Consider the following 57,671-nt stretch of genomic DNA (forward strand, 5'->3'; position numbering starts at 1 on the left):
TCGGTGTAGCGGGGCGCTCGCGGGGAATCTCATGGAATGTCTTGGGCATCGGGAGATCGTTGTGCAGAGAAAAAGAGGCGGCATTTTACCTGATCATTGCGAACACAAGGGGGGAGGGCGTGCTGGACGTTACAAGGATGGCTCTATTCCGCGCTGTGGGGTGTCGGCATGCGGGCCAGACCTGTTGAAGGCATAGTCCTTGGCCCGCTTAAGATCCGGTAGGTAGGCTTGTCGCGAGCGATGTCGGCGCCCCGGTGTTTGATGCCATATTGATACGCCCGGGCCGGCTCCTATCTCAGCTCGTCAGGGGCTGTAGACGCGCCCTTTCCAACGTGAACGCACGCCACGCCAATAGCGAATGGCCGAGCTCCATGTCATGCCAAGATAAAATGCTGCGCTGAGCGGTAGCAGCAGGGCCCAGAGCGGCGACATGTGGTAATAACGCAATATTGGTAGATAGCTCAGCGTCATGGCTGCCCAGGCAATCAGCGCCCACGGCCAGGCAAGCGGCAGGCTCAGCAAGGCGAATGGTCCGCCATAGGCGACGCCAAAAATCATCGTCACGGCCAATAGTAGCCAGGTGGAATAGCCGAGCTGAGTGAACGCCGAGCGTGCCACCATGTCGTGGATGGAAGCCAGGCTACCGTAAGGACGCAGGCTCACTACGCTACGGCTCAAGCCCAGCCAGGTGCGGTAGCCGGCATTTTTGACCTGTCGTGCCAGGGTGCAATCGTCGATCAAGGCGTCGCGCAGGCTGGCGAAGGCGCCGATGCGCTGCAGTACCTCGGTATCCACCAGCACACAGCCGCCTGCTGCCGCAGCAACATACCGATGGTGTGAGTTGGAGAGCGCGAACGGGTATAGCAATTTGAAGTAATAGACGAACGTGGGCAGCAGTAAGCGATCCCAAAAGCTGGTACGACGCAGGTCCGCCATCAGCGAGACAAAGTGTCGTTCTTCTCGGCGTTTGAATGCCAGCAATGCCGACAGCAGGCCAGGATGCAACTGGATGTCGGCATCGAGCAAAAGAATCATTGGCGTATCTACATGCGATTTTCCCTGTTCCAGCGCCCACAGCTTGCCAGCCCAGCCTTCCGGCAAGGGTTGGCCGCTTACGACACGGGTATTGGGATAAGCGGCAGCAATGCTCGCCGTGGCGTCGTTGGATTGATCGTCTACCACCACGACTTGTAATCCGTTTCCTTGCGTCTGTAGGGCCGCCAGGGTAGTGCCGATCGTCTCGGCTTCGTTACGTGCTGGAATCAGTACGGTGATTTCACTGAGATCAGTCGCCAGCGCGGCCTGCGGATCGGTCTCAAGCCGCTCGCGGGTACTCCATGGTCGCCATGGGAGCAGCAGCAGTCCTACCCAGATCACGGCTGGGAGAATGACGACTGCCCAGCCGTGTGCGAATGCAGCGGGCATTAGCGGCCAGCCTCCGCACTCGTATCCATACCAGGATGCTGAATGGTGCTGACCGGGATACGCACGGTGCTGGCATCGACATGGTCGCCGTACTGCACTGGCAGATCTGGCGCCATCGTGCCATCTGTGCGCGGTCCAAACATGGCCACACGCATGGCCTTTAATGGATTCGCAAAGGTGTCGTTGACGGCGCTGCCTTCGAAGCCGCAGTGGGCCATGCAGTTATCGCACTTGGGGTTGATGCCAACGCCATAGTTTTCCCATTGCGTCTCTTCCACCAACGCCTTGTAAGTTGGCGCGTAACCCTCGTCAACCAGCAGGTAGCAAGGTTTCTGCCAGCCAAAAATGCTATAGGTTGGGTTGGACCATGGTGTGCACTGGTAGCGCTGGTTGCCGGCGAGGAAGTCCAGGAACATTGACGACTGATTGAATACCCATTTGCTCTTGCGCTCCTTGCCACGCTTGAATATTTCGCGAAACAGTTCCTTGCTCTCTGTGCGACCGAGGAATACGTCCTGACGCGGAGCGTGCTGGTAGCTGTAGCCTGGGGAAACGGTGATGCCCTCGATGCCCAGGGACATGGCGTAATCAAAGAAGTCAGCGATTTCGTCTGGTGGCTCTTTGTTGAACAAGGTGCAGTTGATCGTCACTCGATAGCCGCGTGAAAGCGCCAGCTTGATCGCAGCGACGGCCTTGTCGAACACGCCCTCCATACATACCGATTCATCGTGACGCTTCTGCAGGCCATCCAGGTGGATCGACCAAGTGAAGTAAGGCGAGGGTGTGTATTCGTCAATATGTTTGGCCAGCAGAATGGCGTTGGTACATAGGTAGACGAATTTCTCGCGTGCGATGATGCCTTGCACGATCTGCGGCATGTCCTTGTGAATCAGCGGTTCGCCGCCAGGAATGGAGACTACTGGCGCGTCGCACTCGTCAACAGCACGCAAGGCGTCTTCGACACTCATGCGCTTTCGCAAGATGTCCTTGGGGTGGTCGATCTTGCCGCAGCCTACACAGGCCAAATTGCACTGGAACAGCGGTTCCAGCATCATCGCCAATGGATAGCGGTGATTGCCACTCAGTTTCTTGCCGAGGATATAGCGCGCAATTTTGGTTTGCTGAATAAGGGGAATACCCAATGGATTCTCCGTGATATCGGTCTGCCATGTACAAACGGGTACGCATGCGTACGGCCAAGCGACGTCAATCTGTCGCAAACGGTCGCTGGGCACCACGCACCTACTTCGGCTGGCAGTATAACCTATCCGTTCGGCTCTGGCCGTTGCTGCGCATGGGGTGTGCCGAGCAGGTCAGTGTTCTTCAGGAGCGCGGCGCGAACACCTCGGTATGCTCCCGGCGTAGGCGTTCCCATTCGATTTTGAACCAGGGTGTGAAGTTTTGCGGCTGTTCCGCCATTTCCGCATCCAGTGCTTGTGGAGAAATGTAGCGTAACGCCGAGACCTCATTGAGGTTGAGGGTAGGTTCCTCGGTACTGTGCCCGGCATAGACCCAGCACAGCTCGTGTTCGGCGCCTTCGCCATCGAATTGTGCCTGGTATTCAAACTTGAATAGGAATTGCAGAGCGCACTGCATGCCCAGTTCTTCACCGAGGCGTCGCTCGATGGCCTCATCCAGTTTCTCGCCACGGCGCGGGTGGCTGCAGCAGGTATTGGACCAGAAGCCCGGCCACAGGCGCTTGCCGGCCGCACGCTGTTGTAACAGCAGCTCACCCTGAGGGTTGAACACAAACAGCGAAAAGGCCCGGTGCAGCAAGCCCTGTCCCAGGTGCGCAGATGCCTTGTCAAGAAAGCCGATCTCCTGATCGTATTTATCGACTAGCACCAGCGGTTCGTCATTAAAGGAAACCACGTCCCTTGAGTGCCGCCATTGTTGGTGACGATACTCCAGTTCCTGATTAGCCAAGATCAACCTCCTCATCAGATCCACTTTCAGCATCATAGCGTAGAACTTTCATGGCGCAGAACTTCTGTGGCGTAGTGCTGTCTTACAAAGCTTTGTCGCGAAGATCGCAGCAAGATGGCGCTACCGGGCTTTTTTGAGAGGGGCCGGACTGCTACCATTAAACGATTGCTTTCATTCAAGCGCTCTCATGCCGACCCACTACTTCGTCAGCACCTTTGCATCCTGCTTGGGCACCGGACTGGTTGCCGTTGCCACTGGCTATGCCGTCGCCGCCTTGGGAGCCGTGCTCAAAAGTATCCACGGCCCGGCCCAGTTGCCTGGTGCCGGTGATCGGGTGCTGCCGCCAGTCAGTGTGCTCAAGCCCCTGCACGGTGCCGAACCACGGCTGTACGAGAACCTGCGCGGTTTCTGCCAGCAGGCCCACCCGAACTACCAATTGATATTCGGCGTGCGCGAACCGCAGGATCCCGCTATTGCTGTGGTGCACAGGCTGCGTGCGGAATTTCCGCAGTTGGCCATCGACCTGGTCGTCGATCCACACGTGCATGGTGCCAATCTGAAGGTCAGCAATCTGCTGAACATGCTGCCGTTGGCCCGCCACGACTGGCTGGTATTGGCCGACAGCGATATCAGCGTGCCGGCGGATTACCTGTCGCGAGTGACTGCACCATTGGCAGACCCTGGCGTGGGTATCGTCACCTGTCTTTATTATGGCGTGCCGCAGGCTGGATTCTGGTCGCGCCTGGGTTGCCTGTTCATCGACGACTGGTTCGCACCTTCGGTTCGTCTGTCGCATACTTTCGGTTCTACCCGCTTTGCTTTCGGTTCGACCATTACGCTGCGCCGCGAGACATTGCAGTCTATTGGCGGCTTCGAAATTCTGCGTGATACCCTGGCTGACGATTTCTGGCTGGGTGAATTGACCCGGCAGGCCGGGCTGCGCACGGTGTTGTCAGATCTGGTGGTTGGTACTGAAGTAAGCGAAACCCGCCTGACCGAATTATGGGCACATGAACTGCGCTGGTTACGTACGATCCGCGCGATTGCGCCAGGCGGTTTTGCGATGAGTTTCGTCTGTTTTACCTGGCCGGTGTCTTTATGTGGTCTGGCGCTGGCTCCTTCGATGCTGAATGTCTGGCTGGCCGTGGTGGCGGGCAGTGCACGCATTGCGCAGTTTTTTCTCAGTCGCGGTGCCAGGCGTCCGGCGATACCCTGGTATGAGGTCCTGCTGACCCCGTTTCGTGACCTGTTACTCGTGCTGGAATGGGCTGTAGCCCTGACCAGCTGGCGGGTGAAGTGGCGGGGTCAGGTTCTGCATGCGCGTAAAGACGGGCCGATACGTTATCCTTGACCGCCCGTTGCCGTAGTGTGTTGGCAGGTGGTTGGCAAATCTCGGCCTGGTGGCCGTTGGAGCTAGGAATTTCTATGAAGACGCTTTTTCTGCAGGCTCCGTCCTTCGACGGTTTCGACGGCGGTGCCGGTTCGCGTTACCAGGCCAAGCGCGAGATCAAAAGCTTCTGGTATCCGACCTGGCTGGCCCAGCCGGCTGCCTTGGTGCCCGATTCGCGTGTGCTGGATGCTCCGGTGGAAGAACTCTCCGTGGAGGAATCACTAAAGATCGCTGCCAGCTATGAGCTGGTAATCATCCATACCAGCACGCCTTCTTTCCCTACCGACGCCAAGTTTGCCGAACTGCTGAAGGAGCGCCGTCCCGATATCCTGATCGGTATGGTTGGGGCCAAAGTTGCGGTCGATCCAGCTGACTCGCTGACCGCCTCGAAGGCGATCGACTTTGTTGCACGTGAGGAATTCGACTACACCTGCAAGGAAGTCGCCGAGGGCCGCCCGCTCAAGGACGTCGCCGGCCTCAGCTACAAGCTCGCCGACGGTAGCGTGCAACACAACCCGCCGCGAGCGATGATTGAGAACATGGACGAGTTGCCCTTCGTGGCACCGGTCTACAAGCGCGATCTGAAGATCGACCGCTACTTCATCGGCTACCTCAAGCACCCTTATGTGTCCATCTACACCGGCCGCGGTTGCCGCTCCAAGTGTACCTTCTGTCTGTGGCCGCAGACCGTTGGCGGCCATAGCTACCGCGTGCGTTCGGCCGCGAACGTGATCGCCGAGGCGAAGTGGATCAAGGAGAACATGCCCGAGGTGAAGGAACTGATGTTCGACGACGACACCTTCACCGACAGCTCCAACCTGGAGCGTGTGCACGAGATCGCCCGTGGCCTGCACGCTCTGGGTTGGACCTGGAGTTGCAACGCCAAGGCCAACGTGCCCTACGAGTCGCTGAAGATCATGAAGGAAAATGGCCTGCGCCTGCTGTTGGTGGGCTACGAGTCCGGCGACGATCAGATCCTGCACAACATCAAGAAGGGCCTGCGTACCGATATCGCACGCAAGTTCACCGAGAACTGCCGCAAGCTGGGCATCCAGATACATGGCACCTTTATCCTCGGTCTACCGGGCGAGACCAAGGAAACCATCGCCAGGACCATCGAGTTCGCCAAGGAGATCAACCCGCACACCGTCCAGGTGTCGCTGGCCGCACCCTATCCTGGCACTCGGATGTACCAGCAGGCCGTGGATAATGGCTGGCTGGAGCCTAATCAAGAGATCAACCTGGTCAACGACAAAGGCGTGCAGCTGGCACTGATCAGCTACCCGCACTTGTCCAAGGAAGATATCTTCCATGGCATCGAGACCTTCTATCGAAGTTTCTACTTCCGCCCCTCGAAGATCTGGGAGATCGTCAAGGAAATGCTGGGAAGCTGGGAAATGATGAAGCGTCGCCTGCGTGAGGGCGTGGAGTTTTTCCGTTTCCTGCGCGCGCACGAGGCTTGAGCTCGGTGTTGGATGAACGCCTGTCGGCTGCATCGCGACCACGCCTGATCGTGACCGCAGACGACTATGGCCTGCACGAGGCCGTCAACGAGGCCGTCGAGCGTGGTTACCGCGAGGGCGTACTGCGAGCGGCCAGCCTGATGGTGGCGGCTCCCGCAGCCGCCGATGCCGTTACCCGCGCTCGGCGTCTGCCTGGGCTCGCTGTCGGCCTGCACTTGGTACTGGCCGATGGTAAAGCCATGCTGCCGCCTGCGCGCATCCCTGATCTAGTGAATGCTGAAGGTTGTTTCAACAACGCCATGGTGCGCAATGGCTTCCGTTTCTTTTTCCTGCCTCGTGTACGGCGCCAACTGGCGGCTGAGATTCGTGCCCAGTTCGAGGCTTTCGCTGCTACTGGCCTAGTGCTGGATCACGTCAATGCGCACAAGCACTTTCATCTGCACCCGACCATCTTGTCGCTGCTGCTCTCCATCGGCCGGGACTTTGGCCTGCGTGCGGTACGGCTGCCTGTTGAACCGGGTATGGGGCCGTGGCTGCGTCCCTGGCTGGCGCTGATGCGCCAGCGCCTGGAGCGGGCCGGGATTGCCTATAACGACCATGTCTTCGGTCTCCGGCATAGCGGCGGCATGAACGAGGGCGTGCTGCTGGAGATGCTGCAACGGTTGCCGGACGGCCTTTCGGAATTGTACCTGCACCCGGCCGTCTACGATGGGCTGACAGCGAGCATGACTGACTACCGCCATGCCGATGAACTGGCTGCCCTGCTGTCACCACGCGTGCGCACTGCCATTGCCGAGCGCTATCAGTTATGCCATGGCTTTTGTGACCCGATGGCCGCAGCCGTATGAAGTGGCTCACTTATATCGCCGGTCTGCTCGGGTTGGCCGCTGTCATTGCCATGGTAGTGCACCAGGATGGGGCTGCTATCGCCGGTGCCTTCAATCATGCTGGTTGGGCTCTGCTATGGTTATTGCCCTTCCATGTCTTGCCGTTGCTGCTGGATGTGGTGGGCTGGCGCATATTACTGGCACCGCGCGACCCGCAGCGGCGCGCAGGCCTGCTTGTTCTATTCTGGATTGCGGCCGTCCGTGAAGCCTGTAACCGATTGCTGCCGGTGGCTAACATTGGCGGTGAGATCGTCGGCATCCGAATGGCTAAATGGTATGGCATTGATGGTGCGGCAGTTACCGCCAGCATTGTCATCGAAGTTCTGCTGACCCTGATCAACCAGTATCTCTTCACTGCGCTGGGCATTGTGCTGCTGATCGCACTGACTCAGCAGATCGGTACTTTAGACTCGGTGTTGTGGGCGCTGGTCGCCAGTCTACCGTTACCGGTTGGTTTATTCATGCTGTTGCGCCATGGGCAGATGTTCTCACGCCTGGAAGCAGTAGCCGAGAAGCTCCTGGGAGGGCGTACGCGGCTGACTGAGCTGATCAATGGCAAGAATCTGGATCAGGATATCCGCACGCTGTGCGCCAGCCCGCTGCGACTGGTCGGTGCCGGTGCCTGGCAATTTGCCGGTTTTCTGGTGGGTAGCTTCGAGACCTGGCTGGCCCTGGAGATGCTGGGGTATCCCGTCAGCATCTGGGATGCCATCGCCATTGAGGCGGTGACCCAGGCCCTGCGCCACATCGTCTTCATCGTACCGGCCGGTCTCGGTGTGCAGGAAGGAGGAATGATCCTGTTTGGCAGCATGATCGGCGTGCCGCCCGACGCCAGCCTCGTGCTGTCACTGGCCAAGCGCCTGCGTGAAGTGGGATTTGGCGTACCGGCCTTGCTTTCCTGGCAGTGGGCCGAAATGCGTCGGTTACGCGCTGGCTGGCAGAACAACAGCATATCCAAACTGTGCGACACGACACGCACAAGCGTTGAAAACGAGTGACAAAAGGAGATTTTCACATGTCGAGCGATGTTTCCACGACCGCTGCCGATCACGCCATGCGCCATTGGCTGAGCGAAGAGCCAGGCCAGATCGAGATTGGCTCCGAGGCGCACAAGCGGCTATTCTGCCGCATGCTGCTGGATACCCATAATCCATACAAGCCTGCGGTGATCGTCTGGCCAGAGTTGGATCCCGCAGCCCTGCAACGCATTACTTCGCTGCCGATCTGGGACATCGCCGTACAGACTGAAGGGCGCGCGCAACTGCGGGTAGCAGCCTATACCGACAGGGTGAACGACCCCTTGCTGCGTGAAGCGATGACTATGGATGGCGGTGAGGAAGCACGTCACAAGGTGGTACTTAGCAAACTGGTCGAGTTCTACGGCATTCCCTTGGCACCGGAACCGGCTTACCACATCCCCAAGGATCCCGAATGGGGCTGGTTGGTCACCGGCTACAGCGAGTGCATCGACAGTTTCTTCGGCTTCGGCTTGTTCGAGTCGGCCAAGCGGACCGGCTATTTCCCGGAGGAGCTGGTGGAAACCTTCGAGCCGGTGATGCAGGAGGAAACCCGGCATATCCTGTTCTTCGCCAACTGGATCGCCTGGTATCGCCGTCAGTTGCCTTGGTGGAGGCGGGCGGCTTTCGAATTGAAGGTCGTACGGGTGTGGGCCTACCTGATCTGGGAGCGCATCGGTATTGCCCGAGGCCTGGATGGCAACGGCGAAATGCAGGATGCCAATTTCGCCCTCACCGGCACCAAGCAAATCGGTCTGGACCTCAAGCTATCCGAGCTGCTGGATCTCTGCCTGGTCGAGGACGAGCGCCGGGCGGCAGGCTACGACAAGCGCCTGCTGCGCCCGACCTTCATGCCGCGCCTGGCGCGTCTGGTACGCCGTTTCATGCGCTGAGGGTCTATTGGTGCTGTCTGAACCACGTCACCGCATCTTCCAGCGCCCTGCGGACCGGGCCAGGCGCGTAGCCGAGCTCGCGTTCGGCCTTGGCACTGGAGAAGAACATGCGTTTTTTGGACATGCGTACTTCCTCAACTGTCGCAATCGGCTGGGTTCCGGTCAGGCGCGCCCAGCTTTCCGCCAAATGGGCCACGGGCATGACCACGGCATGCGGCAAGCGCCATCGGGGTGGTGCGCGTCCGGCAATGTCGGCGATCTCGACCAGCAACTCGCGCAGGCTGAGATTCTGACCACCCAGGATATAGCGCTCGCCCACCACACCATGCTGGAACGCCAGCCAGTGTCCCTCGGCCACATCGTCCACGTGCACGACGTTGAGGCCGGTATCCACATAGGCCGGCAGGCGCCCGGCGATGGCGTCGCGCACGATCCGGCCGGTGGGGGTGGGTTTGATATCGCGCGGTCCGATCGGGGTCGAAGGGTTGACGATCACTACCGGCAGCCCCTCGGCGGCGAACGTCCTGACCAGTTCTTCGGCAAGAAACTTGGAGCGCTTGTAGTGTCCGATCATGTCGCTCAGGCCCACTGCCGTGTTCTCGTCACCAGGGTGGCCATCTCCAGGAATGCCGAGGGTAGCGACACTGCTGGTATAGACGATACGCGGCACGCCAACCTGCCTGGCCGCTTCGAGTATGGCGCGTGTGCCCTCGACGTTAGCCTGGTAAAGCTGCTCGGGCACTGGTGCCCACAGCCTGTAATCGGCCGCCACATGGAACAGGGCATCGCAGTCGTCACAAGCGCGCTGCAGCGAAGCCGCTTGGGTAAGGTCGCCCTCGACGATTTGCACATCCAGGCCTTGCAAGTTGCGGCGATCAGAGGTTGCCCGTACCAGCACGCGAACCTGGCGGCCGTCGCGCAAGAGGCGGCGCACCACAGCCGAGCCGACAAAGCCGGTGGCTCCGGTCACCAGTATCTTCACGGCATCACCATCAGTAAAATAGTCCTTAACTCAAGTGCCGGTGGGCACAGGTCCAGATCGGTGGTTATGGCACGATTAGGGCGTTTGCCGCCAGTCCTTGCCGAAGGATAAAGAATGCTGATATTCCCGAGCAGTGCATTTTTTTAGTATGTACTAAATTTTTCTATATAACTACATTATCTAATTTAGATAAAGAGGAAGGCTAAGGCATACCCATGTTCGAACCTCAACTAGCTCCTGTGGCCTCAGAAAGTGGTGCCGATGCTTACCAAAACGCCATCCTTCCAAAAGTATCCAGAACCTTCGCACTGACTATCCCCCAGTTGCCGCCGCCACTACGCCGTGCGGTAACCAATGCTTATCTGCTGTGTCGAGCGGCCGATACCATTGAGGATGAGCCAGTGTTTTCTGCCGAGGAGAAGCGTCATTACGAGATCGCTTTCATTGATGCGGTGACCGGACGTATTGACCCGCAGTGCTTCGCGGCCGAACTCGCCCCCCTGCTTTCCCAGAAGACCTCGGAAGCTGAGCGTGATCTGCTCAGTCATCTGCCGCTGGTATTGCAGGTCACCCAGGACTTGAAGCCGGAGCAGCGCGAGGCGATCGTTAACTGCCTGAAGGTGATGTCTCACGGCATGCATGATTTTCAGCGCAACGTCGGCCTGCAAGGACTGGACACGCTGCGTGACATGGATTGCTACTGCTACTGCGTGGCTGGTGTGGTAGGCGAAATGCTGACCGAGTTGCTTATCGATTTCGATCCGGCCTTGGCCAGCCAACGCGAAACGCTGATGCGTCTGGCCGTTTCCTTCGGCCAGGGGCTACAGATGACGAATATCCTCAAGGACCAGTGGGAAGATTACAGTCGTGGCGTTTGCTGGTTGCCACGGGATGTATTTGCCCGGCATGGCGCGCGCTTGGGGGAACTGCAAGCCGGCCAGCAGGACGCGAACTACGCCAGTGCATTAACCGAACTCATCGGTGTGGCACATGCTCACCTGCGCCGCGCGCTGGAGTACACGCTGATTATTCCGGCCAAGCACGCGGGCTTTCGCCGCTTCTGTCTGTGGAGCATCGGCCTGGCCGTGCTGACGCTACGCAAGTTGCAGAAAAATCTCGACTTCTCCGCTGGCGACCAAGTAAAGATATCGCGCAGGGCGGTAGCCTATACTGTCGCGTTCACCCGGCTGAGCGGAAAGAACAACACCGGCTTGCGCTGGCTGTTTGCGGCAGCCGCACGCAAGCTTCCGCTGACACCGCTGTCCGCGGAATGGAGCGCTTCTGCACATGCGCACCTTATTTGGCCCAAGAGCGCCATCCCATACTTCGCCGAAACGGCCTAGTGCAACTCTATTGACACAAGCGATGTGCTGCCATAATGGAAAGTTCCTCCCTTCTTGCCTCGGCCATTGCCGATAGTGACTCTCGAGACTTCGAAGCGACTGATCTGGACCAAGCCATCGAGCGTGCCCGCGAGGCACTGCTCGCCTTGCAGCAGCCAGATGGGCACTGGTGCTTCGAGTTCGAGACCGACTGTACGATCTCGGCCGAGTACATCCTGATGATGCACTTTCTCGATGAAATCGACGACGTGCTGCAGGAAAAGCTGGCGCGCTACATCCGCCTCAAGCAGCGCCAGGATACCCATGGTGGCTGGCCGCTGTACCAGGACGGCGCACTCGACCTGTCCTGCACGGTCAAGGCCTACTATGCGCTGAAAGCGGCTGGCGACGTTCCGGAAATGCCGCACATGCGCCGTGCTCGTGAGGCGATCCTCGCCCAGGGGGGGGCGGCCAAAAGCAATGCCTTCACTCGTATCCTGCTGGCCATGTTCGAGCAGGTACCCTGGCGCGCCGCGCCTTACGTGCCGGTGGAAATCATGTTGTTCCCCCGCTGGGCACCATTCCACCTGGACAAGATTTCGTACTGGGCGCGCACTACCATGGTGCCGTTGCTCATCCTGTGTTCGCTGAAGGCCCGGGCGAAGAACCCACGCAACGTCGACGTGCGCGAATTGTTCGTGGTACCGCCGGAACAGGAACGGCACTATTTCTCCAGCAAGGGCTTTGTCAACAAACTCTTTCTGGTACTGGACAAGCTTGGCCGCGCCTGCGATCCGCTGATCCCGAACAGCGTGCGGCAAAAAGCGGTGAAGAAAGCCGAACAATGGTTCCTGCCGCGCCTTAACGGTGAGGACGGCCTCGGGGCGATCTTCCCGCCCATGGTCAACGCCCTGGAGGCGATGACTCTGCTCGGCTACCCCAAGGATCACCCGGCTCGCGCGACCTGCCTGAAGTCGCTGCAAAAACTGATCGTGGATCGTGGCGATGGCACCGCCTACTGCCAGCCCTGCGTTTCGCCGGTGTGGGATACCGGCTGGGCCGCCATGGCCCTGCTGCGCGCCTCCAGCGATGAAGCGACCCAGGCCGCGGTGACCCGTGCGCTGGACTGGTTGGCGCCGTTGCAAGAGCTGGAGCTGAAGGGCGACTGGGCCGCACAGGCGCCTGATCTGGCACCCGGTGGCTGGGCCTTCCAGTATGCCAATGCCTACTATCCGGATCTGGACGACACGGCAGTGATTGCCGGTCTGATGCACGTCGCCCAGAGGAATACGGGCGAGCCGGAAAAGTATCGCGAGCGCATCGAACGAGCCGCAGACTGGCTGGTGGGCATGCAATCGGACAACGGCGGTTTCGCCGCCTTCGACCGCAACAATACCCACTACCACATCAACCAGATTCCCTTCGCCGATCATGGCGCCATGCTCGACCCGCCCACCGAAGATGTTTCCGGCCGCGTGCTGGCTTTCCTGGGCGTACTCAAGCGCGAGCAGGACAACGAGGCGATTCGACGCTGCGTAGCCTACCTGCAGCAAGCGCAACTGCCGGATGGTTCCTACTGGGGGCGTTGGGGTACCAACTACATCTATGGCACCTGGTCGGTGCTGGCCGGACTGTCTCTGATCGGCGAGGACATGAGCCAGCCGTGGATCCGCAAGTCCATCGACTGGCTGAAAGCGAAGCAGCACGCCGATGGCGGCTGGGGCGAAACCAACGACAGCTATCTGGACCCCACTCTGCGCGGCAGCAACGGCGGCGTCAGTACCGCTCACACAACGGCGTGGGCTCTGCTCGGCTTGCTCGCGGCGGGTGAGTACGCCTGCGAAGCGGTGCGGCGGGGCATCCAGTGGTTGCTGGACGACCAGCAGGCCGCCGGCGAGCGCGAAGCCGGCTTGTGGTACCACCCCAGTTACAACGCACCGGGCTTTCCACGGGTGTTCTACCTCAAATACCACGGCTATACGGCCTACTTCCCGCTGTGGGCACTGGTCCGCTACCGGCAGTTATCGTCGGGTTCCCGGTCGCAGTCGTGAGGTTGCACTCGGTTGGCATCGTGGTGGCATTGAAGGCCGAAGCCGATGCCTTTACGGCACAAGCATCGCGGCCTGAATGCCTCGTACCCCTCGCCGAAGGCTGCGGCTTGTTGCTGAGTGGTATGGGGCCGGGTGCGGCGCGGAAAGCGGCGCAGAACCTGGTCGATGCCGGAGCTCAGGCCCTGGCGACATTCGGTGTTGCTGGTGCCCTGGAGCCCGGCTTACGCAGCGGTACGCTACTCTGTCCGCAGCGCATACTTGATGAGAGTGGTCGTGTCTACACGGCTGACCCTGCCTGGCGTGACCGCTTGCAGCAGCGACTAACCTTGGCAGCGCTGCCGATGATCACAGACGCCACCTTGCTCAGTCTGCCCGAACCATTATCCACTGCGACGGCGAAGATGGCCGCGCAGAGCCGCTACGCAGCAACGGCAGTGGATATGGAAAGCGCAGCGGTGGCGGCGGTAGCGGCGGATCGCGGTTTGCCCTTCGTCGCACTCCGTTCCATCATCGACGAGCGTGACGACATGCTTCCCGAGGCGTTGCAAGCTGCTATCGACCCTTGGGGACGACCACGGCCACTAAAGCTGATCGCTACTCTGGTACATCATCCATGGCTGCTGGCTCGCTTACCCGGGCTGTCTTCACGCATGGGCAAGGCCGTTCGCGCCCTACGCGCGGCGGCAGCGGCGGCAGGCGCCGGACTAGGTTTGCCAGGCCAGGGTTAGAGGGCACTCTGGCTGTAGAAGCCACTGAAGGCTAAACAATGAGCATGCGAGCTCAGTCCACTTTCTCAGCGATTGTTGCTGTGACTGATAAGGCTCGTCTTGGCTATCTCGCTCACATTTTCGACAGCCTGCAAGTCGGCCGATGCTTTAAATAAGGTAAACCTTCGACCGCTTGAATCAGGCAACAAGTCGCGTGACTTATCCCGAGTCGACCCGACAACAGAGCCCAAGAATGATAAAGTCCGCCGCCGAATCTGGATGCCTGGCGCAGCCTTGGCCTTGCTACGGCAGACGGCAGCCAAGGCTCACGAAATAATAGGGTTGTTATGATTAGGATGGTGCGGCAATGTCTCGTATGGCTGGTGGATCGCAGTGGCCGCCACCCCTTTGTTGTCTTACTGTTGGCGATGCTGCTGGCTACGGCCAGCCTGATGGGGGCGTTTACCCATCTCAGCATCGATACCAATTCGGATCACCTGTTTTCCTCGCGTTTGCCTTGGCGTCAACAGAGCCTGGAGTTCGCCGGTCAGTTTCCGCAGTTCAGCGATACGCTCGTTGCTGTGGTGCGTGCTCCTACGGTGGAAGAAGCACGCGAAGCCGCGCTTGAATTGGCCGCTGGGCTGGCCACCGATCAGCGCCACGCGCGTTTGGTATCCACGCCTGGCATCAGTTCCTTCTTCGACCGTGAGGGCCTGCTGCTGCTGCCACCCGACGAATTGGCCGACGTTCTCGATAGCATGTTGCAAGCCGGGCAACTGCTCGATCCGTTGGTTACCGATCCTTCCGCCCGTGGTTTGCTCAGGGGCCTGGACATGATGGTCGAAGCCGTGCGCTATGGCATGGGCGACAGACTTTCGGGCTACGATACCGCGCTGGGCAGCATCACCAAGACCCTGGACGACGCCCAGGTTGGCCAGGTTTCGCCGTTGTCCTGGCAGGCCTTGCTGACTCCCCAGTTGACCGCTCGTAGCGGTGGCCTGGAGCTCGTGCTGATCCAGCCGGTGCTCGACTACGATGTCCTTGAGCCCGGTCAGGCGGCTACTCAGGCAATGCTGCGCATCGCCGCCGACCTGCCCGGCGTGAAAGCCGGGCGCGTCCAGGTAAACTACACAGGTTCAGTACCGTTGTCCGACGAGGAGTTTCGCTCCCTGACCGATCGGGCTGGCCCCATCGCCATCGGTGGTGCCTTACTGGTGGTTTTCTGGCTGGTGCTGGCCTTGCGCTCCTGGCGGCTTATTCTGCCAGTGGTACTTACCTTGGTAGTGGGCCTGTTCTGTACCCTGGGCTTTGCCGCTTTCGCGGTCGGCAGCTTGAACTTGATTTCGGTCGCCTTCGCCGTGCTGTTCGTCGGTCTCGCAGTCGATTTCGCCATCCAGTTCAGCGTGCGCCTGCATGCCCTGCAGCGCGGCGACCGGGATTTTGCCGACACCCTGCACCAGACAGGCACTGAGGTAGGGGGGCAAGTCGGCCTGGCCGCGCTGGCGACCGCCTGTGGTTTCCTCGCTTTTGCGCCGACTCAGTTCACCGGCATGGCCGAATTGGGCATCATCGCCGGCGTCGGCATGCTGTTGGCCTTGCTGTGTACTTTAACGGTGCTGCCAGCGCTGCTGGGTTTACTGGCGCGGAGGGTGCACCTCACGGATGCCGCATTGCCGGGTGGAGCCGCCGCTGATGCCTGGTTGGCGCATCGCCACAGGCCGGTCCTGCTCGCCTTCGTGTTACTGGCTCTGGTTGGTCTGTGGAGCGCCATCAGCATCCCCTTCGATGCCAATCCACTGCACACCAAGCGCGCGGACAGCGAGGCCATGCAGACCTTGAGTGCGCTGATGGACGACCCGAATACCAACCCTTTCACCTTGAACGTGCTGGTCGAGGATCTCGCGGCTGCACGCACTCTGGGCGCGCGCCTGGGCGCGTTACCCGAAGTGGCACAGGTGGTTTCCGCCGCCGATTTCGTCCCCGAGGATCAAACCGATAAGCTCGGCCAGATCGACGAAGCCATGGATTTGCTGTACTCGGTGCTGAGCCCCCAGGATGTGAAGTCGCCCCCCACGGTCGATGACTTGCGCATGGCCGCGCGCGACTCCAGCGCGGCGATTGCCAGCGTCGCCGGAAAATTGCCTGCGGATTCGGCGTTGCTTCGCATCGGCGAGTCACTGGGCCGGCTGGCGCAAACACCGGACAATCTTCTGACAACGGCCAACCAGGAGCTGTCGCGGTTCTTGCCGGAGACCTTCAAGCGTTTGAGTGATGCGCTGTCCGCTCAGCGCATCACTCTGGAGAGTCTGCCGGAGGAACTCAAGCGCGACTGGTTCAGCCGCGATGGTCGGGTGCGGATTCAGTTGACACCGGGCGATGAGGCGCAAAATACCGCAGGGCTGCGCCGTTTCGTCCAAGCCGTCCTGGCGGTCGCGCCGCAGGCTGTCGGCCCGGCGCTGGATACTGTCAAATCGGCTGACACGATTCTGCAAGCTTTCCAGCATGCAGCCATTTACGCCACGCTGGCTATCGCCGTGGTGCTGATGGTAGTGCTGCGCCGGGTTCTCGATGCCGCTCTGGTGATGGCGACCTTGCTAATGTCGGCCTTGTTGACGGCGCTGCTGGCGCATCTGCTCGGTATTTCGCTCAACTTCGCCAATATCATCGCGTTGCCGCTGCTGCTGGGGGTGGGCGTTTCCTTCAACGTCTATTTCGTCATGAACTGGCGCAGTGGCATACGCCAGTTCCTGGATTCGCCCACTGCCCGCGCGATCCTGTTTTCGGCGCTGACCACCGGTACTGCCTTCGGCAGCCTGGCGATAGCGCGCCATCCCGGTACGGCCAGCATGGGCTTGTTGCTGCTGCTGAGCCTGTTCGCCGTGCTGCTGTCGACCTTCGTGTTTCTGCCCGCCTTGCTGTATCGGCTTTCTCGATCTGATCCATCCGGGGCAGAGCGTTGATCGCAGAGAACTGCTCTTGACTACCCAAGACAAGATGTGGGCGGCCTGTCGCTGCTCCGTCTTGCAACGGTATTGAACCGCTACGGTATCGATATCACGTTTCAGAAAACTTCAAGGAGACGTCACTATTCCTTCATAAGGAATTTTTACATTTGCGGCATGGTCATTGTTCGACGGTTATTGTTTAAATGCCTCGATAACACTAAGAAAAGGAGTCATCAATGGACGATTATCAAGAAGAACTTCTCGAATGGCATGCTGATGAGCAGGATCATCCAGACGGAGCGGATGATGCTACTGAGCTGTAATACAAATCGCACGTCTATTTCTCGCTGGCGTCCGTCCTTTCCGGGCTTTTAGCGAGAATGCTCGATTCCCGTCTAATCCTGCTTTTGTGGTCCTTTCGACAACCAGAGGTTGAGCATCCGACCCGGTTCGGTATGGACTGCATGTGCTGGTCGTTTCGGCGAGCCCAGCAGGTTCCAGGGTAATCCCAGGGTCTGGATTTCGATCATCGGTGCGCGCAAATCGGTTGGCACCTGTGCGCCTGGACAGGCAGCAGGGTTGCTCTGCGCGCCGGTAACGGCCAGCAAGTGGGCTTGCGGTTGCTGCCACAGGGAGTAGGCGTCGCACCCCAGCAGCACTCTCAGCTTTCCCGCAGGCGTTGGCGATGAATCGGGGCGGAGTTCTTTCGGGGCGGAGCTATAGCGCTTTTCATAGCGGCTAAGAGAATATTTATAGGTCAGCGATGTCGGTTGGCCCCGGCTATCGAATACCAGTGAGATCTGCTGCAAAGGGCCATCGCCGATTTGCAATTGACCGTCGCGCAGTTTTGGCTCCGGCAGGACGATGGAACCGGCCACTAGAGTTACGCCATATTCTTTCGCCAGATTGCCGAAAATCTCCTGGTAGGCTTCGGCCATTTCCCGGGCTTTGATACGTAAAACTGCTTCAGTACGCCGGTCGTCGCTCTGGTTGTCCAACTGGAATTGCAGGTAACGCCAGGGGTTGCTCATGGCCATCCAGTGCATGGCGTCGCGAAGGGTACGAGCCTGCTGGACTTCCGCTTTTTCGCCAATGGCGAAGAGGCCGGTGCCGACATGTTCGGGCAGTACGACTATGGTTCGTTCGTTGAGAAACCCGGCATGGCGTGCCTGATCCAGATAAGTGGCGAATTTGAGATGCAGTCGTTCACGGCTTTGGTAATCTGCCGGTCGCAGGGGCGTCTCCAGCCCCAGTAGATTGCCGGAATTACCAGGCGGGCCTTCGGTTTGAATAGTGAGCGGGCGTAGATCGGACAGCAACGGACCACTGTGCCGTTTGCCGGTCCAGTCGAGGTAAACGATGAGAGCTATGATGCCGACAATTGCCAGCACCGTCAGTTTGAATAAAGTACGCATGAGTATCGATTGCTCGGAAACCCGCTCAGCCTAGGCAAATACACCGGCATTTGCCAGGCTGCTTGATTGTTTATGCAAATCACTGATGTGTCCTGATCCGCGCGACACAGAATGGGCAAGTATGAAGAAAAGGTCGAAAATCGTGGAGGCGATACTGTTCTTCGATGAGGACGGTAGTATCTGCAAGGAAATGTTTTATACAGAATTCGAGGCGATATTGGATGGTATCGTCAATCTTTCCGAGTTTGCCGATCGCCGGATACGTGCGGTTTTCGTTCTGATCGATCGTCGTTTGCTGGTGCATGCTGCCGTCTTCTTTCTCATCGATTTCCTGCCGGATGGTGCGGCAGACCCGCACTGGAATCTTCCGTTGCAAGCGTTGAGCGATCATGGTGAAAGCGGTCCCGATCTGGGCAACGGGCCGATTCGTCTCGCCAGCCACGAGCATTGCCCCATCGACGCGGTACGAATGAATCTATGGGAGCCCACTGCCGGGCAGCCAAGCAAAAAGGATTGCTTTCAGACGATTTGCGAACATGTTCAGCGTAATCAACTGGGCCTGTTGGTCGAGGAGACTACGGCATATAAGCCTTTTTCCACGGGTTCGGCAGAGAGCGATGGCTGGCAAGCTTCTTCGCCGATGAATTCGTATCTCGAAGCCCGGCAAGAATTGGCTCTGTTGGAAAAAAAACATGAAGAGCAGTGCCAACAGCTGGATGAAGAAATTATTCGTTTGCAACATGAGTTATCCCAGCAGAAGCAATTCAGCACGCGTCTCGAAGTGCGTTTGCAAGAGCAGCAGAAGAGCACCGAGCAGGCCCGCGAAGAAGCGAGTAGGCAAATGTTCCAATTGGAGCAAAGCGGCCAGGCTAGAGCGAACGAGGCTTGTGCCCGGCTTACCCTGGAATGGCAACTGCGGCTGGATAATGCCGAGGCCCGGCATCGCAAACAGGTTCGTGCTCTGGAAGAGCGCCTGCAGACCTTGAGCGACACATGCAGGGAGTTTGCCCAGCAGCACGAACATAGCGCAGAGGTTTTACAACGGCTTGCCGAAATGGGGATGACCTTCAGCGTTTATCATCCTGGAGCCGGGCAATTGACCATTTCCCTGGAGGATATGGCGCGATATCAGGAAAACCCCCAGGCGTATGCAGCCGAAAAATGCGCGGTTTCTGAAGAAATTTATCGACGCTGGCTTGATCACTATATGAATCCGGTGTGCCAGGCCAGCATGCTGAACGGCCAACGTTGTTCGATTCCCATCGACCGCGAAGAGTTGCCGCAGCGCTTCCTGCCCGGGATTTCCGACTGCTGCGTGCGCCACAAGAGCGAGCGCCTCTCGCGCCGGGCCGGTAGCCGGTAATCTTGCTCATGGATGAGCTATACCCTGACGTTTCGGCAATTCCCTTGCAACCACTACGACTGGACTGGCTCGACAGCCGCGGAGTCGAAGTGGCCGTTCTGCGCCTCGATCTGATCGACCCGCTATTGTCGGGCAACAAGTGGTTCAAGTTGTCAGGGCATCTCGCTGCTGCCAGGGAAGCCGGCGCCATTGGCTTGATCAGTGTGGGTGGAGCGCATTCCAATCATCTGCATGCCATGGCGGCTGCGGGAAATCGGTTCGGGATGGCCTCGGCCGGCTTGCTCCGGGGAAACGCGCAAAGCACACCGACTGTTCAGGATTTGCGCCGCTTTGGCATGCACCTGCACTGGCTGGGCTATGCTGGCTATCGGGCCCGTTATCGGACGGATTTCTGGGATTGCTGGCGGGCGCGTTATCCAGGCTATTACTGTGTGCCGGAAGGCGGTGGTGGACTTGTCGGAGCATTGGGGTGTGCGCCGTTGGTCGAGCAAGTCCAAGCACTGCTGCCAGGTATCGGTTGGTCGGATTATGACGCCTGGTGGCTGGCAGCCGGGACGGGAAGCACCCTGACGGGGCTGGTAATCGGCGAGGCCGGACGGCATCAGGTGCTCGGCGCACTGGCCGGCCCGGGCCAGCATGCGATCGGCCGGCAGATCGAGCTTCTGCTGAACGAGGCTGGCATGGCTGCCGAGAGGGGATACCAGATATTCGACGCCTGTCGCGGTGGATTCGGTCGTATCGATGACGAGCTGGGCCGCTTTCTGCTTGAAGCGGAGCAGGCTGCAGGCCTGCCGCTGGAGCCGATCTACACTGCCAAGGCTTTGCTGGCCTTGCAGCAGCAGGTGCTGGCCGGTTGTTTTCCTGCCGGAACCCGCTTGCTCTTCGTCCATACCGGTGGGTTGCAAGGGCGCCGTGCGGCGCTGACTCAAATGCAGCGCTTGTAAGACTTGATTCCACTTCAGCGGTTTGGCCATTTATCGGAAACCAGAAAAAGCCGCCCGTCTTCTTTCCAGGTTCCATCACCCGCCGGCTCCATGCGTGCCAGCAGTTGCGCTGGTGCATCGAGTGCGAGTTGTTCCAGCCACTGCTCGAACACTGCCTGTTCCGGCAATTCGTCTTTTTTCAGCCTGGCGGGAGCCAACCAGGCATGACGGGAGAGGGGATACCAGAGTAAATCAGGATGACTGGCGCTGAAGCATGGCCATTGTGCGCGGCGTAGCCAGCGTGCACGTGCCGAGACTGGTTCTACTTCTACCGGGGCTGGTGGGGTTGGGCAAGCCTGGGGCCACGGTTCGAATAGGTAGCCGCTCATCCAGAAGTTGCTGCAAGTTTTTTCTATACCGAGTGTTGCCAGCACGGCAATGGCTTCGGGTCGGGAGGAGAGGAGCAACTGGTGCCGATAGAGCCGCTCCAGTTTCTGATCGAGCCTATCGGCGCTACCTGGTCCGACCCAGTTGCCATGCCGAAAAGCATTTTCGGCATTCAGGCCGAGATAGAATTTCACAGCCAGTTCAAGATGATGGACGCCGCTCGCATCGCGTAGCAAGAGATCGAATTCGCCGAGGGTGCGGCCGTTGTCACGGATCGGCAGGTTGGCGGCAAGCAGATCGATATCGGGTGCCTGGTGCAAGGCAAATTGCCAAAGCTGCTCATAGTAGATGCCCAGCCGTCGGCTGGAACCTCGTGCAAGCCAGCCCTGCAGGTTTTGGGGTATATCTTCCTGATGCAGCAGCCAGTCGGCGAGCGAGCCAGGCGAGTGTTGCCAACGGCTGGCGGCCAGGGGATGCCGTTGCCCCGGGCAAGAAGCAGGTAGCAGGGAGGGTGCGAGCAGCGCCCAGGCCAGATCGCGTACTGCAGGATGGCGTAGACGGGTGAAGAGATCCGGATCCATCGGCAGAGCATAGTCGAGACGGGTTTGCCGTGGGCTTCGGCCTTCGCCCATAATCCATTCAACATCGGCCTATACCGTTTGAGATATCCAATGGAGCAATTCCGCAACATCGGCATCATCGGTCGCCTGGGAAGTGTCCAGGTGCTGGATACCATTCGCCGGCTGAAAAAGTTTCTGCTGGGGCGCCACCTGAATGTAATTCTGGACGAAACCATCGCTGAGCTCCTACCCGGACATGGCATGCAGATATCTTCTCGCAATAGCCTGGGTGAAACCTGCGATCTGGTGATCGTCGTCGGGGGGGATGGCAGCCTGCTCGGTGCGGCCCGGGCGATGGCCCGCTACCGGGTGCCGGTTCTGGGCATCAACCGGGGGAGTCTGGGGTTTCTCACCGATATCCGGCCAGACGAACTGGAAAAGCGCGTCGGCGAGGTATTGGATGGCCAGTACACCATGGAGAACCGCTTCCTGCTCGAAGCCCAGGCCAAGCGCAGGAACGAGCCGGTCGGTGAAAGCGATGCCCTCAACGATGTGGTCCTGCACCCGGGCAAATCGACTCGCATGATCGAGTTCGAGCTGTTCATCGATGGGCAGTTCGTCTACAGCCAGAAATCCGACGGCTTGATCATTGCCACGCCGACCGGCTCGACGGCCTATGCGCTGTCTGCCGGCGGGCCGATCATGCAGCCCAAGCTGGATGCAGTGGTCATCGTGCCGATGCACCCGCATACCTTGTCCAGCCGTCCGATTGTGGTGAATGGCAACAGCGAACTGAAGATCGTCGTTTCCTCGAATCTGCAGATCTATCCGCAGATTTCCTGCGATGGCCAGAATCATTTCACCTGTGCTCCCGGGGATACCATCACCATCCGCAAGAAGTCCCAGCGGCTGAATCTGATTCACCCGCTGGATTACAACTATTACGAGGTCTGTCGGACCAAGCTGGGCTGGGGTAGCCGTCTTGGCGGAGGCGACTGAATGCAGGTCGATCCGGAACGTAGCTATGATCTGATTGGCGATGTGCACGGTTGTGCCAGGACCCTAACGTATCTGCTGGATTTGCTGGGCTACCGCTACCGGAAAGGTGTCTGGCGCCACAAACGGCGACAAGTGATTTTCCTCGGCGACATTATCGATCGCGGCTCGCATATCCGCGAAGCGTTGCATTTGGTGCACGACATGGTCGAGGCTGGACAGGCCCATTGCATCATGGGCAACCACGAATACAGCGCCATGGGTTGGTATACCGCGGCACCACCGGGCAGTGGCAAGCAGTTTGTGCGTGAGCATTCGCCGCGTTTCACCAAGCTGCTGCGCGAGACGCTGTTGCAGTTCGACAAATATCCGCAAGAGTGGCAGGCGTTTCGCCAATGGTTCTACGAGCTACCGCTCTATCTGGATGCCGGGCGTTTTCGTGTCGTGCATGCCTGCTGGGACAGCCAGGTTATCGCCCAATTGGCGCCACGCCTCAACCAGGGGTGTATCGATGTGCAATTGCTGCGCGAGTCGGCAATCGATAGCAGTTTCGCCAATCTGGCCCTGAACCGCCTGCTGCGTGGCACCGACATGCCACTGCCGGACGGGATAACTCTCGTCAGTGACGAAGGCTTCGTGCGTACGGTGTTTCGTACCAAATTCTGGGAAGAAAACCCGCAAACCTACGGCGATGTAGTGTTCCAGCCCAAGGGGCTGCCGGAACCGATAGCGCAGCTTCTGCTGAACGATCACCAGCGGCAACGGCTGTTTCTCTATGGCCCGGACGAGCCGATGCTGTTTGTTGGGCACTACTGGTGCAGCGGTTCTCCGGGCCCGATCCGGCATAACCTGGCTTGTCTTGACTACAGTGCGGTAAAAGGCGGCAAGTTGGTTGCCTATCGGCTTGATCAAGAAAAACAGCTGAACCCGGCCCATTTCGTCTGGGTCGATGTCGAGCGCAAAGAGGAATGAGTGTGACCCTGACCGAAGCCTTGCGTTTGCCGTTGTCCGAAGATCTGAGCGGTTTCCTTGCCATGCTGCAGGGCATGGGCGTGCCTTGCCGGGTTTCCGAGGAATCCGATGAGCAGGTTGTGCGCGTCCCCGCTGAGGTGATCGGGCAGGTGCGCGAGCTATACAGGCTTTATCCTCAAGGCCAAAACATTCCCGAGACTTTCATGGCTGTGCCGCCGCAGAGCAGCAGTGCAGGCTTGCGTTCCAGCCTGCGTGCTACGCCATTCACGGTCGGCGTCTTGCTGGTGACGCTGTTCTCGGCTGTCATTACCGGGCTCGGGGATAACCTGGAAATCATCCGTTGGCTGAATTTCGTCGACTTTCGAATTCAGGGCGGCTACGTCTATTTCAGCTCGCTTGCCCAGACCCTGGAGGCCGGGCAATGGTGGCGCTTGATCACGCCAGCCTTTGTCCATTTCGGCTTTTTGCACCTGGCCATGAACAGCCTTTGGTACTGGGAGCTGGGGCGCCGCATCGAGTCCCGCCAGGGGCGCTGGATGCTGCTCGGGTTGACCCTCGTGTTCGGCGTGATAGCCAATTTCGCCCAATATCTGTTCGGCAGCCCAGGCATCTTCGGTGGCCTGTCCGGCGTACTCTACGGCTTGCTGGGACATTGCTGGCTGTTCCAGAAGCTGGCGCCGAATTCGACGTATCGTCTGCCACCTGGCGTGGTGGGGTTGATGCTGGCCTGGCTGCTGATTTGCCTGAGCGGCATTATCACTGTGGTCAGCCTCGGTGCCATGGCTATTGCCAATGCGGCGCATGTCGGTGGCTTGGCGGCTGGGTGTCTTACCGGCGTCATCGGCGGTTTGTTAGCGCGCAAGAGCAGGCATGAAGGATAAGACTGCCTTCCTTTTCTTCTCTAGTCTAGAATGATTCTCAACTAACCGAGGAGTCTGGCCAATGCTGTCATTTATCGATGCGATCGAGAACATCACCCCCGAGATCTACCGGAACCTCAAACAAGCCGTCGAGCTGGGCAAGTGGGACGACGGACGCCGGCTGACGCCTGAGCAGAAGGAGCTATGCCTGCAGGCGATGATCGCCTGGGAGGCAAAAAACCTGCCTGAAGAGGAGCGTACCGGCTATATGGGTACGCAAAAATGTGCATCCAAATCAAAAACGGCTCCCAATCTGCTGTTTACCAATCCTTCCGAAACCCGCCACTGAATGCTGGAGCTGGGACACGGCGTGCTGGCCAAGATGGCGGCGCGCCTGGATTCACCGGTGCAGTACGCCTTGCGTCTGGGCGGTAGTGAGGTACCGCTCAATGCGCTGCTGGGCAAGACCCTACGTCTGGAATATCTGGGAGCGATTCATTAGCCTGGCTTTCGAAAAAACGCCCGTGGTGGAAGGTTCTCTCCTGGGCATCAAGGGTCAGTATCTGCTTTTGGATACGGGTGTGATCAATATCCGCAAGTACACGGGCTATCAGGTGGTGGCCAACTGCGTGCCTTGACGGCATCGCGAACCTTTATCGCCAGTGCAAACTCTACGATTTCAGGCTTGCAACTTGGTGCTCGCAGCCTAAAGCTTATGACTTGAAGCTTATGTCGAGAGATCCCCATGCGTACAGAACAACCGAAAGTCATCCATCTCAAGGACTACCAGGCGCCCGAGTATCTGATCGATGAAACCCATCTGACCTTCGAGTTGTACGAGGATCGCACTCTGGTGCATGCCCGCCTGGCACTACGGCGCAACCTCGAGCGCGACCAGAGCCTGCCGCCTCTGGTGCTACACGGCCAGGAGCTGGAACTGCTGGCACTGGCGCTGGATGGTCGCCAGCTTGGTCCGAAGGAGTATCAGTTGGATGAGAACCAACTGAGCCTGCAACCGGACAGTCCGGCTTTTTCCCTGGAAACCACTGTCTGCATCCATCCAGAAAGCAATACCGCGCTGGAAGGGCTGTACAAGTCCGGCAAGATGTTCTGCACCCAGTGCGAGGCTGAGGGATTTCGCAAGATCACCTACTATCTTGATCGTCCCGATGTGATGAGCGTTTTCACGACCACCGTAAAGGCCGATAAGAAGCGTTATCCGATCCTGCTTTCCAACGGTAACCCGGTAGCCAGTGGTACGGAAGGAGATGACCGGCACTGGGCTACCTGGAACGATCCTTTCAAGAAACCGGCCTACCTGTTCGCGTTGGTAGCGGGTGATTTGAAGAGCGTCGAGGATAGCTTTACCACGATGAACGACCGCGAAGTCGCGCTGCGCATCTATGTCGAGCCGGAAAATATCGATAAGTGCCAGCACGCGCTGGACAGCCTGAAGCGCTCCATGCGCTGGGACGAGCAGGTCTATGGCCGTGAGTACGATCTGGATATCTTCATGATCGTTGCGGTCAGCGACTTCAACATGGGGGCCATGGAGAACAAGGGCCTTAACATCTTCAACTCCGGTGCCGTGCTGGCGCGTGCCGAAACGGCTACCGATGCCGCGCACCAGCGGGTCGAGGCAATCGTTGCCCATGAGTATTTTCACAACTGGTCGGGCAACCGCGTGACTTGCCGCGACTGGTTCCAGTTGTCGCTGAAGGAAGGTTTTACCGTATTCCGTGATGCCGGTTTCTCTGCCGACATGAACTCGGCCACGGTCAAGCGCATCGAGGACGTAGCCTATCTGCGCACGCACCAGTTCGCTGAAGATGCCGGGCCGATGGCGCATCCGATCCGGCCGGATTCCTTTATCGAGATTTCCAACTTCTACACGCTGACTATCTACGAAAAAGGCTCGGAAGTGGTCGGCATGCTCCGTACGCTGCTGGGTGCCGAGGGCTTTCGCCAGGGCACCGACTTGTATTTCGCGCGTCATGACGGCCAAGCCGTGACGTGTGACGACTTCGTCAAGGCAATGGAAGAGGCCAACCAGGTCGATCTGACCCAGTTCAAGCGCTGGTACAGCCAGGCCGGCACGCCGCATCTGGCAGTCAGCGAGCATTTCGATGCCGGTGCCCGGACCTATTCATTGACTTTCCACCAGAGCTGTCCACCCACACCGGGCCAGAAACACAAGGAACCTTTCGTGATTCCGATTGCCTTGGGCCTGCTGGACCAGAATGGACAGGAATTGCCATTACGCCTGCAGGGTGAACAGACAGTGGGCAGCAGCAGCCGGGTGCTTTCCGTCACCCAGGCCAAGCAGACGTTCACCTTTGCCGGTATGACGCACAAGCCACTGCCGTCCTTGCTGCGCGGTTTTTCCGCACCGGTCAAGTTGGAGTTTCCCTACGAGCGCGATCAGCTGATGTTTCTGATGCAGCATGATTCGGACGGGTTCAATCGCTGGGAGGCTGGCCAGCGCCTGGCAGTACAGGCTCTGCATGATTTGATCGCTCAATATCACTGCAATGAAACGCTGGTGATCGACCAGCGCCTGCTCACGGCGTTGCGCAGCCTGTTGGAAAACGACAGTCTCGATCAAGCCATGGTGGCGGAGATGCTTTCGCTGCCGAGCGAGGCCTATCTGGCCGAGATCAGCGAAACGGCCGATGTCGAGGCCATCCATGTTGCCCGCGAATTCGCCCGCAAAGCCATTGCCCAAACCCTGTTCGAACCGCTCTGGCAACGCTATCAGGCCAACCGTGAGGTATCGCGCAGCACGCCTTACGTGGCTCATGCCGAGCACTTCGCCCGCCGCGCCCTGCAGAATATCGCCTTGGCTTACCTGATGCTGAGCGAGAAAGCCGAGGTGCTGGCAGCTTGCCTGGAGCAATTCGAGCAGGCGGACAATATGACCGAGCGACTCACGGCATTGGTCGTGCTGGTGCATTCGCCGTTCGAAGAGGAAAAAGCCACGGCACTGGCCTGGTTTGCCGAGCGGTTCGCCAACGATCCGCTGGTGATGGACCAATGGTTCGGCGTGCAGGCTGGTTGTCCGCTGCCGGGCGGCCTGGAGCGCGTCCAGCACCTGATGCAGCATCCGGCGTTCACCATCAAGAATCCGAACAAGGTCCGGGCGCTGATCGGGGCTTTCGCCAACCAGAACCATGTCAACTTCCATCGCCGGGATGGTGCGGGTTACCGCTTCCTGGCCGATCAAGTAATCATGCTCAATGCGCTCAATCCGCAGATTGCTTCACGCCAGCTATCGCCGCTGACGCGCTGGCGCAAGTTCGACCAGGCGCGCCAGGTGCTGATGAAAGGAGAACTGGAACGCATTCTGGCTTCGGGCGAGTTGTCCAGCGATGTCTACGAGGTGGTCAGCAAAAGCCTGGCTTGAGCCAGGCTTCAGCGTGGATAGAGCGGCGGCAAGGTGGGTTGTTCCAGCTCATCCTTGCCTTGGTCCGCTGCTGGCAGGGTATTGATTGCCTGCCAGAGCGCTTCACCTTGCCAGTGGCCGGCTTCGCTATCGCTGTACAGTGCTCCATTGAGCTCGTCCAGGGCATCGGACAACGGCACGAAACGGGCCGCGATCTCCGCTAGCGTTTCCGGTTGTTGGCGGGCCCAGGCGTCGAGTGCCTGGCGCGTGGCTTGAGTATCGTTGGCCTGGCAGGCGCGCCGCAGGTCTTCCATCAGGCTGCGTGGGCTCGGCCCGGCAGTCGCGGCGCGCAAGATCGCCGGTTGACGCCGGGCGCGCAGCCAGAGGCCGAAGCCAAGCAGCGTCGTGCAGGCCAGTACGGCGCTGCTCGCCTGCCAGGGCCAGAGCGGCTGGATGGGATGGATTTCCTGAGGGGACACCACGATAGTGGATTTTTCCTGGGCAAGGTCGGGGTTGGCTGCCACCTGTGACGTGCGGCCGGGCAGGCTGGTTTTTTCCAGGCGATTTTCCTGCGTGTTCCACCAGATGATCTCGATATCGGGTAGGGACAGGGCTTCTTCCTGGGTCGGCACCAGTGCTTCGCTTTGCTCGCGAGTGCCGATCAGGCCGGAGGTGCCGATTTCATTGGCCAGTACGGGCTGATCCGGGTAGCTGCGCAGGTTGGCCGAGTGAGTCTGTGGTATGGGCGGCAGTTGCGCGGCGGAAAGCCCCTCGGCTTTGAGCATCAGGCTGCGGGTTATCGATTCACCGACCCTGGCGGTTTTTTCCTGCGGGCTCCAGACCTCGTTCAAACTCAGGGAAGCTGCTGGAATCCAGGGTGCGTCGGGCGGATACTCGGCTGGTTTGGGCAGCACACTCAAAGGCATGCCGGCTGACTTGACCTGGATGGGACGGCCTCGATAGCCAGTGAGTGGTGATTGGTCCGCATCGTTCGGGGCAACGCTGGTAGCGCTGAAGGTCTGGCCCGGTACGGTCAGCTCACCACTGTGCTGGGGAAAGACCGCGTAACGTACTTCGATCACGCCATGGCGGATACCGTTGAGGGTTGTTTCGTAGGTGCGTGGTTCACCCAGGCGTTCGACATGGGCATCGTCCATTTGCAAGGCGGACAGGGTGCTGTCGTCGTACAGGGACACGGAATGATAGATGCGCAGGGTCAGGATCGCCTGGGCCTGCACATAGACCCGGGCATGATCGAGGCTGGCATCGATGAAGACCGGGGCCAGTTGTGCAGCCTGGCCGGCTGGCCGGGCCCGGACGTGCAAGGTGATCGGTTCGCTGTGCAGCGTACCGAGCTTCAGGGCCGGGATCTGCTGGATTCCAGCCTGCCGTGGCTGCAGGGTGACGATCCAGCGGGTGATGGCGCGGGTTTGCCCGCCGGTACTGGAAAGCATGTTGATCTGCCGGGATGAACCGACCAGGAACTGCTTGTTCAGCGGGTCCAGATCGGGTTTGCCGAACGTGGTACCGTCACTCGCTTCCAGGGTCAGCTCCAAGGTTTCGTTCTGGCTCAGGTCGGTACGGTCGACCCGGCTCGTCAAGCCGGCTGCGCTGGCCTGCCAGGCCAGGGCGCCAAGCAGAATGACCAGCATCGAATGCTTCATGGCTTCACTTCCTGCTGCCTGCGTTGTTCGTAGAGAAATTTCCTTCTCAGCAGCTCGCCGGGATCATCGCTGATCTGTCGTAGCCATTGCTCCAGCTCCTGCTGGCCTTCGGTAATTTCCAGGCGATAGTCTGCTTGGCGATTGGCTGCTGCGCCGCTAACGGATTTCTTCTGGGCGAAGGGGTCCGTGCCAGTCGCTGGTCTGTTGGCTTGCTGCACGTCGCGTTCGTCAGTTTCGTTCGCTGATGATGGCTTCTGGGAGCGTTCCGGCAAGTTTGCTTGGGCAGAAGAAGAGAGCGCTTGCTCGTCGCTTCTGGATTCGGGTGATTGATTGGTGGTGTCCGATTCGGCTTGCTGGCGTTGTTTGAGCAGTGCTTCGACCAAGGCCCGGTTGTGCTGCGCCTCGGCCAGTTCGGGCTGTAGTGCCAGGGCGCGGTCATAGGCTTCGAGTGCGGCTTCCAATTGTTTGTCCATGGCCAGCGCATTGCCGCGATTGTAATGGGCCGGTGCGCTGTTTTCCTGGCTGAAACGTTCGGCGGCGCCCTTGTAGTCGCCTGCCCGATACAGTGCCAGACCTTGCCACTGGCGATCTTCAAAGCGCCTGGCCGCTTGCGCTGGACGCTGCTCTTCGAGCAGCCGCAAGCCTTGTTGGTCCGGGCGCAGCCAGAGCTTTTGCCAGTCGGCGGCCTGAGCGGGTTCGCCAGGTAGCAAGAGTAGCGGCAGGCAGAACAGCCAACCGCGCCGGCCGGCGCTGGCGGCCAATAGCAACAGCGGCAGCAACAGCCAGTAACCTTGATCGACCCAGGCGCGCAGCGAAATGGTTTCCGCCGATTCGCCAATGCCACCATTTGCCGCGAGCAGACCGAGCCCGGCCAGGTCGCTATTGTCTAGGGTTGCCGTCCGGTAGCTTCCATTCGATTCGCTGGCGAGCTGGGCGAGGGCTTTGTCGTCCAGCCGGGGAATCAGGATCGAACCCTGTTCGTCGCGCAGGTAGCTGCCATCTTCCTTGAGAATAGGTGCGCCTTCTGTAGTGCCGATACCGAGAAGTGCCAGTTGTCCGCTAAAGTTCAGCAATTGTTTGTGGATGCTTTGTCGTTCGTTTTCATCCAGCGTACTGCCCACGAGTAGCAGCCGGCCCCGGCCTGCGCCGCCTTGCTGCAATAGAGCAAGTCCCCGGGCTACGGCCAGATCGGCGCGATGACCGGTTTCCGGCATGAGTGAAGGTTTCAGTACTTTCAACAGGTTGTCGATGGTAGCCAGATCATCCGACAGGGGAACCAGTACATGGGCGCTACCGGCGAAGACGACGATGGCTGTCTGGACATCCCGGCGTGTCTGTAGCAGATCGATCAGCTTGCGCTTGGCCTGTTCGAGGCGATTGGGTAGTACGTCTTCGGCAAGCATCGCCGGCGTCATTTCCAGTAGCACGATCAGTGGGTCGACACGCTTCAGGCTGGGTTGCTCCAGGCGCTGCCACGAGGGACCGAGCAGGGCCAGGAGCGCCAGTAGCCAGGTCAGCCCCAGCACGACCCAGGGCAGCCGGGTTCCACGTAGACGGCCCCGCGTCAGCAGAACGGCCTGGAAGCTCGGTGGCAGCAAGCGTTGCCAGTGGCCGGTGTTGCGTTGGCGGTGCCAGAGCCGCCAGAGCAGCCAGATCGGCAGCGGAAGCAGCAGCAACCACCAGGGGCGCAGGAGATGCGGCCAGATATCCCCCATGGTTAGTGCTCCCAGCGCCGCATGAACCGCTGTAGCGGTCGCTGCCAGAGTCGCGCCATGGTCAGTGCCAGGCTGGCGAGCAAGGCTGCGGATAACGGCCAGACGTACAACTGTTCGGCAACATGAGTGAGCTCGGGTTTTTGCGCGGCCGGTTCGAGGCGGTCGAGGGTTTTGCCGATGGCTTGCAGTTCGTCGCTGGAAGAGGCATGGAAATAGCGGCCACCCGTCTGCTCGGCGATGGCGCGCAGCAGGTTTTCGTCCAGTTCGATGGACTGGGTGTAGTCATAGAGCCCGAGATTTCTGGCCTGATTCGGTTCTGCGCCTATGCCAATTGTATAGATTTTCACCTTTTCTCCAGCTGCGAGCCGGGCCGCTACCAGTGGTTCAAGCTCGCCACCGTTGCTGGCACCATCGGTAATCAGAACCAGCACGCGGTTTTCGGCCAGGCGTTCGCGTAGGCGCTTCAGGGCCAGGCCGATGGCATCGCCAATGGCGGTATTGTTACCGGCGATGCCGATCAGGGCCTCGTCCAGCCAGGTTCGTACGGTGATGCGGTCGAATGTCAGGGGCGCTTGCAGATAGGCCTGGCTACCAAACAGGATCAGGCCCACGCGATCACCGTAGCGCTGTTCGATGAAATCGCCGAACAGATGCTTGACCAGTTCCAGGCGGGTCGTTTCGTAGCCTTGCCAGCTCATGTCGGGATAATCCATGGAGCCGGAAACGTCCACTGCCAGCAGCAGATCACGGCCACTGGCCGGTAGCGGCAGGGGCTCGCCCAGCCATTGTGGCCTGGCTGCTGCCACCAGCAACAGCAGCCAGATCGTCAGGTATGGCAATTGCTGGCGCCAACTGGCCAGCGTAAGGCGCGAGCGCTGCCCGGAGAGGCTTTCCAATTCGTCAAGAAAACCGACCTTGAGTGCAGCTTGGCGACTTTCCGCAGCAGGTAGCAAGGCGCGCAACAGCCAGGGGAGGGGCAACAGCGCGAAAATCCAGGGCCAGGCCAGTTCAAGCATGTTTTCTGATCCAGGTTTCCACGGCTTGCTCCAGTCCGGCGATAGCTTGGTCATCGAGCTTGCATTCAGCGCGATAGGCACCTTCCACCAGGATCATCCAGCGAGTCAGGCCGGCGGCAGGGCAGCGACTGTCGAGAAAAGCCAGCCAGGTGCGGCCGCTCATGGTATGCGGATTATCTGCCGGATAGCGTGTCCGGCAGATACGTTTGAGCAGGGTGTTGAGCTGTTGCAGCCAGTGGCTGGCCGATTCGCCGGCCTGGGGCTTGTCCAGTTGAGCCAGCTCTTGCAGGGCGGCCAGACGCAGGGAATCGGTCGAGTCATCCTGGTGGGATTCGGTGCTGAACGGTTGCCGTGGCGCTTTTCGCAACCACCACCAACCTCCTGTGGCAAGCATGGGGAGCAGCGCTGCCAGCAGCCACCAGCCGGGAGCCGGTGGCCACCAGGAAGGAGGGGGCGGGGCGATGAGCGGTGCCAGTTGTTCAAGCGGGTTCACTGACGGCTCCTGGCCTGGTGCAGGGTCAAGTGATCGTGCAGTTGCTCGACTGCATCACGATGGGTATCCAGTGGCAGCAGCGGGGTGCTCAGGCGCAGCGCCAGGCGTTCCCAACGTAGCCGGCGCCGTTCGGCCTGCTCTCGATAGGCCTGACGCAACTGGCTGTCGCTGCTGTCCAGTTCGAGACGCGCATTGCCTTGGGCGAAGCGCAGCAGGCCGGTGATTGGCAAGGCATGATCGAGCGGGTCGGATAACGGTAGCAGCAGCAGGTCGATATGCCGACCGAGCAGCCAGAGTTGCCGCTCGGCGGTATCGCTCAGGGCACGTTCATCGCACAGGATTACCGCCAGACTGCCTGGGCGTAGTACTTCGCGAGCCCGACGCAGGGCCTGGGCAAAGCTTTCCGTGTCGTTTATCGGTTGTGTTCCGCTGTCCAGCCGGTGGTTGGCTTGAACCAGGCGATCAAGCAGCTGCAGCAAGCTGTGTTTACTGCGTCGCGGCTTGATTTCCAGAAAGCGGCCGTCACCGAAGACCTGGCCGCCAATCCGGTCGTTGTGCTCTAGCGTGGCCCAGCCGATCAGTGCCGCGGCATGGGCAGCCAGTACCGATTTGAATTGCCGCGAGCTGCCGAAGAACAGCCGCTGGCTCTGCTCCACCAGAATATAGATGGGGCGTTCGCGTTCCTCGTGGTACAGCTTGGTGTGTGGCTCCTGGGTACGCGCAGTGACACGCCAGTCGATAGTGCGGACATCGTCGCCGGGCTGGTAGATCCGTACCTGGTCGAAATCCACCCCACGTCCGCGCAGGCGCGAATGATGTAGACCCAGCAGTGGACTGCGCCGTTGTGGGGTGGAAAACAACGGCAGTTCATGGATTCTCTTGCGCAAGTCGATCAGCTCGGCCAGGTTCGTGTAGATGCCTTCCGCAGGTTCCACCAGGGCGGTCCCGGGATCGCGCCTGTGCATCAGGCTACAGCCACTACGTCGAGAATGCGTTGGATCACCCGGTCCTGATCGATACCCGAGGCTTCTGCCTCGAAGGAAAGAATCAGACGGTGGCGCAAGACATCGAAAAGCATGGCCTGGATATCTTCGGGGCTGACGAAATCACGCCCGGCCAGCCAGGCGTGGGCCCGTGCGCAGCGATCCAGGGCAATGGTGCCGCGCGGGCTGGAGCCATAGGTGAGCCACTCGGCCAGTTCGGCATCGAACTTGGCCGGGGTGCGGGTCGCCATTACCAATTGCACCAGGTATTCCTCCACCGCGTCGGCCATATGCAGGCCGAGAATCTCCTTGCGTGCGGCGAAAATTGCCTGCTGGCTGACCTGATGCTCTGGTGCAGTCTCGCCATTGATGGCTTCACCACGCGTCTGCTGCAGGATACGGCGTTCTACACTGGCATCGGGATAACCGATTTTCACATGCAGGAGAAAGCGATCCAGCTGCGCTTCCGGTAACGGATAGGTGCCTTCCTGTTCAATGGGGTTCTGGGTTGCCATCACCAGAAACATTGGCGACAGCGGGTAAGTGCTGCGGCCGATGCTGACCTGGCGCTCAGCCATGGCTTCCAGCAGCGCCGATTGCACTTTGGCCGGTGCCCGATTGATTTCGTCAGCCAGCAGCAGGTTGTGGAAGATCGGTCCTTGCTGGAAAACGAAGCTGCCGGTTTCAGGGCGGTAGATTTCAGTGCCGGTGATATCGGCCGGCAACAGGTCAGGGGTGAACTGGATGCGATGGAATTCGGCTTCCACGCCTTCGGCCAACTCCTTGATCGCGCGCGTCTTGGCCAGGCCCGGGGCACCCTCCACCAGCAAGTGGCCATCGGCGAGCAAGGCGATCAACAGGCGCTCGACCAGCCGTTCCTGTCCGAGGATGCGGTTGGACAGGAATTGCCTGAGCGCGATCAATGCTTCACGGTGATCCATCGTGGTTTCAGTCCTTGTTGATATTGATGATCGATCCAGGCTGGCCGGATAGATGCTTTGGGCTGGAGGGTGTGCCACTTTAATGCATTGCAGGCTTTGCAGACCAACCCTTGCAGGCTCAGGGGACGGAGCAATCAATCAAGAGTCGCGGTCAGGTATTCGAGGACTTTTGCCATCAGCGCGTTAGCCTTGGCATAGGTGTCAACCGGCGTCGCATGCAACGTATTCCCGCTTTGTATGTAAGGCCTTTGTGCGACCAGCTCTTCGCTATACAGAGTGCTCAGCGCATGGGCGCTTTCAGGTGTGGTTTCCAGGTGGAATTGCAGGCCGAGCGTACGTGCTCCGATCTGGAAGGCCTGGTTCTGGCAACCTTCGCTACTGGCCAGCAACATTGCTTGCGCTGGTAGATCGAAGGTTTCGCCATGCCAATGGAAAACCTTGGTGCTGGGTGGAAAGGGGAATGTTCCAGATGGGCTTTCCTGTCCGAATATGGGAAACCAGCCCAGTTCCTTCTCTTGTGCAGGATAGACGTTGGCGCCCAGCGAACTGGCGATCAATTGTGCACCCAGACAAATACCCAGCACGGCCTTGTTGCTTTTCACTGCATCGGCAATGTAACGCTTTTCAGCTTGCAGCCAAGGCAACCTGTGTTCGTCGTTCACGCTCATCGGGCCACCCAGGATGATCAGCAGGTCAACCTGATCGAGCGAAGGAAATCCCGGGGTTTCGAAAAAACGGGTATACGAGATAGATGCGTTTCGTTCTTGCAGCCACTTTTCGATACTGCCAAGACCTTCGAAAGGGACGTGTTGAAGGACATGGACCTGCATTGACATTACTCCTGGCGGTGAGCTGCGAGCCTACCTGCAAAACGGCGGTTCCGGTAAGTGGCGCGTTTCAAAATACCATGACGACTGCTGTAGAGCCCGTTGCCAAGCCGATGGCATACCCTGGTGCAACCAACTATCGTGCTCGCAGACTTCGACCGGTCTGCGGTAAGTTAAGCGCTCTTTGAATGTGGAGATTTGTAGATAATGTTCCATAGAAAGAGTTGTATTGCCTTCTTGGCAGGGCTGGCCTTGCTGGGACAGGCGCTATCGGCCCAGGCAGACCTGCCTGACTTCACTTCTCTCGTCGAGGATGCCTCGCCAGCGGTCGTCAATATCAGCACCAAGCAGAATCTTCCCGACCGTGGTGCGGCCAGTTCTCGGATGCTGCCGGATCTCGAAGGCTTGCCGCCTATTTTTCGTGAATTCTTCGAGCGCAGCATTCCAGGCATGCCGGCCGATCCTGGCCGAGGCCGGCAGCAAGAGGCCCAATCCCTTGGTTCCGGTTTCATCATCTCGGCTGATGGTTATGTCCTGACCAACAATCATGTGGTTGCCGAAGCAGACGAAATCGTGGTGCGCTTGCCTGATCGCAGCGAACTCACAGCGAAGCTCGTCGGTGCCGATCCGCGGACCGATGTTGCCTTGCTGAAGGTCGAGGGCAAGAATCTTCCGACGGTCAAACTCGGTAAATCGAGCGAACTGAAGGCTGGCGAATGGGTGTTGGCAATCGGCTCGCCGTTCGGCTTCGACCATACGGTGACGTCCGGTATCGTCAGTGCCGTGGGCCGCAGTCTGCCGAGTGAAAGCTATGTGCCTTTCATTCAGACCGATGTGGCGATCAACCCTGGCAACTCGGGCGGACCGCTGTTCAACTTGAAAGGTGAGGTCGTGGGAATCAATTCCCAGATTTTTACCCGCTCCGGAGGCTTCATGGGCTTGTCCTTCGCCATTCCCATTGATGTGGCGATGGATGTGGCGAATCAGTTGCGTACCGAAGGCAAGGTCAGGCGTGGCTGGCTGGGCGTGGTCATTCAGGAAGTCAACAAGGATCTGGCCGAGTCGTTCGGGCTGGAACGTCCTGCCGGCGCGTTGGTCGCACAAGTCATGGAAGGTGGACCGGCGGCCAAGGGCGGCATAAAAGTGGGTGATGTCATTCTTAGCGTAAATGGCAAGCCAATCATCATGTCTGCCGATCTGCCGCATCAGATCGGTTCGATGAAACCAGGCACTACTGCCGAGCTGATGGTGGCGCGAGAAGGTGATCGCAAGAAACTGGCCATTACCATTGAAGCGCTGCCCGACGAAAAGGAAATGCTCTCCTCGAATGAGGGAAGTGGCGCAGAAAAAAGCAGCAATCGGTTAGGAGTTCGGGTTGCCGAGCTGACTGCCGAGCAGAAGCAAAGCCTCGATTTGCAGGGTGGCGTGGTCATCAGCCAGATAATAGGCGGACCGTCCGCCATGATTGGTTTGCGTCCAGGCGATGTGATTACCCATCTGAATAATACGGCTATCGATTCGGTGTCGACATTCACCAAAATAGCTGAAAACTTGCCGGCCAAACGCTCGATTTCCATGCGTGTCTTGCGCCAGGGACGAGCGAGCTTCATTACGTTCAAGCTTGCAGAGTAAGAACGTAGCGAATGTGAAAGGGGCGGCTTATCAAAGCCGCCTTTTTTACATCCCTATACCTGCGGATCAAACTTTCCGGAGGCGATGGCAAAGTGATTTCTTTTCGATAGGTGTTACTGATATCCCATAGTGTCTGGCGTGGCGCTTGCAGGGGTGATCGGTTACACTTCGTGGCCATTTCGGCAGGCGGTCGGCCTGCATCTATCCGAGTATCCAAGCTGTGAGCGACCTGAGTCATATCCGTAATTTCTCAATCATTGCGCATATCGATCATGGCAAGTCGACCCTGGCGGATCGCTTCATCCAGATCTGCGGTGGCTTGGCCGATCGAGAAATGGAAGCCCAGGTTCTGGATTCCATGGAGCTCGAGCGTGAGCGTGGCATCACTATCAAGGCTCACAGCGTGACCCTGCACTACAAGGCGCAGGATGGTAAAACCTACCAGCTCAATTTCATCGACACGCCCGGGCATGTCGACTTTACCTATGAGGTCAGCCGTTCGCTCGCCGCCTGCGAAGGTGCGCTACTGGTCGTGGATGCAGGCCAGGGAGTCGAGGCGCAATCGGTCGCCAACTGCTATACCGCCATCGAGCAGGGGCTGGAGGTCATGCCGGTGCTCAACAAGATGGATCTTCCCCAGGCCGAACCGGAGCGAGTCAAGGAAGAAATCGAGCACATCATCGGGATCGATGCGACCGACGCCGTTTCTTGCAGCGCGAAAAGCGGCATGGGTGTCGTTGATGTGCTGGAGCGGCTGGTGCAGGTCATTCCTGCTCCCGAAGGCGAAATCGACGCTCCGCTGCAAGCATTGATCATCGATTCCTGGTTCGACAACTACCTGGGCGTAGTCTCGCTGGTCCGGGTCAAGCATGGCCGAGTGAAAAAGGGTGACAAGATTCTTGTTAAATCCACCGGCAAGCTTCATCAGGTCGACAGTGTTGGAGTCTTCACGCCCAAGCATACGGAAATGGGGGATCTCAAGGCTGGCGAAGTGGGCTTCATCATCGCCGGTATCAAGGATATCCATGGCGCTCCGGTAGGCGATACGCTGACTCTTTCCAGCACCCCGGATGTGGCCATGTTGCCGGGTTTCCAACGGATCAAGCCGCAGGTTTATGCCGGGCTGTTCCCGGTCAGCTCCGACGATTTCGAAGATTTCCGCGAGGCGTTGCAGAAGCTCACCCTGAACGATGCGGCCTTGCAGTACGAGCCGGAAAGTTCCGATGCGTTGGGGTTCGGCTTCCGCATCGGTTTTCTTGGCATGCTGCACATGGAGATCATCCAGGAACGGCTCGAGCGTGAATACGACCTTGACCTGATCACGACCGCACCTACTGTAATCTACGAGCTGGTGCTGAAAAACGGTGAGATCCAATACGTCGACAACCCGTCCAAGCTACCTGATCTGTCTTCCATCGATGAGATGCGCGAGCCCATCGTGCAGGCCAATATTCTGGTTCCTCAGGATCACTTGGGCAATGTCATTACCCTGTGCATCGAAAAGCGTGGGGTCCAGCGCGACATGCAGTTCCTGGGTACACAGGTTCAGGTTCGCTACGATCTGCCGATGAGTGAGGTCGTGATGGATTTCTTCGATCGCTTGAAATCGGTGAGTCGCGGCTATGCTTCACTGGATTACAGTTTCGATCGCTTCCAGGCGGCCAATCTGGTGCGGCTGGATGTCTTGATCAATGGTGAGAAGGTGGATGCCCTGGCACTGATTGTCCATCGCGATAATGCGCATCATAAAGGCCGTGCCCTGACCGAGAAAATGAAGGAACTGATTCCACGGCAGATGTTCGATGTGGCCATCCAGGCGGCCATCGGCGGCCAAGTCGTCGCCCGGACCACGGTAAAGGCACTGCGCAAGAACGTTCTGGCCAAATGCTATGGTGGTGACGCAAGCCGCAAGCGCAAATTGCTGGAGAAGCAGAAGGCAGGCAAGAAGCGCATGAAGCAGGTTGGCAGTGTAGAAATTCCCCAGGAGGCGTTCCTGGCGGTTCTGAAGGTGGATAGCTGAAATGTCGATCAATTTTCCATTGATGCTGGTCGTCGCAGTATTGGTATGCGGTGCCCTGGCTCTGCTGGACCTGTTTTTTTTCGCGCCGCGGCGGCGGGCGGCCATCGCCAATTACCAGGCGACTGTCACCAAGGCCGATCCTGCAGCGCTCGAGGCGCTGAAGAAGGAGCCAGTACTGGTCGAGTATGGCAAGTCTTTCTTTCCCGTATTGGCCATCGTTCTGGTGTTGCGCTCCTTTTTGGTCGAGCCTTTCCAGATTCCGTCCGGTTCGATGAAACCTACGCTGGAAGTGGGCGACTTCATCCTGGTCAACAAGTTCGCCTATGGCATTCGGCTGCCGGTGGTCGATACCAAGGTCATCAGCGTCAGCGACCCGCAACGCGGCGATGTCATGGTGTTCCGTTACCCCAGCGATCCGGATGTCAATTACATCAAGCGAGTGGTTGGTCTGCCTGGGGATGTGGTGCGTTATACCAGTGACAAGCGGTTGTTCATCAACGGTGAATCGGTAGCTGAAAAGCTGGTCGGGGAAGAGCCGGGTAGTCTGGGCAGCACCAGGCTGTACGAGGAGCAACTGGGCAAGGTGGAACATCTGATCCGCAAGGAAATGGGCCGCTACCGCATCGAACCTGACCGCCAGTGGACAGTACCGGCAGGTCATTACTTCATGATGGGTGACAATCGGGACAACTCCAACGACAGTCGTTACTGGAACGATCCCAATATTCCCGCCCAGCTACAGGGTATGGTTCCCGACCGGAATATCGTCGGCAAGGCCTTCGCAGTCTGGATGAGCTGGCCGGATCCGAAGTTCAGTCACTTGCCAGATTTTTCCCGGGTGGGATTGATTCTGTGAAAGCAATGGATTGCTGGCGTTTCGTCCGGCTCTGCTGGCTAAAAAAACCGCAAAAGGATTTTGTGAGGCGACATGAACCTTCCACGTTCGCAAAAAGGATTGTCCGTGCTGGGTTGGTTAGTGATGCTGGCCCTGGTGGCATTTCTTGCCAGCACCTTATTCAAGATGTTGCCGCATTATCTGGACTATATGTCCATGGACAAGGTCATCGCTTCTGCAGAGACCGACAGCAATCTCGATATCCATAGCGTGCAGGACTTCTATACTCACGTAGGAAAGGGGATGCAGGTCAACGGCATTCGCGATCTCGATATGAAAGAAGCATTGAAGGTCGAATTGGAAGACGAAGAATTCAATGTGCACCTTGCCTATGAAAAACGTGAGTCCCTGATCGGTAATCTCGATCTGGTGGCTCGTTTTGCCAAAGAATACCGATTTAGGATGCCGTGAGTACTTCGTTAGATCGTCTCGAGCGCAAGCTCGGTTACCACTTCAAGAACCAGGAGCTGCTGCTCGTTGCCTTGACCCACCGCAGCTATGCCGGGCGCAACAATGAGCGATTGGAGTTCCTTGGCGATGCCATTCTCAACTTCGTTGCTGGTGAAGCACTCTTCACTCATTTCCCCCAGGCCCGTGAAGGACAGCTTTCGCGCTTGCGGGCACGTTTGGTCAAGGGACAGACCCTGGCTGTCCTGGCGCGCGGCTTCGAGCTGGGGGATTACCTGCGCCTTGGTTCCGGCGAGCTGAAAAGCGGAGGTTTTCGCCGTGAATCGATCCTGGCCGATGCTCTGGAAGCCTTGATCGGAGCTATCTATCTGGATGGTGGCATGGATAGGGTGCGCGAGCGTGTACTGGCCTGGCTGGTCAACGAATTGCAAGGGTTGACGCTGGTCGATACCAACAAGGACCCCAAGACACGACTGCAGGAATTCCTCCAGTCGCGTGGCCACGAGTTGCCGCGCTACGAGGTCGTGGATATCCAGGGTGAACCCCATTGCCGTACTTTCTATGTGGAGTGTCAGGTGGCGCTGTTGAACGAACGAACCCAGGGGCAGGGGCCCAGTCGGCGGATTGCCGAGCAGGTAGCTGCTGCCGCCGCCCTGGTCGGGCTCGGTGTGGAGAACGCTCATGAGTGAATCGCCTGCTGAACGTTGTGGCTACGTTGCCATCGTCGGTCGACCCAACGTGGGCAAGTCGACCTTGCTGAACCACATGCTCGGCCAGAAGCTCGCCATCACCTCACGCAAGCCACAGACTACTCGGCACAATATGCTTGGTATCAAGACTGAAGGTGCGGTCCAGGCGATCTACGTGGACACCCCCGGCCTGCACAAACAGGGCGAGACGGCGCTTAACCGCTACATGAACCGGACGGCGGCTGCGGCCTTGAAGGATGTGGATGTGGTTGTTTTCGTCGTCGACCGTGCTCGCTGGACCGATGAAGACCAGATGGTGCTCGAGCGGGTTCGTTTTGTGTCAGGGCCACTTATTGTCGCGGTGAACAAAACCGATCGCCTTGATGACAAGGCCGAGCTGTTGCCGCATCTCGAATGGCTGGCGCAACAGTTGCCGAATGCCGAGATCGTACCAATTTCCGCCCAGCACGGCAGGAATCTGGATCTTCTGGAAAGGCTGGTGGCCGAGCGTTTGCCGGAAGGCGAACATTTTTTCCCGGAAGATCAGATCACCGACCGCAGCAGCCGTTTCCTTGCGGCCGAACTGGTGCGTGAAAAAATCATGCGCCAGCTCGGCGCCGAAGTGCCTTACCAGGTAACCGTTGAGATCGAAGAGTTCAAACAGGAAGGCCATGTCCTGCATATTCATGCACTGATTCTGGTCGAGCGCGACGGGCAGAAGAAAATCATCATCGGTGACAAGGGCGAGCGGCTGAAGCGTATCGGCCAGGAAGCCCGCAAGGATATGGAAGTGTTGTTCGACTCCAAGGTAATGCTCAATCTCTGGGTCAAGGTCAAAGGTGGCTGGTCCGATGATGAACGTGCCTTACACTCGCTGGGTTACGATTGAAGCCGATAAAAGCGCTGGAGGCTTGATGCTGGACGAAAAGACGGAAAGCAGCCTTGACTCTCCAGCCTCCTTGTCGATTCTGTATGCCTATTCTCGCTTTCGTTCTGCATAGCCGCCCTTACAAGGAAAGCAGTGCGCTGCTGGAGCTCTTTACCCCGCAGGGTCGTGTGGCCGCAGTGTTGCGCGCAGCCCGGGGGCGTAGTGGCAGCGTGGCTCGCCCCTTTAGCCCACTGGAGCTGGAGTTGCGCGGTAAAAGCGAGCTGAAAACCGTTGTCCGCCTGGAGCCAGCGGGCATTCCGCTCTGGCTGAGCGGACAGTCTCTCTATAGCGGCCTCTATCTCAATGAGCTGTTGATGCGTCTGCTCCCTGCCGAAGATCCCCATCCCGCTTTTTTCGAGCATTACTCGACTACCTTGACGGCTCTGGCGCTTGGGTGTCCTCTCGAGCCTTTGCTGCGGGCATTCGAATGGCGCTTGCTCGGCGAGCTGGGCTATGGTTTCGCCCTGGATACCGATGTAGCCGGTCAGCCGCTGGGCGAAACCAATCTCTACCGTTTTCTGCCGGATGCCGGTTTCGAGCGCGCCGAGCAATTTCAGCCAGGCATGTTTTCGGGCCACGAACTGCTGGCCATGGCCCAGGCGGATTGGAAGGTACCCGGCGTGTTGAATGCTGCCAAACGGCTTATGCGTCAGGCACTGGCGCCACATCTGGGCGCACGTCCCCTGGTCAGTCGAGAGCTGTTCATGAACCCGAAGGAATCATCACGTGACTGAAGCCAAGCATCTTCTCCTGGGAGTCAACATCGACCACGTGGCAACCCTGCGCCAGGCCCGTGGTACCCGTTACCCCGATCCGGTGAAGGCGGCGCTGGATGCCGAGGAAGCCGGCGCCGACGGTATCACCCTGCATCTACGCGAGGATCGCCGGCATATCCAGGAGCGCGATGTGTATCTGCTCAAGGAGCTGTTGCAGACGCGAATGAATTTCGAGATGGGGGTGACCGAGAGCATGCTGGCCTTTGCCGAAAGTATCCGGCCCGAACACATCTGCCTGGTGCCGGAAACTCGCCAGGAGTTGACTACCGAGGGCGGTCTGGATGTGGCTGGGCAGGAAACCCGTATCGCCGCGGCGGTCGAACGCTTGAGCCGGGTTGGCTGTGAAGTTTCATTGTTCATCGATGCCGAACCCAGACAAATCGAGGCGGCCAGCCGAGTAGGTGCGCCGGCTATCGAGTTGCATACGGGTCGTTTCGCCGATGCCGAAGGCGCGGTACCAACGGCACTGGAACTGGCGCGGATTCGCGATGGTGTAGCGTGCGGGCTGGATCATGGATTGGTCATCAACGCTGGGCACGGCTTGCATTACCATAACGTCGAGGCCATTGCGGCTATTGCTGGCCTGAATGAGTTGAATATCGGTCATGCCATCGTCGCTCATGCCTTGTTCGTCGGTTTCAAGCAGGCGGTCCGGGAGATGAAGCAACTGATTCTGGCGGCGGCGGTCCGGGTCTGAAGACGTCGTTTTCTCCATTCACGTTCAATCTGTCGAGGTCTTCACATGAACCGGGAAAAGCCCTTTTCGCAAGCCTGCGAGAACAACAAAGCGTCGATCCTGGCTGTATTGCAGAAGGAATTTGCCAACGTTCGACAGGTGCTGGAAATTGGTAGCGGCACGGGCCAGCATGCGGTGCATTTTGCTGCTGGAATGCCCTGGCTGGTCTGGCAGCCCAGCGACCGGGCGGAAAACCTGCCCGGTATCCGTGCCTGGCGTGCCGAGGCGGGGCTGGCCAACCTGCGTGAGCCCTTGGAACTCGACGTGGAGCAGTTGCACTGGCTGGTGCTTGCGGTAGACGCGGTGTTTTCGGCCAATACCAGCCATATCATGAGTTGGCCGCAGGTAGAGTGTCTATTCACTGGGCTTGGCCGGCTGCTACCGAAGGCTGGGGTGTTCTGCCTCTACGGTCCCTTCAACTATGGCGGGCGTCACACCAGCGCCAGCAATGCCGAGTTCGACGCCATGCTGCGCCGGCGCGACCCGGCCAGCGGCCTGCGCGATGCACAGGCGATCCAGCACCTAGCCCGTACCGTTGGGCTCGAAACTTTGGCTGATCATGCCATGCCAGCCAACAACCGCCTGCTGTGCTGGCGCAAGACTGCCTGACAGGCCGTTGAAAAACGATCTGCGTAATACTTCGGCTGTTAGTGCGCTTCGGTCATTTTGGTTTTTGGGGGCGCCTCGCTCGCGTTTTTAACGGCCAGTCTAATGTCTTTTTTTGCTGAAATGATAAGTATTGTCATTTATCAATAGTCACACCACTTTTTTACCGCACAGTATCGACACCTGAGTGGGGTTGGTTCGAGGGCCAAGCCGTGTGGATCACTCGCCGCGATGCCGAGCATCGCCTGCGGGAGATCCGGTCGAGATGTGTCATGTGGCTTTGTGCCGTCGTTGTGCAGAGACGAAGCCGATGCGTTTGCAGTGGAGAGACTGTGATTACGTACGGTGGAAAAGCTGTGATGAAATCTGCCTCTGGGTGGGCCGGCTCGTTGTTGTTGCTTATGGCAGTACAGGGGGCGCCGGCTATCGAAATGGAGGAAGCGGCCGTCTTTAGCGAAAACCTGACGGGCGACTGGGGTGGACTCCGTTCTGCGCTGGCGGCGCGTGGTGTCGAGATCGGGCTCGATCATACCGCCGATCTGATGGCGATTGTCGAAGGGGGACTCGACCGGCATCGCAGCTACTCTGGTCTGCTGGAGCCAACCCTATCGGTCAATCTCGAGCGCCTGCTTGGCTGGCGTGGCGGCAGGCTGTTCGTACATGGCATCACTCCCTATGGTGGTCGTGATCCAATCGACTCGGCCGGATCGATCCATGCGCCGAGTAACCTGGCTACTGGCGTCGACACTTTCAAGCTCTATGAAGCCTGGTTCGAGCAGCGCTTCTTCGATGATCGCCTGGCCATCCTGGCCGGGTTGTATGCAGCTGACTCGGAGTTCGATGTCAAGGAGACGGCAGGCATCTTCATGAACGGTGGTTTCGGCACCGGGATCGAATTTTCGGAGACCGGACTCAACGGTCCCTGTATTTATCCAACCTCGTGCCTGGGCGTGCGGGTCAGGGTCCAGCCGACGCAGGAGCATTATCTGCAAGTTGCGGTGCTCGACGGCGTTGCCGGCGATCCGAAGCAGCCGCATGGCACCCAAGTGCATCTGGGCGGTAACGATGGCGCGCTGATCCTGGGTGAAGCCGGCATTCAGCACGATGCCGATGAGCACAAGCGCTTTCTGCATGCCGCAGTCGGCGCCTGGTACTACACCGCCCGTTTCGACCACCTGCGCGACGTCGATGCGGAGGGAAACCCGCGGCGCGAGCGCGGCACGCAGGGCGCCTACGCACTGATCGAAGGCGAACTGTTCCGCGAGCCGGATCAGAGTGTGCAGGGTTTGAGCGGCTTCCTGCGTCTGGGTTTGGCGGACAAGAAGGTTAACCAGCTGCGCTGGTCGGCCAGCGGCGGGCTCGTCTATACCGGCTTGCTGCCGGGACGCGACGAGGATGTGACCGGCTTCGGCATTTCGCTGGCTTCCAACAGCGGCACCTTCAAGGATGCCCAGCGGGCGGCGGGGGAGCCAGTCACCAGCCGAGAAGTGGCGTACGAACTGAGCCACTGGCTGCCGCTGACCTCATGGATGAGTCTGCAATTCAACGTGCAGTACATCCGCCACCCGAGTACCGACCCCGGGCTGCATAGCGCGCGGATAATCGGGCTGCGTCACAAGATTAGTTTCTGAGGAGGCCGAGATGAGTCCAAGCATGAGTACGGGTCTCCATGTCGTTGGCTTGGCCATGGTGCTGGGCATCGCTTCGGCGCAAGCCGCCTCCAGCGCGGGCCAGTGTCCCGAGCCACGGGAGACGCAGGATGCGCCGCCAAGCTATCTGACACGGGTTAACCCGTTGCCGAAAACCGCCGAAAACCTGGCGATGGGCCGGCGTTTGTACGAGAGTGATGCGCGTCCGGCGCCCTGCATCATCTGCCATGGCGCCCACGGCGACGGCCGCAGTCCGGCTGCTGAGCATCTTGTGCCGCCGCCGCGCAATTTTCGCTGCGCGCAGACCATGGACGCCATTTCCGATGGCCAGCTTTATTGGGTGATCGAGAAGGGCGCCGGCGACCTCCATTACCCGGCGCGCCAGGGCGCGCAGCATCTCGGGCGCCCGGGTCGCAGTATGCGGATTACTGCGATGCGCTCCTACGGGGAATACCTGACCGAGGTCGAAAGGTGGCAGCTTGTGCTCTATATCCGCGCCTTGGCGCAGGAAGACCAGCCCTGAGCGATGGCGTCGCTCAGGTAATTCACGATCATTTGCGGGCGATCAGGATCGCCCGGGTAGGTGCCGGAAGGCCCTCAATGGTTCTGTCCGCGTTGTCCGGGTCGAGAAAATCCGGCAGTGACTGGAAGTGCATCCAGTCCGTGCTGCGCTGCTCTTCGAGACGGGTGACACTGATATCCACGCAGCGCACCTCCTCGAAGCCGGCGCGGCGCAGCCAGCGTTCCAGTGCCGGCACCGAGGGCAGGAACCAGACGTTGCGCATCTGTGCGTAGCGGTCCTCCGGCACCAGAGCGGTGAATTCGTCACCCTCTACAACCAGCGTTTCCAGTACCAGTTCGCCACCTCGCCGCAGGCAGTCCTTCAGTTCCAGCAGATGATCGATCGGCGAACGGCGATGGTAGAGCACGCCCATGGAAAATACGGTGTCGAAGCCCTCCAGCTTTGCCGGCAATTCTTCCGACATCAGGGGTAGATGCCAGGCAGGCAGCGCTGGCAGATAGCGTTTGAGCGCCTGGAATTGGCAGAAGAACAGCCAGTTGGGATCGACGCCCACGACGGAATCGGCGCCAGCGCCGAGCATTCGCCACAGGTAATAGCCATTGCCGCAGCCCACATCGAGCACACGCTTACCGATGAGATCGAGGTGCGGTGCGACTCGCTGCCATTTCCAGTCCGAACGCCATTCGGTATCGATATGCACGCCGAACAGCTCGAACGGTCCCTTGCGCCAGGGCATCAGGCCGCGTAGTGCCTGCTCCAGCTGCTGGCGCTGCGAGGTGGAACACTCACCGTCCAGGTGCATGCCATCGAGCAGTTCGATGCGTTCCGGCAGCAGGACTGGCAAGGCATCCACTGCTGCCTGCCAGCGCGGCAGGTCGCCATGGCCGCTCGCCAGTTTGTCGGCGAGCAAGGCGGGCAGGGTTTGTGCCCAGGTTGCCAGAGGGGTTCCGGCCAGGTGGCGGACCAGGGAGTCGAAGTTGTAGGTCATGGCAAGGCGATCAGTGACGCGAAATTAAGGCACTGGAACCAGGGCAGGACTTGCTTGAAGCCGGCGTCCAGCAGGCGCTGGCGATGGGTTTCCAGGCTGTCGGGTTGCATCACGTTCTCGATGGCGCTGCGTTTCTGCGCGATTTCCAGTTCGCTATAGCCGTTGGCGCGCTTGAAGGCGAAGTGCAGCTCGTTGAGCAACTCATGCGTGCTCGCATCCGCGAAGCACAGCTTTTCCGAGAGGATCAGCGCGCCTCCCGGCAGCAAGGCCTGGTGAATGCAGCCGAGCAGGGTGGAGCGCTGCTCAACGGGGATGAATTGCAGAGTGAAATTCAGGGTTACCAGCGAAGCTGGCTGGAAGTCGAGCTTCAGGATATCGGCTTCCACTACCTGTACCGGCAACAACTCCTGGAACATCGAATCCTGCGCGCTCAGGTATTCGCGGCAGCGCTCGACCATGGCCAGCGAGTTGTCTACCGCGACCACCCGGCAGCGTTCGGCTTGCACATGGCGGCGCAGAGCTTGCGTAACGGCGCCGAGCGAGCAGCCCAGATCATATAGATGGGTATTGGGTTGGGCGAAGTGCGCAGCCAGTACGCCGATGTTTTCGACGATGGCAGGATAACCCGGTACCGAACGCTTGATCATATCGGGAAAGACCCGCACCACATCTTCATTGAAGACAAAGTCCGGTACCGGGGCGAGTGGTTGGGCAAACAGGCGATCGGGATCGTGGGTCACGGTGTCATTATGGGAGTGTGGCTGAAGGCGGCATTGTAGCGAAAATGCAAGGCTTCAGATGCCTGCAGCCTTGCACATTTACATCGGCAGCAAGGATGCTCATTGCCGGTAAATCACTTCACAACGATCCGGCAGTCGAACAGCCCGCTTGGTTCGGCACCGACTTCCCATGGGCGCTGATAAGTCAGCAGCAAGCGGCCGGTGCCTGGATGAGTGGCCTGGAAGCGCCAGGTGGAGGTGCCTTTACCGCCGAGTGGGTCCTGCTCCGAGTTGCTGTAGACCTCGGGGCCGAGCTTCTTCAATAGCTCGTCGGAGCTTTCCCGCAAATTCCAGCGGTTACCGCTCGATGGATCGCTCGGCAGTTTGAGAACCATGGTTTCGCCTTGGCGTAATTCGAGCGGACAGGATTTGTCCTGGCTGACGGTTATCGACGGTCCCGAAGAAGGACTGGAACTGCAGGCGCTGAGTGTGCCAAGCAATGTGGCGGAGCAAAACAGGCGAACGTTAGGCATGGAATCTGTCCGGATAGGCGTTGTGCAAAGATAACTTCAGGTCCGGTAGAGCCCAAGTTCTTCTTCGATTACAGGCTGTGCAGGATAGCGCAAGGATTATTGGCTACGCAGCCAACCGCAACAGTTGTCGGTTGATCGCTATATACGACAGCGTTATGGTGAAGCCAGTAAAGGATTGCTATCAGTTGTAAGGTTTCCCGAGGCAGGTATGCACGAGCCGTTCAGGCAGCGCCGCGAGGCCAAGCTCCGTAAGCACGTTGCCCTGAAAAATATAGTGAAACGCGACTTTGCTTGTCGGCATATCTCCTGTGCCGACACACAGCTCTGGGATGACTGGCACGCCCGCCGTTCCCTGGATGAAGTCTGTACTGCACCGACAGGATACGGATTACCTGATTGTTGCAAATCTCTCCACGAAATCCTTCTCGAGCATCCTGAGCGAATGTCTGCCTGGGCTCTGGCCGCTACCGCTGCAGCATTCTCCAGAGCTGGGCGCCATTGCCCTTGCCATCGCCATGGTATCGATACGCAGCTTGCGACTGGCATATTGATACCAGCTTTCGCGCATCGCGATCTCGAATCATTGAAATATGTAATCAGGAGACTCAACCATGAGGCATATTCGAATGCTGGCCATGGCCTGCCTACCTCTGGCCGTCGCAGCCGGTGAGGCCGCCGATCCTGCCGCGATACCGGCTGGATCGATGGAGGTGATCGCTCGCTTCGATGGTCCGGGGCCGTCAGGTATTGCCGTGACACCACAAGGGCGGATATTCATAGGCTTTCCACGGCATGCCGAAGATCATCGGGGCGCGACCCTGGCCGAACTGGTAGACGGCCGGCTGGAGCCCTTCCCGGATACGGCGACGAGTCTGCCCTCCGCACGTCCGGCTGCCGAGCAGCTGGTCTCGGTGCATGGCATGACCACCGATAGTCAGGGCAATCTCTGGATGATCGACGATGGCAAGCGTGCTCGCATCGATGGCATCCCCGACGGTGCGGCCAAGGTGGTCGGTTTTGATCCACAGACGCGCCAGACGATTGCCAGCGTGGTGCTGAAGGCGCCGGCGCTGTTGCAGGACAGCCACATGAACGACCTGCGCGTGGATCTCACTCACGGCGCCAAAGGAACGGCCTATATCAGTGATTCCTCGTTCGGTACTTCGCCGGCGCTGGTGGTGGTGGATATTGCCAGTGGCCGACAGCGGCGCGTGCTGGCCGAGCATGTCTCCACCCAGCCGGAAGCAGGCTTCATGGCCATCCTGGACGGCAAGCCGATGCGCTACGATCCCCAGCATCCCACCTTTCCGCTGGGGGGAGCCGATGCGATCACGCTCAGCGCCGATTCGAAAACCCTCTATTTCGCACCGCTGAGCAGCCGCCGGCTGTACAGCATCCCGACTGACATGATTTCCGACTTCGGCGCCGATGAGTCGAAGCTGGCCGCCGCCGTCGTCGACCTGGGTGAGAAGGGCTTCGCCGACGGCATGGCTACCGATCCGCAGGATCGCCTCTACATTACCGATGGCGAGCACGATGCGATCCTGCGCCGCTGGCCGGACGGGCATTTCGATGTGGTGCTGCGCGACCCGCGCCTGGTCTGGCCCGATGGTATCTACACCACCGACCGGCATGTCTACGTCACGCTGGGGCAGTGGGATCGCCTGCCAGGCTTCAATGCTGGCCAAGACCTGCGCCAGCCTCCCTATCTGCTGATACGTGCGCCAATCGATTCACCGCCGCGTTTGAATGCATCCTCACTTACACCATGAATCCTTATCGGTTTCGATTGTCTGTGCCTACACCATCAGGCTGGCACGGATTCCGATTGTGGACGCACTGGAGCGTCCCCCTGCGACAACCTCGCCAAGGAGTAATTCTTCATGAAAAGCCTGACACTTCACCTGGCCCTGCTGGGCTTGTCCGCCAGCCTTGCAGGCGCGGCATGGTCGGCTTCGCCCGAGCTTCCCGCCCCGCAGCTGCAACTGGTGGCGACCAGTAGCCAGTACACCTGGAATGGCATTGCCGTCGCCGACGATGGGCGTATTTTTGCCAACTTTCCACGCTGGGCCGAGGGCACGCCGAGCGTAGCCCTGGTGGGTAAGGATGGCGCTTTGACCCCCTATCCGGGCGATGGTTGGAACACTTGGAAACCGGGCGACGACCCCGCTCGACACTTTGTTTCTGTCAACTCGCTGCATGTGGATCGCAGCGAGAACCACCTGTGGGTCGTCGATCCGGCCACGCCGAATTTCGGACCCAGCGTCGAAGGCGGACCCAAGTTGGTGGAGATCAACCTGGCGACGAACCAGGTACTGCGCGTCTACCCCTTCAGTTCTCAGGTTGCGCCGCGCAACAGTTATCTCAATGACGTTCGGGTACTGGGTCGGCATGCCTTTGTGACCGAGTCGGGCACCGGTGCGTTGCTGGTGCTGGATCGTGATTCCGGCCAGGTACGCCGCCTGTTGGCGGACAGTGCATTGACCAAGGCCGATCCGGGCATTGTGCCGGTGGTGGATGGCCGTCCGCTGACGGGAGCCGATGGCAAGTCACCACAGATCCATGCCGACCAGATCGAGCTGTCGGCGGACCGCAAGACCCTGTACTTCATGGCTCCGTTCGGGCCAAGGCTGTATCGCGTCGCGGTAGCCGACTTGCTCGATACCAGCCTGGGTAGTGCCGAACTGGAGCGACGCGTGCAAGTCGATCGCGACGTGCCGCCGGTAGGGGGTATCGCCATGGATCAGCACGACACTCTGTACCTATCGGAGATCCAGACTCACTCGATCCGCGCCGAAACGCCGGATGGCCGGACTCTCTGGACCTTGACCGACCCGCGCCTGGACTGGCCGGATGCCTATTCGATCACGGCCGATGGCACTGTATACATGGTGGCTGCACAGGTAGATCGCCTACCCGGTTTCCATCAGGGTACTGATGCGCGCCAGCCGCCTTATTACCTTTTTTCCTTCAAGCTGACCGCTCCTCATGTCCACAAGAAAACCCCATGACCGGTGTTTCCCCGAAAGGACTTCCCCCTTTTCCACAGGAGAATGAATGACCATGAAGCGTATGTTCAGGCTTTCGCTATTGACGGCGGGGCTGCTGTCCGCCTTCGCTGCCCAGGCTGGCACAGTCGCCTTGCAACATGCTCGGGTGATCGACGGCAAAGGCGGCGCGCCGCTGGAAAATACCACCGTGCTGATCGAGGACAACCTTATCGTTGCAGTCGATACTGACGAGCAGGCCAAGTTACCGAAGGACGCCAGAATCATCGACTTGTCTGGCAAAACCGTGCTGCCCGGACTGATTTCCGACCATTCGCACCTGGGCATGATCGATGGCCTCACTGCCGGGCCGCAGAACTTCACGCGCAGCAACATCGAACGCCAGTTGCGCCAGTTCCAGCGTTATGGTGTCACCACCGTAACCTCGTTGGGTCTTAACGGCCCGTTGTTCCAGACGCTGCGTGCCGAGGCACACGCGGGCATCCTGCCGGGTGCCGATACATTTGGTGCCGACCGTGGTATCGGCGTGCCGGAAGGTGCGCCACCGATGAATGTCGGCCCCGATCAGCTGTATCGTCCGACCACGCCGGAAGAGGCGCGGGCGGCCGTGCGCGAGATGGCCACGCGCAAGCCGGATCTGCTGAAGGTCTGGGTGGACGATTTCCATCACACCCTGGCCCACAAGATGAAGCCGGAGATCTACACGGCGGTAATCGACGAGGCACACCAGAAGGGGTTGCGGGTGGCCGCGCATGTCTATTATCTGGACGACGCCAAGCGATTGGTTGCCGCCGGTGCCGACATTCTCGCCCATGGCGTACGCGACCTGCCGGTGGACGACGAGTTGATCACGCTGATGAAGGAAAAGGGCACCTGGTACATTTCCACGCTGGACCTGGATGAGGCGTTCTACGTCTATGCCGAGCAGCCGGAATGGATGAAGTCGGTGTTTTTCCGCAATACCTTGCAACCGACGCTGGCCGCGCAGTTCGACGACCCCGCCTGGCGCGCCAAGGTGCTGGCTGATCCGCAAAAGGTCAAGGTGGACAAGGCTTCGCTGCAGACCAATCTGGACAATCTCAAGCGCCTGTACGATGCCGGAGTGAAGATCGGTTTCGGTACCGACTCAGGTGCCATGCCGCTGCGGATTCCCGGTTTTGCCGAGCATCGTGAACTGCAGTTGATCGTGCAGGCCGGGCTGACGCCTTTGCAGGCATTGACGCTGGCTACCCAGAATGCCGCTGCCCTGCTGGGCCTGGATGATCGCGGCACACTCGCGCCGGGCAAGCGCGCCGACTTGATCGTGGTCGATGGCGATCCGGTACAGGATATCCGCCAGTTGGAGAAAATCGAGGCGGTCTGGCAGCGCGGGCAGCTGGTTTCCGGGCCGGTAGTGCCCTGAATCCGGCTGTGTTCCAGAAATAAGTGCCATGAATGTACGGCGGGTTATATAACTCGCCGTCTCTTGAGCAACCTGCTCGCTGGTGCCATACCGGCGAGCGGGCCTCTCAGAACAACACCTTGGCCACGTCTGCGAAGCGCCGGGCGAAGTGCACCTTGAGGCCGTCCTTCAGATAGGCCGGCAATTCGTCGAAATGCCCGCGATTGGCTTCCGGCAGGATCAGTTCGAAGATCTTCTGCCGGCGGGCGGCAATCACCTTCTCGCGTACACCACCGATGGGCAATACCTGGCCGGTGAGGGTCAGTTCGCCGGTCATTGCCACGCTCTTGCGCGGCGCCTGGTTGCGAGCCAGCGAGAGCAGGGCGCTGGCCATGGTGATGCCGGCACTGGGGCCATCCTTCGGTGTCGCACCTTCGGGTACATGCAAGTGAACGAAGGCTTGGTCGAAGAATTCGGGATCGCCCTGGTAGTCCTGCAGATGCGAGCTGACATAGCTGTAGGCGATTTCAGCCGATTCTTTCATGACTTCGCCCAGTTGCCCGGTGAGCTTGAAGCCCCGGTTCAGGGTGTGGATGCGCGTCGCCTCGATGGGCAGTGTGGCCCCGCCCATGCTGGTCCAGGCCAGGCCGGTGATCACGCCGACGCCGGAAAGTACCTGCTCGTTGCGAAAGACCGGGCTGCCGAGATAGTTTTCCAGGTCCTTGGCCGTAACCTTGACCTTGGTATCCGGTGCGTCCAGCAGCTTGACTACCGATTTGCGAACGATCTTGCCCAGTTGCTTTTCCAGTTGCCGCACGCCGGCTTCACGCGCATAGCTTTCGATCACTTCGCGCAGGGCTGCATCGTTGATCGCCAGGTGTTCCTTCGTGACCCCGGCCTTTTCCAATTGCTTGGGCCACAGATGGCGCTTGGCAATGGCCAGCTTCTCCTCGGCAATATAGCCGGACAGCCGGATCACCTCCATGCGGTCGAGCAGCGGGCCCGGGATTGAATCCAAGGTATTGGCGGTGCAGACGAACAGTACCTTGGACAGGTCCAGGCGCAGGTCCAGATAGTGGTCGAGAAACTCCACATTCTGCTCGGGATCGAGGGTTTCCAGCAGCGCTGAGGCTGGGTCACCCTGGTAGCTGACGCCCATCTTGTCAATCTCGTCGAGCATGATTACCGGGTTCATCACCTCGACATCCTTGAGTGCCTGCACCAGTTTGCCGGGCATGGCGCCGATGTAGGTGCGCCGATGGCCCTTGATTTCCGCCTCGTCGCGCATGCCACCGACGCTGAAGCGGTAGAATGGCCGGCCCAGCGATTCGGCAATCGACTTGCCGATGCTGGTCTTGCCCACTCCGGGGGGCCCCACCAGCAGGACGATGGAGCCACTGATCTCGCCCTTGAAGGCGCCGACCGCGAGGAATTCGATAATGCGGTTCTTGATGTCGTCGAGCCCCGCATGGTGCTTGTCGAGGATCTTGCGCGCACGCTTCAGATCGAGCTTGTCCTTGCCATAGACGCCCCAGGGCAGGCTGGTGGCCCAATCCAGGTAGTTGCGGGTGACGGCGTATTCGGGCGATCCGGTTTCGAGGATCGACAGTTTATCGAGCTCTTCGTCGATGCGCTTCTGCGCTGCCGCTGGCAGGGTTTTGCCCTCCAGGCGGGCGCGGAACTCGTCGGCGTCGGCGCTCTTGTCGTCTTTGGTAATGCCCAGCTCACGCTGGATGACCTTGAGCTGCTCCTTGAGGAAGAACTCGCGCTGGCGTTCGCCGATCTTGCGATCCACTTCGGCGGACAACTCCTTCTGCAGGCGCGCGACTTCCACTTCCTTGCGCAAGAGCGGCAGCACCTTCTCCATACGCTTGAGGATCGGCACGCAGTCAAGTACTTCCTGTAGTTCCAGGCCAGGTGCGGTAGTCAGCGCAGCAGCAAAGTCAGCCAGTGGCGAGGGATCGTGGGGACTGAAGCGATTGAGATAATTCTTCAACTCCTCGCTATACAGCGGATTGAGCGGCAAGAGCTCCTTGATGGCATTGATCAGCGCCATGCCATAGGCCTTGACTTCGTCGCGCTGGTCTTCATCGCTTTTCGGGTAATCGACCTCCACCAGATACGGCGGCTTGCGCCGCAGCCAGCCACGGATGTGTACGCGGGCCATGCCTTGGGCGACGAACTGCAATTTGCCGCCTTCACGTGTGGCATGGTGGATGCGCACCATGGTCCCATGTCTGGGCAGGCTGTCCGGGTCGAACGCAGCAGAGTCTGCCGATGAGTTATCGACAAAGAATAGTGCCATCCGCTGGTGCTGGGTTTTGGCCACACGCTCCAGGGTTTCTGCCCAAGGATCGTCATTGACGATGACCGGTAGCACCTGTGCAGGAAAAAAAGGGCGGTTGTGGATGGGAATGACGTAGAGCTTGTCGGGCAAAGTCTGATCGGGTAGCGCAAGACCGTTGGGAATGACTTCGTGTTCGGGGGCGCGCTCGTGGTCAGGGCTGATCTCGTCAGTCATGCGGCTTCCTTGGATATGATGTGTGATTCCAAGATGGGGCGCGCCCTGCGATTTTCAACCGGGCCAAAGGAGAAAAGCCTTTCAATCCGAAAGGCTTTTCCCGGTTATTTTTCCATGGCCAGAACGTTGCGTTTGTCTTTCACTCCGGCATCGGCCAGGCGTTCGGCTTGCTCTGCGGAAATATGCACACTGATACCTGGGATGTTCAGTACCGACATGCGCGCATCTGCATCGGTACTGAGGTACGTATCAGCGAGCAGGCTGCGATAAACCTTGCCGCCGAGGCAAAAGGAGCAGGCGCGGGTAGAGCCATCGATTTCCACGATCATGATCGTGTCTCCTGCAAGCTTTTTTAGTGAACCGTCACTATTGCGACCACAATTGATTTGCAAGGATCAATGGCTGTCCCTAAAAATAAATAGTTATGATATAACATCTAGATTAACTGCCAAATCTTCACATGGTTGGCCTTTGTCGCTTGCCTGGAAGGCAATTATTGTTGTTGTCTGGAGTTTTCCCCGATGAGATTGACGCTAAACCCTCTCGCCTGGGCCGTTAGTTTGGCATTGGTTCCTGGTGCCTGGGCCGATGATGCGCTCGAACTGGAATCAACCGTGATCAGCGCCAGTGCGTTGGCCAGCAAGCGCTACCAGATGGTCACACCGACCGAGGTGTTGGAGGGGGATGAACTGGTAAAAAGTCGTGAGGCCAGCATCGGGGAGACGCTGGAGAAGCTGCCAGGCATGCGTTCAAGCAGCTTCGGTGCTGGCGTTGGTCGACCGGTGATTCGTGGCCAGGCCGGTGCGCGGGTAAAGATTTTGAGCGACGGCGTCGATGTGCTGGATGCATCCAGCATCAGTCCTGACCATACGGTGACCAGCGAGCCGTTGCTATCCGAGCGTATCGAAGTACTGAAGGGCCCGGCGACCCTGATGTATGGCGGCGGGGCGATTGGTGGCGTAGTCAACGTAATCGACAAGAAAATTCCTACTTACATTCCTGAAAAGGGCTACGAAGGCGAACTGGAGCTGCGTACCAATACAGTCGCCAACGAAGGTGCGGGAGCAGTCGGCATTACTGCTGGCAAAGGTAACTTCGCGGTACGTGTGGAAGGCATGAAGCGTCAGGCTGACGATTACGAGATCCCAGGTTCGCCGAGCAAGGAAAAAGGTTCCTACAACGATAATCACACTTTCACCCTTGGCGGCAGCTTCATCGGTGATCGCGGTTATCTGGGGGTAGCGTACAGTGAACAGCAGAACCAGTACGGGTTGCTTGGGCATGAACATGCCGAATGTTCCCACCAAGCTGGTGGTTGGCACTGCGAGCCCGAAGAAGAGCATGGCCATCATGAAGAGGAAGGCGCTGAACATGGCGAAGAGGATCACCACGAAGAGCACGCTGGCGAAGGCGTACCCTATATCGATCTGGACCAGAAACGCTGGGATCTGCGCGGTGAGCTGAGCGATCCCTTGCCCGGCTTCGAGCGGGTGAGGTTACGAATGGCTCACAACGATTACCAGCACAAGGAAATGGAAGGCGGCATAGTCAGTACGCTATACGAAAGCAAGGCTACCGATGGACGCCTGGAGTTGACTCACAAACCGATCTTCGGTTGGCGCGGTACGCTTGGCGGGCAGACCCTGCGCCGCGACTTCAAATCCTCCGGTGAAGAAGCCTATGTGCCGCAAACCATGACCCATAACCATGCGGTATTTCTGATGGAGGAGTACACCACCGGTAACTGGCGTTATGAATTGGGCTGGCGTCACGAATGGCAGGATATTGTCGCTGAGAATAATCCTAATAGCAGTCACCATGGTACGTCGCTGTCGGCTGGTACGGTCTGGACATTTGCTCCGGAATATTCCCTCGGCTTTTCTTATACCCGTTCGCAGCGCTTGCCGACGGTCGAAGAGTTGTACTCCAACGGTCCACATGCGGCAACGCGCACCGTCGAGCTGGGCGACCAGAGTCTTGACAGGGAAACTGCCCACAATACCGAGCTGACCTTGCGCAAGTTTGCCGGACGCACCACCTTCACCGTCAGTCTGTATCGCAACACCATCAGCGACTATATCTATGGTGCCTATACAGGTAGCGACCTCGGAGCTACTGGCTACCGGGAATTGCAATACCGCCAGGAAGACGCTGT

General features: G+C 59.1%; 51 protein-coding genes and 1 pseudogene (1 of these 52 running past the window's edge). 34 read left to right on the forward strand and 18 right to left on the reverse strand.

Going from position 1 to position 57,671, the window contains the following annotated elements; genetic code table 11:
• Positions 1-303: 303 nt before the first annotated feature.
• The 3 genes from FHR87_RS15170 to idi all read right to left on the reverse strand — a co-directional run bounded on the left by FHR87_RS15170 (position 304) and on the right by idi (position 3,351).
• Positions 304-1,425: a glycosyltransferase gene (locus FHR87_RS15170; RefSeq protein ID WP_183167562.1), complete on the reverse strand. Its 1,122-nt coding sequence runs from the start codon at positions 1,423-1,425 to the stop codon at positions 304-306.
• Positions 1,425-2,567 (reverse strand): adenosyl-hopene transferase HpnH, encoded by a 1,143-nt coding sequence (hpnH, locus tag FHR87_RS15175; RefSeq protein WP_183167563.1) that lies wholly within the window; start codon positions 2,565-2,567, stop codon positions 1,425-1,427. Before hpnH ends, FHR87_RS15170 begins: the two co-directional genes overlap by 1 nt.
• Before the next feature lie 181 nt (positions 2,568-2,748).
• Entirely contained in the window at positions 2,749-3,351 is a 603-nt protein-coding gene (gene idi, locus FHR87_RS15180; protein WP_246336055.1) for an isopentenyl-diphosphate Delta-isomerase, read from the reverse strand.
• Positions 3,352-3,538: 187 nt separating this feature from the next.
• Here idi and hpnI point away from each other — a divergent pair, with 187 nt between their 5' ends.
• The 5 genes from hpnI (at position 3,539) to FHR87_RS15205 (ending at position 9,000) form a co-directional block, all read left to right on the forward strand.
• Positions 3,539-4,702, forward strand: a complete 1,164-nt coding sequence (gene hpnI / locus FHR87_RS15185) for a bacteriohopanetetrol glucosamine biosynthesis glycosyltransferase HpnI (RefSeq protein WP_183167565.1) — start codon at positions 3,539-3,541, stop codon at positions 4,700-4,702.
• Positions 4,703-4,776: 74 nt separating this feature from the next.
• A complete protein-coding gene (gene hpnJ / locus FHR87_RS15190; RefSeq protein WP_183167566.1) occupies positions 4,777-6,204 on the forward strand; it encodes a hopanoid biosynthesis associated radical SAM protein HpnJ in 1,428 nt (475 codons plus the stop codon).
• Positions 6,205-6,209: 5 nt separating this feature from the next.
• Positions 6,210-7,052, forward strand: coding sequence for a hopanoid biosynthesis-associated protein HpnK (gene hpnK / locus FHR87_RS15195; protein WP_338021259.1), 843 nt, complete (start codon positions 6,210-6,212; stop codon positions 7,050-7,052).
• Positions 7,049-8,089, forward strand: coding sequence for a lysylphosphatidylglycerol synthase domain-containing protein (locus tag FHR87_RS15200; protein WP_183167567.1), 1,041 nt, complete (start codon positions 7,049-7,051; stop codon positions 8,087-8,089). The genes hpnK and FHR87_RS15200 overlap by 4 nt, the downstream gene beginning before the upstream one ends.
• Positions 8,090-8,106: 17 nt before the next feature.
• Positions 8,107-9,000 carry a ferritin-like domain-containing protein gene (locus tag FHR87_RS15205; protein ID WP_183167568.1) on the forward strand — a complete coding sequence of 298 codons (894 nt, stop codon included), beginning with the start codon at positions 8,107-8,109 and terminating at the stop codon, positions 8,998-9,000.
• A gap of 4 nt (positions 9,001-9,004) precedes the next feature.
• Here the strand turns inward: FHR87_RS15205 and hpnA are convergent, their stop codons facing one another.
• Positions 9,005-9,982, reverse strand: a complete 978-nt coding sequence (hpnA, locus tag FHR87_RS15210; protein WP_183167569.1) for a hopanoid-associated sugar epimerase — start codon at positions 9,980-9,982, stop codon at positions 9,005-9,007.
• Between the two features lie 215 nt (positions 9,983-10,197).
• Here hpnA and FHR87_RS15215 point away from each other — a divergent pair, with 215 nt between their 5' ends.
• The 4 genes from FHR87_RS15215 to FHR87_RS15230 all read left to right on the forward strand — a co-directional run bounded on the left by FHR87_RS15215 (position 10,198) and on the right by FHR87_RS15230 (position 17,022).
• Entirely contained in the window at positions 10,198-11,325 is a 1,128-nt protein-coding gene (locus FHR87_RS15215; RefSeq protein WP_183167570.1) for a phytoene/squalene synthase family protein, read from the forward strand.
• Positions 11,326-11,360: 35 nt separating this feature from the next.
• Positions 11,361-13,355: a squalene--hopene cyclase gene (gene shc / locus FHR87_RS15220; RefSeq protein ID WP_183167571.1), complete on the forward strand. Its 1,995-nt coding sequence runs from the start codon at positions 11,361-11,363 to the stop codon at positions 13,353-13,355.
• Positions 13,352-14,083 (forward strand): phosphorylase family protein, encoded by a 732-nt coding sequence (locus FHR87_RS15225; protein ID WP_338021260.1) that lies wholly within the window; start codon positions 13,352-13,354, stop codon positions 14,081-14,083. Before shc ends, FHR87_RS15225 begins: the two co-directional genes overlap by 4 nt.
• Before the next feature lie 326 nt (positions 14,084-14,409).
• A complete protein-coding gene (locus FHR87_RS15230) occupies positions 14,410-17,022 on the forward strand; it encodes an MMPL family transporter (protein ID WP_246336056.1) in 2,613 nt (870 codons plus the stop codon).
• A 380-nt stretch (positions 17,023-17,402) separates the two neighbouring features.
• On the opposite strand, the gene FHR87_RS15235 is transcribed toward FHR87_RS15230, so the two are convergent.
• Positions 17,403-18,422 (reverse strand): carbon-nitrogen hydrolase, encoded by a 1,020-nt coding sequence (locus FHR87_RS15235; protein ID WP_183167572.1) that lies wholly within the window; start codon positions 18,420-18,422, stop codon positions 17,403-17,405.
• Positions 18,423-18,543: 121 nt separating this feature from the next.
• On the opposite strand from FHR87_RS15235, the gene FHR87_RS15240 reads away from it, so the two are divergent.
• Together FHR87_RS15240 and FHR87_RS15245 are read left to right on the forward strand one after the other, a co-directional pair.
• The gene (locus FHR87_RS15240) at positions 18,544-19,785 is read left to right on the forward strand and encodes a chromosome partitioning protein ParA (protein WP_221189866.1); all 1,242 of its coding nucleotides are present in this window, start codon (positions 18,544-18,546) and stop codon (positions 19,783-19,785) included.
• A gap of 8 nt (positions 19,786-19,793) precedes the next feature.
• Complete coding sequence (locus FHR87_RS15245; RefSeq protein WP_183167574.1) at positions 19,794-20,729, forward strand: 1-aminocyclopropane-1-carboxylate deaminase/D-cysteine desulfhydrase; 936 nt, start codon at positions 19,794-19,796, stop codon at positions 20,727-20,729.
• Positions 20,730-20,743: 14 nt separating this feature from the next.
• On the opposite strand, the gene FHR87_RS15250 is transcribed toward FHR87_RS15245, so the two are convergent.
• The gene (locus FHR87_RS15250) at positions 20,744-21,727 is read right to left on the reverse strand and encodes a DUF1853 family protein (protein WP_246336057.1); all 984 of its coding nucleotides are present in this window, start codon (positions 21,725-21,727) and stop codon (positions 20,744-20,746) included.
• Between the two features lie 39 nt (positions 21,728-21,766).
• Between FHR87_RS15250 and FHR87_RS15255 the strand changes: the two genes are divergently transcribed.
• The 7 genes and pseudogenes from FHR87_RS15255 (at position 21,767) to pepN (ending at position 27,886) form a co-directional block, all read left to right on the forward strand.
• Complete coding sequence (locus tag FHR87_RS15255) at positions 21,767-22,654, forward strand: NAD(+) kinase (protein WP_183167575.1); 888 nt, start codon at positions 21,767-21,769, stop codon at positions 22,652-22,654.
• A complete protein-coding gene (locus FHR87_RS15260) occupies positions 22,655-23,623 on the forward strand; it encodes a metallophosphoesterase (protein ID WP_183167576.1) in 969 nt (322 codons plus the stop codon).
• On the forward strand, positions 23,620-24,504 hold the full coding sequence (locus tag FHR87_RS15265) for a rhomboid family intramembrane serine protease (RefSeq protein ID WP_183167577.1): 885 nt from the start codon (positions 23,620-23,622) through the stop codon (positions 24,502-24,504). The genes FHR87_RS15260 and FHR87_RS15265 overlap by 4 nt, the downstream gene beginning before the upstream one ends.
• Positions 24,505-24,565: 61 nt before the next feature.
• A complete protein-coding gene (locus tag FHR87_RS15270; protein ID WP_183167578.1) occupies positions 24,566-24,832 on the forward strand; it encodes a YeaC family protein in 267 nt (88 codons plus the stop codon).
• Positions 24,833-24,985 carry a hypothetical protein gene (locus FHR87_RS15275; RefSeq protein ID WP_420826747.1) on the forward strand — a complete coding sequence of 51 codons (153 nt, stop codon included), beginning with the start codon at positions 24,833-24,835 and terminating at the stop codon, positions 24,983-24,985. It abuts the gene before it with no gap.
• Positions 24,975-25,121, forward strand: a pseudogene (locus tag FHR87_RS19560) (DUF2797 domain-containing protein); the annotation flags it as partial. The gene FHR87_RS15275 and the pseudogene FHR87_RS19560, both read left to right, overlap by 11 nt.
• A 107-nt stretch (positions 25,122-25,228) precedes the next feature.
• Positions 25,229-27,886: an aminopeptidase N gene (gene pepN, locus FHR87_RS15285; protein WP_183167580.1), complete on the forward strand. Its 2,658-nt coding sequence runs from the start codon at positions 25,229-25,231 to the stop codon at positions 27,884-27,886.
• 8 nt (positions 27,887-27,894) lie between these two features.
• Here the strand turns inward: pepN and FHR87_RS15290 are convergent, their stop codons facing one another.
• The 7 genes from FHR87_RS15290 to FHR87_RS15320 all read right to left on the reverse strand — a co-directional run bounded on the left by FHR87_RS15290 (position 27,895) and on the right by FHR87_RS15320 (position 35,507).
• A complete protein-coding gene (locus tag FHR87_RS15290) occupies positions 27,895-29,529 on the reverse strand; it encodes a BatD family protein (RefSeq protein ID WP_183167581.1) in 1,635 nt (544 codons plus the stop codon).
• Positions 29,526-31,244: a VWA domain-containing protein gene (locus tag FHR87_RS15295; RefSeq protein WP_183167582.1), complete on the reverse strand. Its 1,719-nt coding sequence runs from the start codon at positions 31,242-31,244 to the stop codon at positions 29,526-29,528. The genes FHR87_RS15290 and FHR87_RS15295 overlap by 4 nt, the downstream gene beginning before the upstream one ends.
• A gap of 2 nt (positions 31,245-31,246) precedes the next feature.
• Positions 31,247-32,260, reverse strand: coding sequence for a vWA domain-containing protein (locus tag FHR87_RS15300; RefSeq protein ID WP_183167583.1), 1,014 nt, complete (start codon positions 32,258-32,260; stop codon positions 31,247-31,249).
• A complete protein-coding gene (locus FHR87_RS15305) occupies positions 32,253-32,753 on the reverse strand; it encodes a DUF4381 family protein (RefSeq protein WP_183167584.1) in 501 nt (166 codons plus the stop codon). Before FHR87_RS15305 ends, FHR87_RS15300 begins: the two co-directional genes overlap by 8 nt.
• Entirely contained in the window at positions 32,750-33,718 is a 969-nt protein-coding gene (locus tag FHR87_RS15310; protein ID WP_183167585.1) for a DUF58 domain-containing protein, read from the reverse strand. Before FHR87_RS15310 ends, FHR87_RS15305 begins: the two co-directional genes overlap by 4 nt.
• Positions 33,718-34,677: an AAA family ATPase gene (locus FHR87_RS15315; protein ID WP_183167586.1), complete on the reverse strand. Its 960-nt coding sequence runs from the start codon at positions 34,675-34,677 to the stop codon at positions 33,718-33,720. Before FHR87_RS15315 ends, FHR87_RS15310 begins: the two co-directional genes overlap by 1 nt.
• Positions 34,678-34,811: 134 nt before the next feature.
• Complete coding sequence (locus tag FHR87_RS15320; RefSeq protein ID WP_183167587.1) at positions 34,812-35,507, reverse strand: type 1 glutamine amidotransferase; 696 nt, start codon at positions 35,505-35,507, stop codon at positions 34,812-34,814.
• Positions 35,508-35,711: 204 nt separating this feature from the next.
• Between FHR87_RS15320 and FHR87_RS15325 the strand changes: the two genes are divergently transcribed.
• The 11 genes from FHR87_RS15325 to FHR87_RS15375 all read left to right on the forward strand — a co-directional run bounded on the left by FHR87_RS15325 (position 35,712) and on the right by FHR87_RS15375 (position 46,366).
• Positions 35,712-37,136 (forward strand): DegQ family serine endoprotease, encoded by a 1,425-nt coding sequence (locus tag FHR87_RS15325; protein ID WP_183167588.1) that lies wholly within the window; start codon positions 35,712-35,714, stop codon positions 37,134-37,136.
• A 220-nt stretch (positions 37,137-37,356) separates the two neighbouring features.
• Positions 37,357-39,156: a translation elongation factor 4 gene (lepA, locus tag FHR87_RS15330; RefSeq protein ID WP_183167589.1), complete on the forward strand. Its 1,800-nt coding sequence runs from the start codon at positions 37,357-37,359 to the stop codon at positions 39,154-39,156.
• A 1-nt stretch (position 39,157) separates the two neighbouring features.
• Positions 39,158-40,012 carry a signal peptidase I gene (gene lepB / locus FHR87_RS15335; RefSeq protein ID WP_183167590.1) on the forward strand — a complete coding sequence of 285 codons (855 nt, stop codon included), beginning with the start codon at positions 39,158-39,160 and terminating at the stop codon, positions 40,010-40,012.
• A gap of 72 nt (positions 40,013-40,084) precedes the next feature.
• Complete coding sequence (locus FHR87_RS15340; protein WP_183167591.1) at positions 40,085-40,462, forward strand: DUF4845 domain-containing protein; 378 nt, start codon at positions 40,085-40,087, stop codon at positions 40,460-40,462.
• Positions 40,459-41,148: a ribonuclease III gene (gene rnc / locus FHR87_RS15345; RefSeq protein ID WP_183167592.1), complete on the forward strand. Its 690-nt coding sequence runs from the start codon at positions 40,459-40,461 to the stop codon at positions 41,146-41,148. Before FHR87_RS15340 ends, rnc begins: the two co-directional genes overlap by 4 nt.
• Positions 41,141-42,037 (forward strand): GTPase Era, encoded by an 897-nt coding sequence (gene era, locus FHR87_RS15350; protein WP_183167593.1) that lies wholly within the window; start codon positions 41,141-41,143, stop codon positions 42,035-42,037. Before rnc ends, era begins: the two co-directional genes overlap by 8 nt.
• Before the next feature lie 83 nt (positions 42,038-42,120).
• Positions 42,121-42,810 carry a DNA repair protein RecO gene (gene recO / locus FHR87_RS15355; protein ID WP_183167594.1) on the forward strand — a complete coding sequence of 230 codons (690 nt, stop codon included), beginning with the start codon at positions 42,121-42,123 and terminating at the stop codon, positions 42,808-42,810.
• Positions 42,803-43,549, forward strand: coding sequence for a pyridoxine 5'-phosphate synthase (pdxJ, locus tag FHR87_RS15360; protein WP_183167595.1), 747 nt, complete (start codon positions 42,803-42,805; stop codon positions 43,547-43,549). The genes recO and pdxJ overlap by 8 nt, the downstream gene beginning before the upstream one ends.
• A 45-nt stretch (positions 43,550-43,594) precedes the next feature.
• Positions 43,595-44,197, forward strand: coding sequence for a DUF938 domain-containing protein (locus FHR87_RS15365; RefSeq protein WP_183167596.1), 603 nt, complete (start codon positions 43,595-43,597; stop codon positions 44,195-44,197).
• A gap of 356 nt (positions 44,198-44,553) precedes the next feature.
• A complete protein-coding gene (locus tag FHR87_RS15370; RefSeq protein WP_183167597.1) occupies positions 44,554-45,825 on the forward strand; it encodes a carbohydrate porin in 1,272 nt (423 codons plus the stop codon).
• A 22-nt stretch (positions 45,826-45,847) separates the two neighbouring features.
• Positions 45,848-46,366 carry a c-type cytochrome gene (locus FHR87_RS15375; RefSeq protein ID WP_183167598.1) on the forward strand — a complete coding sequence of 173 codons (519 nt, stop codon included), beginning with the start codon at positions 45,848-45,850 and terminating at the stop codon, positions 46,364-46,366.
• A 28-nt stretch (positions 46,367-46,394) separates the two neighbouring features.
• On the opposite strand, the gene cmoB is transcribed toward FHR87_RS15375, so the two are convergent.
• The 3 genes from cmoB to FHR87_RS15390 all read right to left on the reverse strand — a co-directional run bounded on the left by cmoB (position 46,395) and on the right by FHR87_RS15390 (position 48,606).
• Positions 46,395-47,354 carry a tRNA 5-methoxyuridine(34)/uridine 5-oxyacetic acid(34) synthase CmoB gene (gene cmoB / locus FHR87_RS15380; protein WP_183167599.1) on the reverse strand — a complete coding sequence of 320 codons (960 nt, stop codon included), beginning with the start codon at positions 47,352-47,354 and terminating at the stop codon, positions 46,395-46,397.
• Positions 47,351-48,094: a carboxy-S-adenosyl-L-methionine synthase CmoA gene (gene cmoA, locus FHR87_RS15385; protein ID WP_183167600.1), complete on the reverse strand. Its 744-nt coding sequence runs from the start codon at positions 48,092-48,094 to the stop codon at positions 47,351-47,353. Before cmoA ends, cmoB begins: the two co-directional genes overlap by 4 nt.
• A gap of 113 nt (positions 48,095-48,207) precedes the next feature.
• Positions 48,208-48,606: a protease inhibitor I42 family protein gene (locus FHR87_RS15390; protein ID WP_183167601.1), complete on the reverse strand. Its 399-nt coding sequence runs from the start codon at positions 48,604-48,606 to the stop codon at positions 48,208-48,210.
• Positions 48,607-48,935: 329 nt separating this feature from the next.
• On the opposite strand from FHR87_RS15390, the gene FHR87_RS15395 reads away from it, so the two are divergent.
• From FHR87_RS15395 to FHR87_RS15410, 4 genes are all read left to right on the forward strand, one after another.
• A complete protein-coding gene (locus FHR87_RS15395; protein WP_183167602.1) occupies positions 48,936-49,157 on the forward strand; it encodes a hypothetical protein in 222 nt (73 codons plus the stop codon).
• Positions 49,158-49,217: 60 nt separating this feature from the next.
• On the forward strand, positions 49,218-50,378 hold the full coding sequence (locus tag FHR87_RS15400) for an L-dopachrome tautomerase-related protein (RefSeq protein WP_183167603.1): 1,161 nt from the start codon (positions 49,218-49,220) through the stop codon (positions 50,376-50,378).
• 111 nt (positions 50,379-50,489) lie between these two features.
• Entirely contained in the window at positions 50,490-51,617 is a 1,128-nt protein-coding gene (locus tag FHR87_RS15405; protein ID WP_183167604.1) for an SMP-30/gluconolactonase/LRE family protein, read from the forward strand.
• Between the two features lie 46 nt (positions 51,618-51,663).
• Positions 51,664-53,016, forward strand: coding sequence for an amidohydrolase family protein (locus tag FHR87_RS15410; RefSeq protein WP_183167605.1), 1,353 nt, complete (start codon positions 51,664-51,666; stop codon positions 53,014-53,016).
• A 106-nt stretch (positions 53,017-53,122) separates the two neighbouring features.
• Here the strand turns inward: FHR87_RS15410 and lon are convergent, their stop codons facing one another.
• Positions 53,123-55,516: an endopeptidase La gene (lon, locus tag FHR87_RS15415; protein WP_183167606.1), complete on the reverse strand. Its 2,394-nt coding sequence runs from the start codon at positions 55,514-55,516 to the stop codon at positions 53,123-53,125.
• Between the two features lie 104 nt (positions 55,517-55,620).
• Positions 55,621-55,845 carry a DUF3203 family protein gene (locus FHR87_RS15420; protein WP_183167607.1) on the reverse strand — a complete coding sequence of 75 codons (225 nt, stop codon included), beginning with the start codon at positions 55,843-55,845 and terminating at the stop codon, positions 55,621-55,623.
• Positions 55,846-56,037: 192 nt separating this feature from the next.
• Between FHR87_RS15420 and FHR87_RS15425 the strand changes: the two genes are divergently transcribed.
• Positions 56,038-57,671 carry the 5' portion of a TonB-dependent receptor gene (locus FHR87_RS15425; protein WP_183167608.1) on the forward strand. 421 nt of this gene lie beyond the right edge of the window, so only the first 1,634 of its 2,055 coding nucleotides appear in the window; the start codon lies at positions 56,038-56,040; the stop codon falls past the right edge of the window.

The sequence above is a fragment of the Azomonas macrocytogenes genome (assembly GCF_014191985.1).
Lineage (GTDB): Bacteria > Pseudomonadota > Gammaproteobacteria > Pseudomonadales > Pseudomonadaceae > Azomonas > Azomonas macrocytogenes.

Excerpts from the sequence above, each read along its gene's own strand:
- FHR87_RS15170 (WP_183167562.1), bottom strand. The coding sequence starts at position 1,425 with ATGCCCGCTGCATTCGCACACGGCTGGGCAGTCGTCATTCTCCCAGCC.
- hpnI (WP_183167565.1), top strand. The coding sequence starts at position 3,539 with ATGCCGACCCACTACTTCGTCAGCACCTTTGCATCCTGCTTGGGCACC.
- hpnJ (WP_183167566.1), top strand. The coding sequence starts at position 4,777 with ATGAAGACGCTTTTTCTGCAGGCTCCGTCCTTCGACGGTTTCGACGGC.
- FHR87_RS15200 (WP_183167567.1), top strand. The coding sequence starts at position 7,049 with ATGAAGTGGCTCACTTATATCGCCGGTCTGCTCGGGTTGGCCGCTGTC.
- FHR87_RS15205 (WP_183167568.1), top strand. The coding sequence starts at position 8,107 with ATGTCGAGCGATGTTTCCACGACCGCTGCCGATCACGCCATGCGCCAT.
- FHR87_RS15215 (WP_183167570.1), top strand. The coding sequence starts at position 10,198 with ATGTTCGAACCTCAACTAGCTCCTGTGGCCTCAGAAAGTGGTGCCGAT.
- shc (WP_183167571.1), top strand. The coding sequence starts at position 11,361 with ATGGAAAGTTCCTCCCTTCTTGCCTCGGCCATTGCCGATAGTGACTCT.
- FHR87_RS15230 (WP_246336056.1), top strand. The coding sequence starts at position 14,410 with ATGATTAGGATGGTGCGGCAATGTCTCGTATGGCTGGTGGATCGCAGT.
- FHR87_RS15235 (WP_183167572.1), bottom strand. The coding sequence starts at position 18,422 with ATGCGTACTTTATTCAAACTGACGGTGCTGGCAATTGTCGGCATCATA.
- FHR87_RS15240 (WP_221189866.1), top strand. The coding sequence starts at position 18,544 with ATGAAGAAAAGGTCGAAAATCGTGGAGGCGATACTGTTCTTCGATGAG.
- FHR87_RS15245 (WP_183167574.1), top strand. The coding sequence starts at position 19,794 with ATGGATGAGCTATACCCTGACGTTTCGGCAATTCCCTTGCAACCACTA.
- FHR87_RS15250 (WP_246336057.1), bottom strand. The coding sequence starts at position 21,727 with ATGGGCGAAGGCCGAAGCCCACGGCAAACCCGTCTCGACTATGCTCTG.
- FHR87_RS15255 (WP_183167575.1), top strand. The coding sequence starts at position 21,767 with ATGGAGCAATTCCGCAACATCGGCATCATCGGTCGCCTGGGAAGTGTC.
- FHR87_RS15260 (WP_183167576.1), top strand. The coding sequence starts at position 22,655 with ATGCAGGTCGATCCGGAACGTAGCTATGATCTGATTGGCGATGTGCAC.
- FHR87_RS15265 (WP_183167577.1), top strand. The coding sequence starts at position 23,620 with ATGAGTGTGACCCTGACCGAAGCCTTGCGTTTGCCGTTGTCCGAAGAT.
- FHR87_RS15270 (WP_183167578.1), top strand. The coding sequence starts at position 24,566 with ATGCTGTCATTTATCGATGCGATCGAGAACATCACCCCCGAGATCTAC.
- FHR87_RS15275 (WP_420826747.1), top strand. The coding sequence starts at position 24,833 with ATGCTGGAGCTGGGACACGGCGTGCTGGCCAAGATGGCGGCGCGCCTG.
- pepN (WP_183167580.1), top strand. The coding sequence starts at position 25,229 with ATGCGTACAGAACAACCGAAAGTCATCCATCTCAAGGACTACCAGGCG.
- FHR87_RS15290 (WP_183167581.1), bottom strand. The coding sequence starts at position 29,529 with ATGAAGCATTCGATGCTGGTCATTCTGCTTGGCGCCCTGGCCTGGCAG.
- FHR87_RS15295 (WP_183167582.1), bottom strand. The coding sequence starts at position 31,244 with ATGGGGGATATCTGGCCGCATCTCCTGCGCCCCTGGTGGTTGCTGCTG.
- FHR87_RS15300 (WP_183167583.1), bottom strand. The coding sequence starts at position 32,260 with ATGCTTGAACTGGCCTGGCCCTGGATTTTCGCGCTGTTGCCCCTCCCC.
- FHR87_RS15310 (WP_183167585.1), bottom strand. The coding sequence starts at position 33,718 with ATGCACAGGCGCGATCCCGGGACCGCCCTGGTGGAACCTGCGGAAGGC.
- FHR87_RS15315 (WP_183167586.1), bottom strand. The coding sequence starts at position 34,677 with ATGGATCACCGTGAAGCATTGATCGCGCTCAGGCAATTCCTGTCCAAC.
- FHR87_RS15320 (WP_183167587.1), bottom strand. The coding sequence starts at position 35,507 with ATGCAGGTCCATGTCCTTCAACACGTCCCTTTCGAAGGTCTTGGCAGT.
- FHR87_RS15325 (WP_183167588.1), top strand. The coding sequence starts at position 35,712 with ATGTTCCATAGAAAGAGTTGTATTGCCTTCTTGGCAGGGCTGGCCTTG.
- lepB (WP_183167590.1), top strand. The coding sequence starts at position 39,158 with ATGTCGATCAATTTTCCATTGATGCTGGTCGTCGCAGTATTGGTATGC.
- FHR87_RS15340 (WP_183167591.1), top strand. The coding sequence starts at position 40,085 with ATGAACCTTCCACGTTCGCAAAAAGGATTGTCCGTGCTGGGTTGGTTA.
- era (WP_183167593.1), top strand. The coding sequence starts at position 41,141 with ATGAGTGAATCGCCTGCTGAACGTTGTGGCTACGTTGCCATCGTCGGT.
- recO (WP_183167594.1), top strand. The coding sequence starts at position 42,121 with ATGCCTATTCTCGCTTTCGTTCTGCATAGCCGCCCTTACAAGGAAAGC.
- FHR87_RS15365 (WP_183167596.1), top strand. The coding sequence starts at position 43,595 with ATGAACCGGGAAAAGCCCTTTTCGCAAGCCTGCGAGAACAACAAAGCG.
- FHR87_RS15370 (WP_183167597.1), top strand. The coding sequence starts at position 44,554 with ATGAAATCTGCCTCTGGGTGGGCCGGCTCGTTGTTGTTGCTTATGGCA.
- FHR87_RS15375 (WP_183167598.1), top strand. The coding sequence starts at position 45,848 with ATGAGTACGGGTCTCCATGTCGTTGGCTTGGCCATGGTGCTGGGCATC.
- cmoB (WP_183167599.1), bottom strand. The coding sequence starts at position 47,354 with ATGACCTACAACTTCGACTCCCTGGTCCGCCACCTGGCCGGAACCCCT.
- FHR87_RS15390 (WP_183167601.1), bottom strand. The coding sequence starts at position 48,606 with ATGCCTAACGTTCGCCTGTTTTGCTCCGCCACATTGCTTGGCACACTC.
- FHR87_RS15395 (WP_183167602.1), top strand. The coding sequence starts at position 48,936 with ATGACTGGCACGCCCGCCGTTCCCTGGATGAAGTCTGTACTGCACCGA.
- FHR87_RS15400 (WP_183167603.1), top strand. The coding sequence starts at position 49,218 with ATGAGGCATATTCGAATGCTGGCCATGGCCTGCCTACCTCTGGCCGTC.
- FHR87_RS15405 (WP_183167604.1), top strand. The coding sequence starts at position 50,490 with ATGAAAAGCCTGACACTTCACCTGGCCCTGCTGGGCTTGTCCGCCAGC.
- FHR87_RS15410 (WP_183167605.1), top strand. The coding sequence starts at position 51,664 with ATGACCATGAAGCGTATGTTCAGGCTTTCGCTATTGACGGCGGGGCTG.
- lon (WP_183167606.1), bottom strand. The coding sequence starts at position 55,516 with ATGACTGACGAGATCAGCCCTGACCACGAGCGCGCCCCCGAACACGAA.
- FHR87_RS15420 (WP_183167607.1), bottom strand. The coding sequence starts at position 55,845 with ATGATCGTGGAAATCGATGGCTCTACCCGCGCCTGCTCCTTTTGCCTC.